The following is a 57,671-nucleotide window of genomic DNA, read 5'->3' on the forward strand; positions in this document are numbered from 1 at the left end:
CCGTTCAAATAACGTAGAACGATTTGTATTTTTTCATCAGCTGTAAATTTAGCCATAGAAAAACTGCACCTCCAATTGTTAGACTGTGTCTAACAATTGGGGTGCAGTTCATTTTTCGGCTCTTTTTTCTATGGTAAGAATACTATCCAACCAATCCATACTATAAAAATGACTCCAGCAATTAAAGCTGGTAATAAATAAAAATGAGAAAGTATAACTATTCCATATAAAAGTATTACTGGAAGTAATAAATAGCGATCTGCCTTCCATCTTAATAATAGTAATTTGCCTTCATCACAATATAAATGAAGAAACATTTTGTTCGTAAACTCATTCCAATAGCCGCGCGCATAACGGGAAATTGCAAATAAAGCAAATGCAAGAATAATAGCGGCAATCCATTTCGGACTCATAATAATACTGACAGTGCTTATACATACAATTTGAATATAAAATATTCGTGCACTACTTGTACGGAAAAATTCTTTTAAAAAGGATTCAACAATACGATAATCCGTTTTCTTTCCTAAAAACTTTTTAGAACGCGGAAACATCCACGGCTTTTTATTCGAACTACTCGGTTTAGCTGCATGACCACCAACTTGCATAATCCCACTCGTCCAGCGCATACTTTCTTCTTTTTCTCTCTCAACTTCTTTAAAAAAGCAATTTTTATAATTTAATTTTTCTTTTATCAATATGATAATTAGAAACACTACTAGACCGATACTTAGTATAGAATACAATGGATTTTTATAAATAAGAAACAAACTCAATCCAAAAAAGGATAGACTTATAGAAAATATTACATTTTTTACAATCCATAGTAGCCATCGTTTCCCCACACGTACATGAATACATCTCGTTAATAACGCCAACAAAAATCGAAATACAGTAAAGAATAGCCAAAATAATACGACTTGTATCTTCGTCACTCCAATACTTTTCATCAACACTGGTAACATCGCAACAACAACTACTACATTCGTTATTGCTATTCGAATAAACGTATATGTCATGCCATACTGGATTAACTTTTTCATGTGAACAGGATACGAAATTAAAAATAAACTATCCGCTTGCTCAAAAAATGAGCGAACTCCTCTTGCATATGTAATCACATAAAATGCGAGTAGGCCTAATCCGAAATAAACCGTCTCTCCTATCGCTAGTTCTTCCATCCATAGTGAACGATAATAAATTCCCATAAATATAAGTGCCGGAATAATAATATATAGCGCAACCGTCCAATCAGTTATAGAACGTATGGACTTCCATTTGCGCCCCAGTTCATGCCGTAATCTTTTATAAAATTGTTTTTTAATCATGCTGTTCACGCCTTACGATTACATCAAAACAATCTAATAATGAACTTCCTGGCATTTCTGCTAACGTTTGAATTGCCTCTAAATGGCCATCTGCGACTAATGTACCTTGAGAGATGAGTAAAAATCTTTCGCAAATTCTTTCAGCTGTATCTAATACGTGCGTACAAAGTAAAATTCCTGCCCCGCGTTCTTTTTCTTTATATAAATAACTTAAAAACTCTTTCGTAGCTACTGGATCTAGTCCGATAAAAGGTTCGTCAATGATATAAAAATCTGGTTCTGTTAAAAACGCTAATATAAGCATCGATTTTTGTTTCATACCTTTAGAAAACTTTGATAAATACTCATGTTTATGCTTATCCATTCGAAACATATGTAATAACTCTTCAGCTTTCCGTTCCCAGCTTCCGGCTTCGTTCTCGCGAGCTGCCATTAATAATTCAATATGTTCCCAAAGCGTCAAATAATCATAATATGTCGGGTGTTCTGGCACATATGCATACGGATTTTTCTTCTCGCCAAATGATATTTCACCATCCACATTTACAAGTAACCCGAGCATCGTTTTAATCGTCGTACTTTTCCCGGCACCATTTGCACCAATAAGAGCAACTAATTCACCTTTTTCAATAGAAAAAGCGATATCATGAATTGTTTTTTCACCTATTTCATATCCAGCAGAACGGATATTTACTTCTAACATACATTCCCCTTCTTTCCATTTCCAATACAAACAAGGAAAAGAATAATATATAACTATTTATATATCATTATAAAATATTTACTTTCCTAGCAGGAAAAAATATTTTTTAACAGAATAATAAATGTTTGATTACATTTTATTGGAGTGGATAATATGTCTTTTCAAATTCGTGAAGCGACGATAGACGATATAGATGCGCTTTGCTCTTTGACGAAAGAATTAAAAGGTTCTTCTATTTCCTATGAAGATATGAACAACCGATTGCAATTCGTACAAATGAGTCCTTTTGATTTTTTATATGTTTATGAGGAAGAAGAAACTATATTTGGATTACTTGGGTTTCGTATACGTGAAAATTTAGAAGATGTAACTCGTTATGGGGAAATTTCAATTATTAGCGTTGATTCTACAATACGACGAAAAGGCATTGGGCACATATTAATGGATTATGCAGAGCAATTAGCAAAGATACATAATTGTATCGGCACATGGCTAGTTAGTGGAACAAAAAGAGTAGAGGCTCATCCTTTTTACAAAAAATTAGGATATGAAGTAAATGGTTACCGATTTGTAAAATATTTTTAAACTACTTTTTAACGGAAAGGACTATAACTATGACAAACTTTCAAGCAATTTTCATTGACCGTGACGGTACAATTGGTGGCGATACTACAATACATTACCCAGGATCATTTACATTATTTCCTTTTACAAAAACATCCTTACAAAAACTAAAAGCTAATCATATAAAAATTTTCTCTTTTACAAACCAGCCAGGTATCGCTGACGGGATAGCAACTGTAGCCGATTTTGTACAAGAATTAGAAGGCTTCGGTTTTGATGATATTTATGTATGTCCTCATAAACACGGTGACGGTTGCGAATGTCGGAAACCAAATACAGGCATGCTTCTACAAGCAGCAGAAAAACATGGGCTTGATTTAACACAATGTGCTGTAATTGGTGATCGCTGGACTGATATCGTTGCGGGAGCAAAAGTGAATGCGTCAACGATTTTAGTACGAACAGGCGCTGGATACGACGCTTTACATACGTACCGAGACAAGTGGGCACATATTGAACCAAACTACATTGCAGAAAACTTTGAAGATGCGACAAATTGGGTTTTAAATCAACTATAATGCAAATGAAAAGAGACGCCTTCAAAATGAATGCGCCTCTTTTCATCTAATATTTTTTAAAACGTCAATTCATAATGGAAATAACGATTATCTCTCAAATAACCATTTTCAGCGTATAATCGCTGCGCTGATAAATTATCAATCTCTGTTTGTAATTTTACACCTTTTGCACCATTTTCTAAGGCGAATCCTTTCGCAGCTTCTAATAATTTTTTTCCTGTTCCTGCCCCGCGCTTAGTAGCTTGTACAAATAAATCATTTAAAATCCATAATTCTTTCATCGAAATAGAAGAAAATGATGGATATAATTGTGTGAATCCAATATATTCCCCGTCTTCAACTGCCACGAAAATAACTGATTCTTTTTTCTCGATTCGATTTCGTAAAAATACTTTTGCTCCTTCTAAATCGGAATCTTGTCTATAAAACATACGATAGTTATTAAAAACTGATGCTAGTCCATCTAAATCTGCAATTGTTGCCTCATATATTCTCATTTTATTCCATTCCCCTTCCAATACTGTCTCATTATATCCGTTGCCCATTTAGGCTGTACAATTTCTTCTCTCGGCATAAACTCTTTCATTATTGGCTTTATATCCAATATAGGGGTGCCATCAATAGCATCTAACCCCTCAACAATAATTGATTTACCTTCTCTTTTGATTACCTTTACAATGGTTGCTCCTATACGATTCGGACGATTTTTTCCACGCTGTGCAAAAATACCTACTTTAGGATAATCATGATTATTTCTAGGATATCTAGCAAAACATTGAATTTGTTCATCAGTTACTTTATGAAAATAAAAAACAACTTCAATATGAGAAAAATCTTCAATCCCTTGTATACTTTCTTCTGTATACAATTCAGTTAAAGTAATATAGGATTTTACTTCTCCCCACTCATCATCCTTTATTTCCTTTCTTTCATTATGTACAAATGCGATTGGTTGAACTGAAAACATACGCATTCCCCCTTACATGTAACCACTTACATTATAAAATATTTTCTGAATGTTTTCCACATATACAAATTAGGTTACATAATATAATTATAATCTATTTCCTACGGCGAAATTAACTGCTTCAACTGCATGTATATAAGTCGTATCGAATATTGGAATGGATACGTCTTCCTGCTTTATTAATAATCCTATTTCTGTACATCCTAAAATGATACCCTGTGCTCCTTTTTGCACTAAATCTTCTATAACTGTTTTATAATACTCTCTGGATTGAGATACGATTTTTCCTAAACATAATTCTGTATATATGACTTCGTTTATTTTTTCTCTATTTTTTTCTAATGGAACTATGACTTTTATATCATTCTCTTTAATACGTGATTTATAGAAATCTTGCTCCATTGTATATTTTGTTCCAAGTAAACCAACAGTTTGAATACCTTTTCTTTTCATTTCTTTCGCAGTTGCATCTGCGATATGTAAAACTGGAATATGAATATTCTCCTTTATTTTCTCAATTACTTTATGCATTGTATTTGTGCAAATAATAATAAAGTCTGCGCCTCCCATTTGTAATGAATATGCTGCATTCCCTAGAATTTCTCCTGCACTATCCCAATCACCGCTAGACTGGAATCCTTCAATCTCTTCAAAGTTTACACTATTAATTAAACATTTAGCTGAATGTAACCCACCTAATCTACTTTTTATTTCTTCATTTATGATTCGATAATATTCAGCAGTTGATTCCCAACTCATACCACCAATAAGACCTATCGTTTTCATTAAACCCACACCCACCTTATACTATTTACTCAAGATTATTGCGACATTTTATTGTGTATATTATACATAATAAAACAAGACCTTACGTTTGAAATATAAAGTCTTGTTTTAACTATTTCCAAGGAAATTTTATAAGAATATTCTGAAATTAATCCCCTAATGTTTTTATTGAATCTTCATATTTATAATGAAAACATTCTCGATACAACTGTTTAATTTCATCATATGATGGCACACGTGGGTTATTTGCTGGACTTCCACTTTCAATTGCATCTGACGCCATTTTAGAAATAGCTTTTTCAAACTCAACCTCACCAATTCCATATTCTTTTAAATTTGGAATACGAAGATCAAAACAAAGTTTTTTTATTTCCCCCAGCGTGTAGTCGGCTACTTCTTCATCACAATAGGAATACAAATCTTTATTTAAACAGCGGCCGATTTCCGCTAATCTTTTTACCGCACTACCTTTTGTATATTCTAAAACTGTAGGTAATAGTATTGCATTTGATATACCGTGTGGTACATGAAATAATGCCCCAACTGGCCTCGACATTCCATGAACTAACGTAACAGATGCGTTTGAAAATGCAATTCCAGCTTGTAAGGAAGCAATCATCATCGCTTCTCTTGCCTCCATATTCTCCCCATCTTCATAAGCAATACGTAAATATTTCATAATACTTTCAATTGCTGAAAGAGCGAGTACATCTGTAAGTGATTGTGAAACTTTAGAAATATATGCTTCGACTGCATGACATAATGCATCGATCCCTGTTGCTGCTGTAATATGAGGTGGTACAGAACGTGTTAAAATCGGATCAATAATCGCTACTTGCGGGGTAAAACTCGGATGCTTCATCATCATTTTTACATCTGTTCGTTTATTCGTAATTACTGCTACACTTGTTACTTCTGACCCAGTACCCGAAGTTGTTGGAATTGCAATAAGTGGTAGCGGATCATTGTCTATTTCCCTATCCTTTTGGACATAATCTTCCACTTCTCCGCCATTTGTATATAACACCGCAACTGCTTTTGCTGCATCAATACAGCTTCCACCACCAAGACCGATAATAAAATCACACTTTTCTTCTTTACAAATAGTTAGCGCCTCTAACACGTGTATATTTGTAGGCTCAGCATTTACTTTATTATATGTAATAACAGTAATCCCTTTCGTATTTAGTTGTTGTATACACCTCTCAACATATCCTAAATTCTCCATAATTGTATCCGTAACTATAAACGCTCTTTTCCCGAATTTCTTGGATTGTTCCCCCAGTTTTTCAAGCGAATTTCTTCCATATAATACAGACTTCGGCATACGAAACTCAGCAACTTCTTGCAACTACTCCACCCCTTCTTTCCCTAATTCATGTTTTCGTCTATAAAATATCTATTTAATAAATCCCTGTTAAAGTATAGAACGCGATAACTAAAAATACAGCAAACGTTTTCAAAACTGTAATTGCAAATATATCTTTATATGACTGTTTATGAGTTAATCCTGTTACTGTAAGAATAGTAATAATAGCCCCGTTATGTGGTAGTGTATCCATTCCGCCTGATGCCATTGATACGATACGATGCATTACTTCTAACGGAATATCAAATTGATGAGCCGCTGCAATAAACTTATCTCCCATTGCACTTAAAACGATTCCCATTCCTCCTGATGCAGAGCCTGTAATACCGGCTAAAATATTCGTCGTGACTGCTCCATTCACGAGAGGGTTTGTGAATGTGGCAGAAATGCCATCTCTCATGATTGCAAAACCTGGAAGTGCGGCGATGACACCACCGAAACCAAACTCAGCTCCTGTATTCATTGTCGCAAGTAACGCTCCGCCAATACTTGTATTCAATCCAGCTTGAAATCCTGTTACGACTCGTTTCCAATATAATAATAACGTTGTTACAATACCTATTATAAGTGCCAATTCTACCGACCAAATTCCAACTACTGCACTTAATTCTACTTTTCCAAATGCTTTCATACCAATTGTAGAAAAATCAAAACCATTCGGATACCACTTCGGTATCATAATAGTAAAAACTTTATTCATTACACCTACTAAAACAAGTGGTATAAAAGCAATTACTTGCTGTGCTCTTGTAATTTCAAGGCTTTTCAGTAACGGCATATCTTTTTGTTCTACTTGTAAAGAAGCTGCCATTTCCGTATTCCCATCGTTAAAACCAAAATATCCTTCTCCAGCTGCTTTCGCCTTCTTACGTCTACTCTCTAAATATAGTAAACCTAACGTAAGTACAAAAATTGCCCCTACAATACCAAGTACCGGCGCAGCATAAATGTCCGTTTTAAAAAACGTTGTAGGTATTACGTTTTGAATTTGTGGTGATCCAGGTAGCGCATCCATCGTAAACGTGACTGCTCCAAGAACAATCGTTCCAGGGATTAAACGTTTTGGAATATTCGCTTGTCGAAACAGCTTTGCTGCGAATGGATATACAGCAAACACTACTACATACACACTAACACCGCTATATGTTAAAATAGCCCCCATTAATACAATTGCTAATATCGTACGTTTTTCACCAACTAACTCTATAATTGTCTTTGCAATTGAGTCCGCAATTCCTGACATTTCTACTACTTTCCCAAATATTGCTCCAAGTAAAAATACAGGAAAATATAGTTTAATAAAACCTACCATTTTCTCCATAAAAATATTCGAAAAGAAAGGTAATACAAAACTAGGCTCTGTCAAAAACACTGCAAATAAAGCAAAAATCGGTGCAAATAAAATAACAGAAAAGCCTCTATAAGCTACAAACATAAGTAAACTAAGTGCTAATAATATAATAACTAGCTCCAATTATACCCCTCCTTTAACAGAAGATTCAAACTTTTATTGATAAACTTCTACTACTAATCTTTTGATTCTGACATCCCTCCTCTTATTCATACAAATTTTTCATGCTAAAAATGTCTAATTATAAGTATTCGATTACATATGAAAAATCCCTTTAAACAAAAAACGATTTCATCATCATACGTTATAAAGGGATTATTAGTCTCTATATTTACTTCTTTATCAAACTATTTTCTAAACAAAAATGATGTAGTTCTTTTACATCATTTACGATATGAGTCGCACCAACTTCAGTCAATTCCATTTCACTACCATAGCCATATAAAACGCCGATCGATGCAATTTCATTATGATTCGCGCCGATTATATCGTGCTTTCTATCTCCAATCATAACAATTTCTTCTTTATTAAGTTCTTCATTTGTTTGTAAAATATGAGCAATGATTTCTTCTTTTTTTATTCTTGTACCATCTAAATTACTTCCAATGATACCTTCGAAATAATTTGTTAGTTGAAAATGCTCTACAACTTGTTCAGCAAATATAGTAGGCTTTGAAGTTGCTATAAATAAACGATTTCCAGTATCTTTTAATTGTTTTAAAAGATTTGGAATACCCTCGTAAACATTATTCTCCAACAATCCACGTTGCTTTAAATATTCTCTGAAATAAAAAACAGCTCGTTCAACTTCTCCTTCATTCATATTATATCTCTCTACAAATGATTGCTGGATGGGTGGACCAATAAATGAATCTAACTCGCTTATATGTAATTCTTCAATGCCAACCTTTTTTAATGCATACAATACTGAATTGACAATCCCTTCTTTCGGATCCGTCAATGTTCCATCTAAATCAAATAAATATGTTGTGTACACGTTTCAATCCCCCACTCATTTTACTTTATAAGTAACCTATAACAGATCTCCCTTCTTTCCCTTCTATTATAATACTATCATTATCTTTTTTTCTGAAAAATTACTTTTCCTATGTCACATACTTTCAGTTACAAAAAAAGATACATATGGTAAAGTGAAAAAGTTACAATTATTTTAATAGAAACTGGTGAAACAAATGTCAATTACGTTAATTTTTATAATGGCTTTCACAATTATTATCCATGCGGTTGAAACTAGCTCTTATAGTATTCGATTAGCCGGTGTACGTTTAAAAAAGATTGCCGTTGCCTTATCCGTCGTAGGAATGGTACTGCTTATTTCTAGAACATCTAACTTACTACAAGCCTTTTTAATCGGTGGTATTGTCGATGAAGCAAAACTAGATTCTTCTATTGATTTAGAGCATATTATACGTCTCGTTCTATTATCTGCTTCTATCGGTACATTACTTGCGATTATACTGTATCCAACTTTGACAAAACTATTTGGATACGTCATTCAAAATTTTGAAACAGATGGTTCATTCATTCGAATGATGAAGACGAATAACATTCAAAAGTTAAAGTACACAAAAAAATATGTACGCTTTCCAAAGTTAGAAATGATTCATAGACTACGCATTGGTGGTATTCCAAAACGTATTATGCTTATTAATATGTTTGCTACTGCCATTTATACAGCAGGTGTTCTTTCTGCCCTTTACGCTTCATTTCTAAATCCAGATTATGCAACAAACGCAAGTACAGCTTCTGGTCTTGTAAATGGTTTTGCTACAATTTTATTAACCGTACTACTCGATCCACGCATCGCTCTTTTAACAGAACGTGCTTTACAATCAGAGAATGGTGCTGAGTCTATGAGTAAAATGTACGGTTGGCTAATGATTTCTAGACTTTTCGGTACATTATTAGCACAACTACTATTTGTACCAGGTGCTTACTGGATTTTATGGATTATTGAACTAATACATTAATTTACTAGAAAGGTGAATATATCAATGAATATCCAAACAGAGCAACATATCATTCGCTTAATAGAAAACGACGAATGGATGATGGACGTATTACAATTAGCAAAATCACTAGAATTACCTGATTGGTGGATTTGTGCCGGGTTTGTTCGTTCTAAAATTTGGGATACTTTACATAACTATGAAGCTAAAACGACTATGCCTGATGTTGATGTGATTTATTATGATAGTCTACATAAAGATGAGATATACGAACAATCCTTAGAAACGAAATTAATGAATATGGATGCTACTATCCCTTGGTCTGTAAAGAATCAAGCTCGTATGCACGTAGTAAATAATATGCCACCGTATTCTTCTTCTGTTGATGCTATTTCTAAATTCCCTGAAACAGCAACGTCTTTAGGGGTTACATTAGACGAAAAAAACAATGTTATATTAACAGCTCCGTGCGGCATTGAAGATGTTCTTTCCTTACAAGTGAGACCAACAGCTCATTTTCTGGAATCGAAAGAGCGTATACATATGTACAAAAACAGAGTTATTAAAAAGAACTGGCAAAGTAAGTGGCCTAGCATTACAATCACATATCCAGAAATTTAGAAAGGATGCTTCTTATTTAGAGAAGCACCCTTTTCTTCATTTCAAAAAATGTATGACTGTTTCTGCAAACCTATTTGCTTCCTCATAATGAGGTGAATGACCACTTTCTTCAAATACGATATACTTGCCGTTTCGGGCATCTTTATTAAATATTTCAATTTGTTTTTCACACGTTACAACATCATATTTTCCTACTATTAATAACATTGGATTCTGTACATCTTTTATTTTAGATAATAATGACGTATGACATGCTCCCTCTAATTTTAATCTATCAAAGTGAATTTTGGAGCGATTTGAAAATTCTTCCCACTCTTCATCACTATATAAACTCTCATCTGTCTCATCTTCCTTATTATTGTAAATCTCCATTCTTTTTTCTTCTAATTCATCACTTAATCTTATATAAGCTTCTAACAACTCTTCTGAACAAGCATTGCTAGATGAATAAAATAAACACGCTTTTGCTACTTCTTCTTTTCCATATTTTTTTAATAAGTCCGCTGTCTTTTGTAATAAAGCTCTACTTGTTAATGCAAAATCGAAAGTTGGCCCTTCAAATATTATTTTCTCTATTGAACTTGGATATATCGACGCATATAACAATGCTACATATCCACCGAAAGAATGTCCAATTACAGACCACTTCTCAATTTGTAATACTTTTTTTAATTCCTCACAGTCTTCAATTAAATCTTTTAATCCAAAATCTTCGTCCTCAGTAATTTCTTCTGAGCGACAAACACCTCTTTGATCTATCATAATTACATATAAAGAATCTTTTAAACGTTCCGCTTGATGAAATGAAAAATCGTAACAACTTTCTCCTGGTCCACCATGCAAGTATAGAACTGGTTTATTTTTAGGGTTTCCATGCGTTTCAACGTATAGCTTTTTTCCTCTAATATGCATGTATTTCCCTGCTTCTATCAAATTCGCCTTTATGATCATCACCTTCTTTTTTTACTGAATATTATAACATAAACTGTTAAATAATCCCTATTACATTTAAAAAGACGATAATGATTGCGAGTGGTGCTACAAATCGAAGTAAAAACGCCCAACAAGTAAATACTTTCTTTCCATAATTTCCACCTACAAAAAACTCTGCTTCTAATACCTTTTTTTCCATTTTAAATGAAACGAAAATACTAATGAATAGTGCACCAAGTGGCATTAATATATTACTAGATAAGAAGTCTACTGCATCAAAAATATTTTTTCCGAAAATCGTAATATCACTCCATACTCCAAATGATAACGCTGATGGTATACCTACTAAGAAAATGCAGAAACCGATCATCCATGATAACTTTGTTCTTCTTTCTTGTTCGCCATTTGCTACTGCTGAAACAACTGTCTCTAATAGTGAAAATGCCGATGTTAATGTCGCAAATGTAAATAGTGCAAGGAATACTGTTAAGAAAAACCCACCAAATGGAATTTGACTAAATACTGATGGTAATACGATAAATAGTAATCCAGGCCCTTCTGTTGGCTCCATTCCTAATGAAAACACGGCCGGAAAAATTGCGAGTCCTGCAAATAATGAAACAAATAAATTCAATCCAACAATTGTTATTGCTGATTTTGGTAAACTTTCTTTTTTATTTAAATAGGAACTATACGTGACCATAATCGATATCCCGATACTAATCGCAAAGAAAGATTGCCCCATTGCGAACAAAATACTTTCTGAAGTAATCTTTGAGAAGTCTGGTTGTAAGAAAAACTTCACACCTTCCATTGCATTATCAAGTGTTAATGAACGAATAATAAGAGCGACAAATAAAACGAACAACGCTGGCAACATATATTTACTTGCTTTTTCAATTCCGTTTTGTACACCTTTTGATACGACCCAAATCGTAATGAACATAAAAGCGAAATGTCCCATAATTGCCCAAACAGGATTTCCAATTGTTTCAGTAAATAATGAACCGTAATTTTGTCCTGGAGTAATAAGTTGTCCCGTTACTCCTCTGAATAAATAAATTAACACCCATCCACCTACAACACTATAAAACGAAAGTAGTATAAAACACGTTCCGACGCCAAGGCGTCCAATCCAGTGCCACCCTGTATTTGGTGCAATACTTTTAAATGCGCCAACTGCTTGTTTCTGCGTACTACGTCCAATCATAAATTCAGCTATAAGTAGTGGTAATCCAATTAATACAGTAAATAATATAAAGATTAAAAAGAATGCTCCTCCCCCGCTTTTCCCAGCGATATAAGGAAACTTCCATATTGCGCCAAGTCCAATTGCCGATCCTGCTGCTGCCATTATAAAACCTAATTTCGAAGTCCATTGCTCCGTCTGTTTCATCTCATTTTCCTCCTAATAAAATCATTTTATATAAATAATTAAATTTTATAGACCAATCCGAATAAACCCTCCATTTCTATTTCCATAAAATAAAAAAATGGCTCAACGTCTCTATATAAAGAGACGCTAAGCCATTTACTTAACGCGGTACCACCCTTATTGATTCCATTATGAATCCACCTTAGTAGTAATCGTTTGATTACAAACCTAATATCGAAGGTTAACCGTTAAGATTTACTAAGAATGTGATTCCGTTCCACCTTACTGCTCCTAGGCGAGTTCAGGATGTCATTTGACTATGTCACACCAACCCATAGCTCTCTGTACAAATATACGACCTTACTACTCCTATTCAACACATTTAAATATTTAGAATATATTTTCTTTTGAAATTAATATGAAGTATATCGGTTATATTTGTAACTGTCAAGGGATATATTAAATTTTAATGAGAAAATGCGGAATTCCTTCCCCTATTATTAAGGGATAAGCCTTGTACAGTCCCTTGGAAAAGCACTCGCCTCTCGTACGTTTGTTAATTCTAACAATTTGCAAACAACTCTCTCTAAGCCAATTCCAAAACCACCGTGCGGAGGACAACCGTATCGGAATGTATTTAAATAAGATTGAAATTTATCTGGATGTAATCCTTTTTCTTTAAAAGAAGCAAGTAACATTTCATAATTATGAATTCGCTGTGCCCCTGATGTTATTTCTAATCCTTTATATAGTAAGTCGAACGAATCAGTAATAGATGGATTCTCGTTATTCGGCATCGTATACATCGGTCTCGCTTCTTTCGGATAATGTGTAATGAAAACAAATTCACTCTTATATGTTTCCTTCACATATTTCCCTAGTAACTTCTCACCTTCTGTATCTAAATCCCCAATTGGCGATTCTTTCCGATACTTACTTTTCAAAATTTCTTGCGCTTCTAACAATGTGATTTTCGGTATTTCTGTAATGACAGGTACTTCTATTTGTAATAGTTGTAGTTCTTTCTCACAGTTTTTTGCTACTTGTTGAAACATATATCGTAATACATCCGTTTCTAATTGCATCACTTCATGAAAATCATTTATAAAGCCAATCTCTACGTCTAACGATATATATTCATTTAAATGACGGGAAGAATTGTGATGTTCCGCTCTATATACAGGTGCAATTTCAAAAACACGTTCTAATCCTCCCGCTACCATCATTTGCTTGTAAAACTGTGGTGATTGAGCTAAATACGCTTCTTTTTGGAAGTATGGAAGCTTAAAAACATTTGCTCCTCCTTCTGCCCCTTGCGAAACAATTTTTGGAGTAAATATACGTGTGAAATCGTTCTCTATAAGGAATTCACTAAAGCTCTGGACGAGCGTAGATTTCACTTTAAATATAGCAGCGGTTCGCTCATGTCTTAATGATAATACCCGTTCATTCAGTAGTTGATCTAAGCCAACTTGTAACTTCTTTTTATTTATTTCAAATGGAAGTGGTTCTGCGCCATTTAATATTTTCACTTCGTGAGCAAGCACTTCAATCCCTAATTCTGTTTTCGAAGTCTCTACTATTTGGCCTACGACTTGAACAACACTCTCCACATCTACTTTAAATCCAGCTAGCTCGTTTTCTAATACGCATTGCATAACCCCTGATCGATCCCTTATTAATAAAAAACTAACATTACCTAGATGACGAATCTTTTTTACCCATCCTTGAAGTAATACAACCTTTCCGCTTTGCTTCATACATTCTTTTGTGAGTGAACGCTTCATTATTGACTCCATTATTTTTCCCTCCGGTAATTTTATATTTATTTACGTTATTGTTGTCATCTTCATCATCCACGGTCACTCACCTCCCTTAAAAGAATACAAAAATCCGCCCCTATAAATAGGGACGGATTTTTCCGCGGTACCACCCAAATTGTCATAATGACCATCTTAGTCCTGATAACGGTAGGTACCGTTTGCTTTTACTAATTATCACGTTCAAAGCAACACTCACAGGTGTCTTTCCATCATGCGGTATCGCAATCTTCTCAGCAACCGATTGCTCTCTGTAGACCTTTGCATCATGTACTTTTCCTGATCATCACTTTTTATATTTACAGAGTATTCTATCTCTTCTCACTATAAAATGCAAGCACTTTTAAATATATTTTAATTTTTCACATCCACTTTTGTACAATTTCCTCTAAAGCCATTCCGCGTGAACCTTTCAATAAAACAACATCTTTTTTCGTTACTACTTTTAATACTTCCTCTGCTATCTCGGCTTTATTATCAAATGATTGTACTTTTCCTGCATGATAGTTCTTTCTTGCTTCTTCCGCTACAATTTTGGCTAACTCTCCATACGTAAATACATATTGAATGCTCTCCTCATTTAACATTTTACCAATTTCTCTATGATATGTTTCACCTTTCTTCCCTAACTCCAACATATCCCCAATCACTATCATTTTTTTCTTATAGGCATTTAACTTCTGTAACGTTTCAATTGCAGCCTTCATGGAGGAAGGACTGGCATTCCATGCATCGTTAATAATTGTAAAACCTGTTTTAGCGGTTAAAAACTGAAAGCGCATTTGTGTAATATTTATTTGCTGCAATGCTTCTTGTATTTTTTCTGTAGAGACTTTGTAAAATTGCCCTACAGCGATTCCAACGATCGCATTTAAAATATTATGTTTTCCATGTAAGGGAACATCGTACTGTATTTTTGTATGATTTAATTTAAAATGAACACCATATCCATCTAATTGTACGTTCGTTGGAAACAAATCATTTGTATACTTTCGACCAAATGACTTACTTTCTATACCTAGCGTATTAATATGTTGAGAAAGTAATGGCTCGTCACCATTATATAGGAACAGTCCATCGTCATGTAATCCGTCTATAATTTCAAATTTAGCCTTCGCAATCTCTTCTCTTGATCCAAGCGTCTTTAGATGTGACTGTCCAATCATTGTAATGATCGCTACATCTGGCTGTGCGATTCGTGATAAATTTCGAATTTGTCCTTTTTCACTCATTCCCATTTCAAGTATCAAAAACTCAGTATCTCGTTCCATTTCTAAAATTGTTAACGGTAAACCGATTTGACTATTAAAATTACCTTTTGTTTTATGCACTCTATAAGTTGAACTTAAAATGCTTCCTATTATATCTTTTACCGTAGTCTTGCCATTACTACCTGTAATTCCTATTACTTTTATATTTATCTCTCTTCGATAAAATTGTGCCAATTGTTGCAAAGCAAACAAAGTGTCATCCACAAATATAATTGGAATCCCTTTTGGCGGAGTACCGTAAGACTTTTTCCACAAGGAAGCGACAGCTCCATTATCCATTGCTTCTTTCACATACTCATGCCCATCTTTCATCCTAATGATTGGAACAAATAAATTTCCTTCTTTCATGTTTTTGGAATCTATGCAGACACCATGTATCTCTATAAGATGAAACGATTCTTGTAATCCTTCTCCATTTACTACTTCTTCAAGTTTTTTCAAATTCATTTGAATCAAAGCATCACCTTTTTCCATTAAATTACATATTTACTGTTTTATTTACACATATTAATAAAAATTTTATAGCGAGGTGTGTATATGCAAAAAGCGATTAGTTTCTTTCTCCTATTGTTTTGCCTAATTGTAGTAAACGAAACGTACGCCTATTCACCAAAATCTTTACCAATCTCTCAAAACTCTGATCAATGGCAAGTGAATATTGATAAACCGAAAAAAACAAACAAGAATATGCTTCAAGCTAAAAAAGATGAATTTCAAACATATCAATTTTCATTGAAAAATGTTGGAAACAGTGAAGTATATAATGTACAAGTCGAAGTATTCCGCAACGAGCCAAAAACAAAAACGAAATATGAACTCTTTTCTCTAAAGGAAAGTCGTTTAGCAAGTGGAAAAACTGGATTTGAACATGCTAATTTTCCAGTTGCTACAAAAGCAGATGAAGTTGATGTTATTATTACATGGCAAGAACACCCTTTCCGATCGATGCGAAATGGTCAAAAAGTTGAATCTAGAAAATTTAAAGAGCATTTTGTTTTTAAAGATGATAAAAAATAAATGGAATGCGAATAAATTCACATTATCATCTATATAGCTTACTTTACTAGTACCAGTTCTAAAGCAAATTAAAAAGTCGTGGCTTATACATGCCACGACTTTTTATATTAATTCGTACTAATTCCTCTCGCTGCCCAAATACGATCGATATCAGCGGCATGTTGTCCGCCATATAAAAGAGCATCTGCTTGCTTAATTGCTTTCGCTCCATCACTGAATTTAGAGTTTGGTGTTAACGACCAGTGCGATTGTAAAATAATTTTCGTTGCTACATCACGACCAAATGCTTGCGCCATCTCATATTGTCCTTGAGCCCAAATTTCTCCATCATCATGTACTTCATTCGTAATATCTTTCGGATACACTTTATTATTATCTAATCGGCGTAAGCACGTTGGATCTGAACTAGAATAAGCAGTCGCATCCCATTCTCCAACACATGCTTTTCCGTAGCCTGTTGTTGATACTGCATCTTCATACGTAGCACCTAAGAAATCACCAAATCCTTCTCCCATCGCTCCACCTTCTGCAGAACTACCGAAGCCAGGAACTTGGTTATCTTGAATTGAATGTCCATATTCATGTGCGATAATACCAGCATCTTCTGCATCATCTACTCCACCAGTACCAAATGTTAAAGCTTTCGTTGTCGGAGAATAAAACGAGTTGTCCGCCGTCGTTCCATTTACATTCACTTTAATAGAGCGATTATTAATATTTTTAAAACCTAGACTTTGAATATAACGTTGTAAAGTATCGATATGATAATACGACATCACATCTTCAAAGCTATCATTTGCACGTGTATAGTTAAATTGTAAGTTTGTAGATTTCGTTTTTGCTTTTGAAGAAATCGTTACATACTCTCCAATTAAAAATCCTGTCCCATCTAAACCTTTTAACGTAACAGTCTTTAATTGGTTCGTTAATGCTGTTGAATCTGCATCATTGTTATCTTTTAAACCTACTTTACTACCGCTAGATACAACTGGATTGGGTAAAAATACTTTTCCTGATCCTTCTGCTTTACGGTTTATATCAACCTTTTTAATTAACTTTCCATTTTCTGCATCAACAAATGTTTCCCATGCACCAAATGGATTATTAGAATGGACTACAACTTTATATACTGGACGAGCAATTCCTTCTTCAACAATATATCCAAATTCTTTCTCTGTAGGAGCCCATAAGTTTTGTTCACTTACTTCTCCAACATACGCCATTGATTTTTGTATTGCATCTTTTTCACTAATTTTTGTTGTAACTTCCTTCACACCTTTAACAGATTGATAATCAGAAACAGCAAGTACTCCTTTTCCCTCATCGTTAAGAGTAACTGTAATTTGTTTTGAAAATACAGGCGCACCATTCACAACTTGTTGGAACCTAACATATGAAGCTACTGACGTTTCTGTTGTAGAAATATATTGCAAGTCTGAAAGGTCTGCTTTTAATCCATACTGCGCAGCATTTTCTTTTAAATATTCTGTTGCTTTTTTCTGAGGCGAATAAGCTTCTAGCTTTACTTGCTGTTGTTTTTCCAATGCCGAAACTGTAGAAATTGTCCCCATTACTAACGGCACAGTCATTGCCATTGCCACCATTTTTTTATTAAACATAGAACCACTCCCCCTAATAAAGTAGCTCAACCTTATCCCATTACCACTAGGCAATCATTCCCCACAAAATGGGGGGATAAAAATTGAATCTACGAGTAATTCTCTATGAACAATTCTATTACCTTTCCATTAAGGAGGCGTGAAAATTTCTCAATATTTATGTGTAAAGCGCAAACAATACTTTAGAAAGAAATTTTCTTGAGGTCCTATCGAATCGATTATGAAAAAATTAGCCGGATAAATATCTATCATACAAAAAAGGAAGTTGGAATGATTCCAACTTCCTTTTCTTTACTTAGTCGCGCTTAATTTAATACGAACTTTCGTCTCACCTAAAGATAGTTCATCATCTTCATTCGTTAAGTGACCAAATGTAAATTGTTTAACGAGTAAGTTTTCTTCCAACAACTCTTTATGACTCGTTAACGTTTGCTGTAGTTCTTCCTCTGTATCAAGAATTACATCTACCCGTAAATTAACAGGTAAATTCAACTGCTTACGATATTCTTGAACGGCGCGAATGAATTCACGTGCTACCCCTTCTTGTAGCAATTCTTCCGTTACATTCGTATCTAACATTACTGTATATTGTCCGTTAGTTGTATTAGAGAATCCAGATTTCGCAACTTTCTCTACTAATACATCTTCAGTCGTTACAACTATTTCTTCTCCTGATGCTACTTCGTAAACTGCTCTTTCTGTAGAAACAAAGTTTTGTACCTCGTCTTGTGATAATTGTTTTAGCCAGCCATTTACTGCATTCACATTTTTACCGAACTTCGGCCCAGCCGTTTTAAAGTTCAGCTTTAATTGATAGGACGTGTATTTCATTTCATCGAGTTCAACATGGAACGCTTTTACATTTAACTCATCCATAACGATATCACGATAAGATTCCCAATCCATATCATTTTCATTATGCTCAAGTAATACAAGTTCCGCTAACGGCTGTTTTACTTTTAAAGAATGTTGATTACGATTACTTCTTCCAAGTTCAACAACTTGTAAAACTGCATCCATTTCCGCTTCTAATTTCGGCTGAAGTAGTGATTCATTTACAACTGGATAATCCTCTAAATGAACGCTACTTCCAGTTAAATTCAAATGAATATCTTCAGCGACAAACGGTGTAAACGGTGCGATTAATTTACTAATTGTCACAAGCACTTCGTGAAGTGTCTCATACGCAGCTGCTTTTTCAGCATTCATACCAGATTCCCAGAAACGATTACGTGATCGTCTTACGTACCAATTACTTACTTCATCTACAAGCGTCGCGATTTCACGAGCTGCATTCGTAAATTGATAATCATCAAGTGCAGTTCTCACTTTTTTCGTTGTACTATGCAATCTTGATAATACCCATTCATCCAATTTCGTCCGCTTTACGTCATACGTTTCGTTCGGATTATACTCATCTAAATTTGCATATAAAACGTAGAAGCTATACACATTGACTAATGTATCTACAAATTTAGATTTTGCTTCTAATACTGTTCTTTCAGAAAAACGCTTCGCATTCCACGGAGCACTGTCAACGAGAAGTGCCCATCTTAAAGCATCTGCACCAAACTTCTCTACTAAATCAACTGGATCTAGTGCATTCCCTTTACTTTTAGACATTTTCTGTCCTTCTTCGTCTAGAACATGCCCTAGTGATAACACTCGTTTATACGGTACTTTTCCTGTATATAGTGCTGATACAGCTAATAAACTATAAAACCAGCCGCGTGTTTGATCAATTCCTTCTGCAATTACATCTGCTGGAAATTGTTCTTCAAATAACTCTTTATTTTCAAACGGATAATGATATTGCGCAAATGGCATCGAGCCACTATCAAACCAAACATCAATTACTTCTGGTGTACGATTCATCGCACTTCCGCATTTTTCGCAGCAAACTTGCACTTCATCTACATACGGCTTGTGCAATTCTAAATCTTCAGGTGTTTCTTTCGTACTATGCTTTCTTAAATCAGCAATGCTTTTCGGTGCGAATTGATGATCGCAACTTTCACATTCCCATACGTTTAATGGTGTTCCCCAATATCTATTTCGGCTAATATTCCAGTCCACCATGTTTTCTAAAAACTTACCAAATCTTCCATGTTTCATATGATCTGGATACCAAGTAACAGTATCGTTGTTTTGTAAAAATGTATCTTTAATTGCAGTCGTTCGGATTAACCAACTTTCACCTGCATAATAAAGAAGTGGTGAATCACAGCGCCAACAATGTGGGTAACTATGCTCATACTTTTCTTTATGATAAAGTAAACCCTCCTTCGCTAAATAACGAACGATATCTACGTCACAATCTTTTACAAATTTACCTTTCAAAAATGGTACTGCTTCTGTATATTCACCTTTCTCATCTACAACATGTAAGAATGACAACCCTTCACTTTGAACGACTCTATAATCGTCCTCTCCATATGCTGGAGCAATATGAACGAGTCCTGTACCACTATCTGCCGTTACAAAATCTGCTCCGATAACGCGGTACCCATTTGTAACTTCTTTCATCGGAAACGGTGCTGTATAAGAAGTATTTAATAATTCTTCTCCTTTATGAACAGATAATACTTCATAGTTTTCTTTTAATACATCTCGTACACGTTCTTTCGCAACAATGTATACATGACCTTCTTGTTTCGCTTTCACGTATTCCATATTTGGATGTACAGCGAGTGCAACATTTGCTGGAAGTGTCCAAGGTGTTGTCGTCCAACCTAGGAAGTATTCATTGTCACTATCTTTCACTTTAAACTTAACTGTTGCACTTAAATCTTTTACTGTTTTATACCCTTGCGCAACCTCATGTGAACTTAGTGAAGTTTGACAACTTGGGCAATATGGTGAAACTCTATGCCCTTTATACAATAATCCTTTTTCATGAATCGTCCCTAAAATATGCCATACACTTTCGATATATGGATTCTCTAACGTAACGTATGGATCATCCATATCTACCCAATAACCGATACTTTCAGTGAATTCACGCCACTGTTTCTCATATGTGAATACACTCTCTTTACACTTCTTAATAAATGGTTCAATTCCATACTCTTCGATTTCATGTTTACCAGAAATACCGAGTTGCTTCTCAACACCTAATTCTACAGGTAAGCCGTGCGTATCCCATCCCGCTTTTCTTAATACTTTATAACCAGCCATCGTTTTATATCTTGCTACTACATCTTTAATTGTTCGTCCAAGTGCATGACCTACATGCGGTAGTCCGTTCGCCGTTGGTGGTCCTTCATAAAACACAAAAGATTGTGCGCCTTCTCGATTCTGAATTGATTGTTCGAAAATGCTCTGCTCGTTCCACTGTTTACGAATACGTGTTTCTCTCCCTACAGCTGACTCTTTTACATCTACTTTCTTCATCTACAATCACTCCTTTTGAATGTTTTAAAGCACACAAAAAACCCGTCCCTATAAAATAGGGACGGGTTTACCCGCGATACCACCCTAATTCTATTAGCTCTTCACTAATAGCACTTAGCAACGTACTATCATACGTGTTCTTTGTAACGGTAGACATCCGTCCGAGCTTACTCATTTTCAGCCTCGGCTCCTCGGAGATGATTTTCAAATAACGTCTGCACACCGGCTTTCAGCAACATACCGGCTCTCTGGGGAACAGTACACTATTTTACTCTTTCTCGTCTTCAGATTTGTATACTTTGTTAAAAGCTATTTTATGCCATTTGGTAACCAATTGTCAACTAATTCAAAATATATATTTAATTATGCCCTTTTTTCACTATTCTTATACAATTACTTTTCAAATTCTCGCAGTGCTGCTAAATTTTCATCATCCTCGATAAGTTCAGCGAAAAATCCCGACTCATCCTCACGAAGTACAATTTCAAGCTCTTCCTTCGCCTCTTCATTCCTGTTTAACTGTGCTAAATAACAAGCACGATCATATCTTGCTAACAAATCACTCGCATCCATTATTACTACTTCATTTGTTAGTTTTTCTGCCTTTATCGTTTGGCCAGCACCATGATATGAAGATGCTAAAGAAAGAAGAATTGCTGTTTCATTCGGATGATGGATAGAGGCATTTTCTAATACATGAATTGCCTCTTCAAACCTCTCTTGACTTTGATATATTTCTCCTAAAGCAAGAAATGCTCTACTTACAAATGGTGTTTGCTCCGTTAATTGTAAGGTAATCTTTTCTGCTTTTCTTTCTTCTCCTGCTTTAAAGAATACTTGTGCCTGAAGAAGAAGAGTATCGTAATCATCTGGTAACTCTCGAACCATTTGCTTCGTTAATTCCATAGCATCTCTTAACATACCTTCTTCCTCGCACTCAACGAAAAGATTTACAAGTTGCTTCGCTACTTCATAATCCCATTTATTTTCTAGTGACGTGTGCAGAATCTCTATTGCTTCTCTATTCATCTCTACATTCTCATAAAATAGCGCAAATCGCTGCGCTGCCATACTATTTTTCGGATTTAACTGTAACGAAATTTCATATAAATCAATGATTGTAGTAATAATCGAAATTTCTTTCGCACGGTTTTTCATACGATAAAGAGCTCTCGTAAATATGGATTTCTTCGGCTGTTCATTTTGTTGACGTTCAATCCATCTTTCTGTAACTGCAGATGCAGCATACATAAACGCCATACTTCTTTCTGCCTTTTTTACTTTTAATATGTGAAGAAAATCTCGTATGTTAGACCATTTCTTATGTTGTTCTATCGCTTTTACATATACATCAAATATACGTTCATTATTTACATCTTTTTGTATAACCTTCATTGCAATTTCAATTGCTTTTGCATTTTTATTTTTCAATAATACTTTTGCATAATGATATAAAACTTCTGTATGCTCACTATCTAATCGTAGTGCCTCTTCAATCTGTGCTTGTTCTTTATCTATTTCATCCATCGCTCCATACACATATGCAATCGCATCTAATCGCCATATTTCAGGTACTTCGTCCACTAATTGTTCTAGTTCAGCCAGCAACTCTTTCTGAAGATTCATTTCTACTGAAAGCTGCGCCAAATATTCCATATTAATATGCAGCGGCTCTTCTTTCATCGCCTGAACCATATGACTTTGTTCTTTAGAACGATTTTCTTCTTTTTCATATATTTCCGCAAGCTGTAAATGTACACCGACGAAATTCCCATCAAGCTCTAAACATGTTTCATATGCCTGTTTTGCTTCCGTCAATTGTCCTAATGCCATAAGTGTTTCACCAATTCGGTAATACGGTAATGCCGTTTCCTTTTGTTCTATCGCCCTTTTATATCTTTTCATCGCTTGGCCATACTGTCCGATAGATTCATATAAAATACCTGTATAACAACCATATTCACTTACTTCATTTCTTTCTTTTCGTAACGTTCTTAAGAATGCTATACCTCGCTGCACAAATACCGTTCCTTTAATTCGATTCACATATTCATCTAACGCGCTTGCTACATTATATTCGCTCTGCTTTATACCACTCTCTAACTTAGACAATGCTACTTTAAACCCTTCTTCACTTCCACCAAGTTCAACTTCAGCATCCCATAAAACCATTCCCGCATTCATAAGAAAATCTTGGCTCTTTTCAATTTGTTTTTCAATACCGAGAATATATTCTTTTGCTTCCTTATATTGTTCTCTTGCCATATAAACTTGCGTAAGTCCGAAGTGAGAATAAACATCATCATGATTTTCTTCTAAAGCACGAGTATACAACGATTCTGCTTCTTCCAGGCTATCATTTTGAAAATGATAGTCACCCAGTTTTACATATAGAGGTGCCTTATCATCACAATTCTCAATACCTTTTAATAAAATTTCTTTCGTACTTTCCTCATCCTTCAAATCAGATTCGTATATTTCCGAAAGTTTCGTATAAATGTAAGGTGCATTACTATCCAAATGAATCGCTACTTTAAGCCCTTTTATCGCTAAATGTAATTTCCCTAATTGATGCGCACATCTCGCTCGCTCATACCATACATGTGCCTCATTTTTATACTCTCTTAACAGGTCGTTAAAGATTTCATACGCTTCTTCATATCTTTCTAAATCTATTAATATTAACCCGTGATTCGTTAAAGTAAATCTTTCTGGACTACGTTCTAAAGCAACTTGAGAAAACTGCAATGCCTTATCAGATTGATCGATATACATATATGATAACGCAAGGAAACTCCAAGCAATCGGCTGATCTGCGTCTAATTGTAATGAGGAACGAAAACTTGAAATCGCTTCTATATAACTCTCCTGCTCAAAAGCATATCTTCCGTTTATGAAATGATATAAAGCACGATTATTTTTCTTCTCAACACTCGCAAGCATTTGCTCGGCTTTTTCTAATTCTTCAAGGCGGATAAAGCACTGCGCACCATGTAATTTAACAAAGTCCGAGTTTGGAAACTTCTCCATTAAATTTTCTATACAATATAAAATAAATTCTTTATCTACTTCAACATCTAAATGCTTAACCGTATATAACCACGTATTCGGATTATCACTTGTCTCTTTTAAAAACTGTACTAACTTATGAATCCCCTCTTTATCTTGTTCATCTAAATGATCCGTTAAAGAAAAAATTGATTTGAAATAAGTATTTTCTTCTTCATTTAAAAATGATAGCTTTTCCTTCTTTTCTTTCGGAACAAACGTAATCGCTAAACAACCTGTATAACGATATTTTTCTTGTAACTTACTATATTCCACAATAACTGGCTCTATAAAGTTCGGATCTTGAACATAAAAGGCCTGCAATGTATCATCATATCCAGCTAGTACTTGTACATGTGAAGCATGCTCAATATCTATACTTAATAAAACAGGAATTCCTTCATCAATCAGTCTCTTATAATTCTCTTCATTACCTTTAAAATAACGATATTCATAACCTAATTCTTCTAAATAAGAAACAGTATCTGAAAACTTCGATCCTGTCATATCAAAAATAAACTCTGCTATTTCATCTTGTGTACGTTTTTCTCCCCATAACTGCAACATCATTTCTAAACTTGTCGGCACACAATAATTATCCTTTTGTACAATGGGAACGATCGGCAGGTGAACCTTTTTTCCATCTGGATTTTTTTCTAAATTATGATATAAAGACCCTTTTAAACTTTTTTCTTCTTTTAATAACTGTTGTAAATCTACAAGTTTATTCATTTTGTACAGTGCTTCTGCTCGTAAATGTACGAAATAAGCTTTATACGCATGATAAGGAAGCTGTTTATTTATGTTATCTATTACTGATAACATATCTTCGTACTTCCCTAAATCTAATACATATTTTATCTTTTCAAAATGAAAATATGGTACTTGTGGGAACTTTACAATTGCATCATCAATTAGCTGCAATGCACGTTTTTGTTCTCCTTTATTCGCATATAACTGTGATAATAAATAGGTAGATAACTCTTCACAATCTTTATGCTGCATACCAGCTATAAATTGTTCTTCTGCTTTCTCCCATTCACCTGTATGCATATAGACGTATCCCCATTTATCAAACACGGCACGTTCACTGTACTCCTCTGCTTTTTGCATATAGATTAGCGCTTCTTCATTTCGTTTCATTTCTAAAAGACATCTTACTAACGTAAAATATGTTTTCGCTAAAAAATCGGCATCTATTTCTTCTTTATTGCTCTCTTCTAAAACGTCTTTTAGCAACTGTTCTGCTTCAAGAATTTTCCGCTCATCAATTAACTCATCACAATATAAAGAGAGCGTTCTCATATTTGGGAATTTTTTATAAGCGTAGCGAATGAGGAATGAACTGTATTGGTGCATAAGCCCTTCATCAGTAAGGCGAATTAATATATCAAACTCCTTATGTGAAGGAATATTAGCAAGCCAATTCTTTACATAAGATAAAGTATTCTTTTCTTTTATATATGAAATTTCATTATTTATTTCCTGTAATCCCTCTATAAATCTCTTGTCTTTCAAACAAGCATCTAACTGCTTAAAATCTAGCATGTATTCACCTCGAATATTTATTTATACTGCTACTTGCTTAGATTTTACACATCATATTGTAGGTATTCAACTAAAATCTCCTATAATGGATAGTATTATTTAATATTATTCGAATTTATAACAAAATATAGTAAAAATGATTGTTTTTCTCTGTATTTTGTTTGATTATATGGAATAACGTAACATGTGGATCTTATTTTTATATAGCTGAAATCAGCACATGAAATTATATCGGCGATAATTCAAATATATCAGCGATTCTTTCATTTTATCGGCGATTTTCAAAATATATCGACCGATTCTTAAAATATATCAGCGATTATATGTCGAATATCGACTTATCGACATTCAGCGACATGTTTCATCGTATTACTACCTATTAACATACTATTTCACCAAATGTAATTTTCATATTCGGAGCGTACACTAATGAAGAATGTATATGAAATGCTTTAAAAAATCGTAGTTCAGCTTCATATTGAGCTAGCGCATCATCATATGTTAATCCTCTGTCTATTAAACGTCCTATAAATTGCTGTTTATCACCTGGATTCCCCGCAATCCCCTCTTCCTTTAATGAATGATACAACTTCGCTTTACCATGATGGTGCATATTAGAATCTAAAAAGTTCACTTTATCACTTACTCTACACTCAATATTTTTCACACCTAATTCACTTAAATATATCGGTATTTTCATGCCTATATTGCCATCTTTACCGTTTCTCTTCGTATCACTTTCAAATAATTTCTGCAAAACACCTAGCTGAATAATTTCCGATTGCTCCTCCCCATCTAACACGTATGAAGACATATTTGAAATCCAATGTGGTTCAAAACAGATTATTTTTCCGCCCTTTTTGACTGAATGTATCATTTTTTGTAACATCGTTTTTGGTGAACTCATATGTAACAAGAACGCATGACAAATTGCTATATCGTATTTATCGTTCAATTCAATCTCTGTAGCATCTCTTTCAAGAAATTCTGACTCATACGGAAGTAAACGAAACAACTCTCTCGCTTCCGCTATTAATGTTTCCCCGCTATCAATGCCTGTATACTTTGATCCTTTTGGAAGTAATGGCATTAATATTAAGCCTAAATAACCATATCCACAACCGTAATCAACGATATGTACTGGCTTAGTGATTCTCCAAACTGTATTTACTAAAAAGCTTACATAATCGTCATTGTAATATAAATCTCTTGTATTTTTTAAATAAGTTAGTTTACTGTTCCAATCATACGTTTCCAACGTCTAACGCCTCCTTTTATATACAAAACTAAAGTTCTCTATATAATAGTCGTATTCCTACACTTTTCTTAAAATTTCAAAGCAAAAAGCTAGTGTGTTATTAAAAATACACTAGCTTTTTATTTGGAAAAAAAATTTAACAAGTACAATCACAATCAAAACAATCCGTACAATCTAAATCGCCACAATCTGCTTTTCTCTTTCTTTTGTTTCTCTTAAGATAATAATACAGTAGCCCAAACAATAGTATACAAATAGTAAAAGCTATTATTGCTTCTGTATACTTATTTTGAATCATAAAACCAATTCCACTTCCACCTGAAATAAAAATTAGAATTAAGTAAATCCAGAACATCTATGTAAATACCTCCGTTACTATATACCTTAAGATAATATCCAAATAACACTTGATGAAATAAATAACCCCATACCATTACCGCTTAATACACCAGTAGTTACTCTTAGTAAATTTGTGCTACTTCTCCATTTCCACTTTTGGGTAAATCCATCAATAAGTAACGGAATTTGAGCAGAAAATGATAGTATAATTGCAAAAAGAAATGAAAGTGTTATATAAAAATAAATTGGAAACATTAATATACCGATAAGCATGCCTGTACAACGCGCACATAAAGGTATGTATTTTTGTAGTTTAAGAAAACTTCTATCTGATCTTCTATGACAAGGAATTTGTAAAATCATATTTCGAATCAATATAAATCCTCCTCTCTAAAAAGATTTTAATTGATTTTGAAAATTAATTATATATCAAAATAAAAAACAAACCAGGTTTATATACTAAACCCAGTTTGTCAGTTTATTACTATGCTACATCTCCTCAGGTGCCTCCACCCCAAGTAAACGTAATCCCTCTTTTAATACAACCGTCACAGCATACACTAATGCCAGTCTACTGTCTTTCTCTTCACTCTCTTCTAATATACGCACATTCCCGTAATATTTATTAAACGATTGCGCTACATCTAATACGTATTTCGAAATAACCGATGGTTCATTTTTGTTGAAGGCTATTTCAATTACTTGTGGGAATTTATTAAGTAATTTTACAACGCTCCAGCTATGATCATCTTTTAATGCAAACGTACACGTTTCAAATTCTACGCTTTCTTTTCTTAAAATAGAGCAAGCACGTGCATGTGTGTATTGTACATATGGGCCTGTTTCCCCTTCAAATTTCAGCATATTTTCTAATGAGAATTCAATATTATGCATACGCTCATTTTTTAAATCGTGGAAGATAACTGCACCTACACCGACTTGCTTTGCTACTTCTTCTTTTTGTTTTAAGTTTGGATTTTTCTCTTCAATATTTTGTTTTGCAAGTTCGATTGCTTCCTCAAGTACTTCTTCGAGTAAAATAACTCTCCCTTTACGTGTGGACATTTTCTTACCATCTTTTAAAATGAACCCAAACGGTACATGTTCCATGCCGTCAACCCAAGTGTAGCCCAACTTTTTTAATACAGTGAAAAATTGATTGAAGTGTAAACTTTGTTCCGGGCCAACTACATATAACGCTTTATCAAAACTAAATGTGTTTTGACGATATAGTGCTGCTGTTAAGTCACGCGTTGCATAAATCGTCGCACCATCTGATTTTCTAATTAAGCAAGGCGGCATTCCCTCTTCTTCTAAATTAACGACTAATGCGCCTTCTGACTCTTCAAGTAAATCATGTTCCTCTAAAATCCCAATAAAGTCTTCCATTAAATTATTATAAAAAGCTTCTCCTTGAAAATTAGTAAATTCCACACCGAGAAGTTCATAAATACGAGAAAATTCTTTTAAGGATTCGTGGCGGAACCAATTCCAAAGCTCAACTGCTTCTTCATCACCTTCTTCTAATTTCTTAAACCAAGCGCGTCCATCTTCTTCTAATTCTTCGTCGTCTTTTACCTCTTCATGAAATTGAACATATAACTTAAATAATTCACGTATTGGATCCTCTTTCACTACTGCTTCATTTCCCCATTTTTTATAAGCAGTAATTAACTTTCCAAACTGTGTTCCCCAGTCCCCAATATAATTAATTCCTACAACTTCATACCCACATTTTTCAGCGATATGTTTCAATGAATTTCCAATCATTGTAGAACGTAAATGCCCCATTGAAAATGGCTTTGCGATATTAGGAGAGGAATAATCGATAACGACCGTTTTTTCATATCCAAAATGATTGTGACCGTACTCTTCTTTCTCCGCTAAAATCGTCTTTAATACTGTATCACTTACCGTTTTACGATTAAAAAATACATTTACATAAGGACCAACGGCTTCTACTTTCGTAAAAAATGGATCGCTTAATTTCTCCGCAACTTCCTTTGCAATAATAGCCGGTGCTTTTTTATATTGCTTCGCAAGTGTAAAGCATGGGAACGCTGCATCTCCGAATTCATCTTGTTTCGGTGTTTCAATTAAATCTAAAATTTGCTGTTGCGTTAATTCATTCGTAAAAATATTAGATAAACTTTCTGCAAACTGCTTTTTATAATCCATGCTACAACCTCCTTCATTTTTAAAATACAAAAAACTCGTCTCTAAAAAAGAGACGAGTTTGAACCCGTGGTACCACCCTTGTTGTTCATTACGAACCACTTTCCCGTTTATAACGAGGACAGGGGCCTCGGCTTACTCTACTATTCGTTCAAGAAGCATCTCCGAAGTGCGCTTCATCTTTTTCTTCCGCACTAGGCTCACACCATCCCTAGCTCGCTTTCCTTCTAAAAAAGACTACTCTCTTCATCACAGACAGTATATTTAATTAATTATTGCTTATTATACATCTTTTCAAACAATTAGCAAGGGTCAATTACACCAAAGTGAAACTTAGCACTTTTTCTTTTGTATACGTGAAAATTGTGTTTTTCAAATCTAGAACTACGGAAATGATCTTTTAATACGACACGCTTTCTCGCCACACGCCTCGCTTCTGCAATTGTTTCGTCAGTAATATCATGATACAAAGCGAAGTGTTTTAATCCTTTAATTCCATCTGATTCTATAACAGTTTCTTCAAACATTGGATCAAGGTACACAACGTCATAGCTATTATCTTCACATTGTTTTAAAAATGCGTAATGCTCCGTTTGCTTTACATCAATTCGTTGCATTGCTTCATCAATTTCAGAAACGGATGAAGACCATGTTTTCAAACCATTTTCCATAATATAAGCCATATACTCATTGCCTTCAAGTCCTGTTACTTTTCCGCTTTCACCAACAATATAACTAGCTACAATACTATCTGATGCCATCCCGAGCGTACAATCTAACACTGTCATTCCTCTCTCTAATTGCGTGGCTTGTACAAACGGATCGTGTTCTCCGCGCATTAACCTTTTCACACGAAACATCGCTGAGTTCGGATGAAAGAAAAACGATTCTTCCGTACCTTTTGGATAAATAGCTAATCGGTTCTTCCCTACGACAAGTACATCTTGTTCATACTGTTCATGCAGCTTATGTACTGGTATGTCATTACGTTTAACGAAAGAAGCATTTAATTCTGTTGCTACCCTGTTTGCATAATCTATCATTTCTTTATTCGTTCTTCCTGCTGTTGTTACTATCATTTTTTCACCTCTATATAAAGAAAAGAGGGAGATTTACTCTCCCCCTTCTTTAGCAATTCTTTTCGAAAGCTTGTTCTAAGTTCGTAATAATTTCGTCCATAGTTGCACCTTCAATTTCATGACGGTGAATGAAGTGAACAACTTCTTTTCCTTTTAACAATGCCATAGATGGTGAAGACGGAGGAATTTCTCCGAAGTATTCACGCATTTTTGCAGTAGCATCTTTATCTTGACCTGCGAATACAGTTACAAGATGGTCAGGTTGTTTTTCAGCACGAACAACCGCTTGACCTGCTGATGGACGTGCTAAACCAGCTGCACAACCACAAACAGAGTTTACAACTACTAAAGTTGTACCTGTTACGTTTTCCATAAATTCTGTTACAGCTTCTTCTGTAGTTAACTCTTCAAACCCAGAACGCACTAACTCTTGGCGCATTGGGATTACCATTTGGCGCATGTATTCTTCATAAGCATTTGACATCTTGTAATCTCTCCTTCAACTTTCATTCCAAATTCATCATATCACGCTCTATTAATAGGTGCAAAAGAAAGATAACGATGATTTCATTTTTTTGTAGGGATTTCACAAATCCCTTCGCGGCAATGTCCAACTGGGACAAGTTTTCTATTGTTAGCGATATAATCGTATACTTTACTTCCAAAACCAAGTACGATAGATAGCTTTATAAAAGGTACGGCAAACCAATAAGATGGAACGGCCTTTGCTAATACATATATGCTACGAATGCCGTCATACCACTTATTATTTTTTAAAATATACAATCTTTGTTCCATCTTACTTTGTAGTTCTTGAGAAAGTTCATACTTCTCAACTACATCTTCATCTCGAAATGAAAAAAATTTCACCTTACCCTTTTTATCTAATTTTTTCGTACGTTCTGCAACCGCCGTACACATCGGACACCAACTATCATAGAAAACAATCATACATTATTCCCCTTTACGAGACTCCGTCATTTGTTTCCATACAGAACCTTTTGCTTCTTCTCCGCCTTCAATACGCTCTAACGCTAGACGTGCTTGCATTGCTACTTCAAACTCTGGATCATCTTGCGCTGCTTTTAATGCTGGAATCGCACTTTCGTCTCCTAGTTCAAATAAGAACATCGCTGCACGCCATCGTACTAATTTACTTGGATCTTTCAGAGATTTAATCATAACGAACATCGCTGCTGGGTCACCTACGTCTGATAAGCAATCACCTGCTGTACGACGAACACTTACAGAGCGATCTAATAAGGCTTTATATAATAACGGTAATACTTCATCACCTTTTACCATACCTAAATATGCTGTTGCTAAACGGCGAATCGAAACTTTTTCATCATCTAACGCCATCTTCAACACTGGAATATCTTCTTCAGTAGGATCCATTTGTTCTAAAGCTGCAAAACGTTTTTTCCAGTCAGCATCTTTCATCATCTCTTCTGTTACTTTATATGGCTCACGCTTTTGAATCGTTACTTCAACAGCACCTGCCTGATTTAATAATTCTTTAACCGTTTCATTTACACGTTCTTCCGGATAAGCAGCAACAATCTCTTCTACTACTTCTTTCCCGATTTCTTCAAAATTACCGTAACGTGTACTTTGTTCCACCCATTTACGTTCTTTTACAACGTTTGGTGCAGACATTTGCACTTTCATAATTGATTCTTTAAAACGGTCAGGTAAACCAACACGTTCTTCCGTCGTTCCATCTGTTAACTTTACTTGCATTGGAATTGTAAAGAACATTTGAACAAACACTTTCACTTCCCCAAAATGAGCAAGTTGTTGTTCTTCACTTTCTTCCACTACTTCTTCGCCAAAAACAGCACGAACTTGTTGTAATAACACTTTCCAGTCATACTTTGCATTTCGCTCCACCGCTAAAAAGTCGGCTACATGATATACACCTTTAATGCCTTCAATTTTCAAAATTTCTTGCACTTGCATTGGTGCTTGTTCTTTATTTTCATTTGTATAATTATTACGTGCTCCTGATGGTAATACTTCATTCAAAATAACTTTCATTGTATTTGGACTTGGCGTCGGTTCAATTGCTTTAATCTTCACGTAAATAACTCTCCTTTATTGCATGTTCTTAGCTGTATTGTAACATGTTATCACGCTATACTCCTACTCGGATGCTTAATTTTACTATTTACCTTTCTACATTGCTGGAAAGTTTCATTCATTCTATTTTCACCTAATCATTCCATAACTATAGTTAAAAGTATAATTGACAATTACATAAAAAGGGATTAACCTTAACTCATAAAATGACCTTGGTCATTTTATGAACAAAGTCATTCAAAGGTGGAGTGATAACAAATGAACAATGTCATAATTATTGGTGGCGGCATTGCTGGTCTATGTGCAGCAATTTCCTTACAAAAAATAGGATTAGATGTAAAAGTATATGACAAAAATACTGAACCTACTGTTGCTGGTGCAGGTATTATCATTGCCCCAAACGCAATGCAAGCACTTGAACTATACGGCATTTCTAAGAAAATCAAAAAATTCGGCAACGAAAGTGACGGTTTTAACCTTGTATCCGAAAAAGGTACTACTTTCAACAAGTTAATTATTCCAACTTGCTATCCAAAAATGTACTCCATTCATAGAAAAGATTTACACCAATTACTACTTTCTGAACTAAAAGAAGATACTGTCAAGTGGGGAAAAGAATGCGTAAAAATAGAACAGAATGAAGCAAACGCCTTAAAGATAGTATTTCAAGATGGTAGTGAAGCATTTGGCAATATACTGATTGCTGCCGATGGTATTCATTCTGTCGTTCGAAAACAAGTAACACAAAGGGATAATTATCGTTATGCAGGATATACGTGTTGGCGTGGCATAACTCCTACTAATAATCTTTCTTTAACAAATGACTTTATTGAAACTTGGGGAACGAACGGTAGATTTGGTATCGTCCCTCTTCCCAACAACGAAGTATACTGGTATGCGCTCATAAACGCGAAAGCTAGAGATCCAAAATACAAAGCTTACACAACAACAGATTTATATAATCATTTCAAAACTTACCATAATCCAATCCCATCTATTTTAAAGAACGCATCGGACATTGATATGATTCATCGTGATATTATAGACATCACTCCAATGAAACAGTTTTTTGACAAACGCATCGTATTCATTGGGGATGCTGCCCATGCACTTACTCCGAATTTAGGCCAAGGTGCTTGCCAAGCAATTGAAGATGCGATTATTCTGGCTGAATGCATTAAAAATAATGCTCATTATCGTCAAGCATTTTTAGAATACGAACAAAAACGACGAGATAGAATTGAAAAAATCTCAAATACTGCATGGAAAGTTGGAAAAATGGCACAAATAGAAAGTAAACCTTTAACTATAGTAAGAAACGAAGTAATGAAACGTATGCCAAAATGGGTTTCTGAAAAGCAAACACATGAACTATATAGTTTTCATTTATAACATGTAACTATAATGAAAACTATAAACAGAATTATGACGTAAGATTCTATTTGAGATTATCTCTTAAACAGATATAATTGTTTTTGTTAGGAGTAGATAAAATGCTTAGAGAAACGAGAAAAAAAGAGTTAAAGGAACTTATATTCCTAAAAGCAGTACAGCTCTTTCAAGAACGCGGGTACGAAAATGTAACGGTTCAAGATATTACTACCGCATGTGGGATAGCGAAGGGCACTTTCTTCAACTACTTTCCGAAAAAGGAAAACATATTATTATTTTTAGGTGATTCTCAAATTGAGCTATGGAATGAAAGTTTAAAAACTTACGAAAATGTGGAACATCCAAAAGAAAGAATCAAACTTGTTTTAGGCGATTTACTGGATCGATTTACTGGACATGGTGATTTAATGAAGCATGCCGTCTTTGAGATTATAAAGTCAAACTACTTAGTAGAAAATGAATTAAAAAGTATACAACAGCTACAAGAAGGTTTGTCTTCAATTATTACAGAAGCGAAAGAGGCAGGAAAATTAAACAGTCAATGGGATATAAATATTATCACTTCTACTGTTATGAGCACTTATTTTTATACACTAATGTCGCATTCGCTACTACATGGAAATGAAATCAATGCGAAAAATATTCTCAATCAACAATTAGATGTTGTTTGGGAAGGTATTAATCAAAAGTGATAGAGGGCTATGTTACTAGACCCTCTTATTACGATGCCCCCTCCCGCCTTCTCTCCAAAAAGGTTATACTCTCAATCACAACTTCAGTTCTATATATTCTCTTGCCTTGTTCATCATCGTAATTACTCGTCTGAATACGCCCTGTAATCCCAACAAGTGAGCCCTTCTTACAATATTCAGTTACATTCTCAGCCGATTTTCGCCATACGACACAATTAATAAAATCTACTTGTTGTTCACCTAAACTATTTCGAAATCCTCTATTCACCGCAACACATGCTCGTGCATATGCGACGCCTTGCTTTGTGTAGTATAATTCTGGTTCCTTTGTCAATCTACCGATTAATACAACTCGATTCATCATAAGTTATACCACCTCACATATTTTTCTTCATTGTAAAGAAAAATGTGTGAAGGGTAAAAAGCTTAAAATAATATACTTTATAATAAAAAATATATTTTTATATCTTATAAAAACAAAAAAGAAACCTTACATACTTTAAACATGTAAGGTTTCAAAAAATTATACTTCACTGCATGAAATGTAATATCCTCCGCGGGCCATCTTGATTTCCACACGATATAATACTTCTTCTAAGTAAAAAGTTATCGGTTTCACTTTACTCTCAAATTTAAGTTGTTCATTACATTCAGCTGCATAACTTTCAATAGCTGAAGTAATAACTTCTCCCGATGGATACGTTAAAGCATCATCTAGTTCTATGAAAAAACTTTTAGAAAATAATTTTTTCATAATCCCTTTCTTCTCTTTCATCATATTCCATCCCCTTCAATTTAAGGTTACCAACATCCATATTATACCACATCATCAATTTATCTTTGAAAATAAAAAATCCTGCATTTTTCATGCAGGATTTTTTATTAGTCATTTTTCGTAAAGTAAGAAACGAAACGAAGAATTTCTAAGTATAACCAAACTAATGTAAGCATTAGTCCCATTGCAGTGTACCACTCCATATATTTCGGAGCTTGACTACGCACACCATTTTCGATTAAATCGAAATCTAGTAATAAGTTTAATGCAGCAACTACGATAACAACTGCACTAATAATAATACCGATCGTACCGCCTTGGTGAATGTACGGAACCGTTACACCAAACATGTTTAGTAGAAATACGACTAAGTACATAACCATAATTCCAAGTGTTGCTGCCATCACGCCTGTACGGAATTTATCCGTTACTTTTACTACACGTGTTGCATATAACACTAACATTGCAAATAGAATTGAGATTGTTAGTAAAACAGCATTTAAAACGATAGAATCGCCAAATTTCATTGTATAAACCGCTGAAATACTACCTAACACAACCCCTTCTACTGCTGCATAGATTGGTGCACCAAAAGGTGAAATACGTGGGAAGAACATAGACGCAAATGCGATGATTGCCGCAACGATTAAAGCGCCAATTAATACTGGCATCTTCATCGTACCCTCTATCATCTGTATGTATGAATAGACAGACGTTGCAAGTAGCAAGATAAGCATAATAAACGTTTTGCCTACTGTTCCGCCAATAGTCATCGCAGAAGCACTTGCTCCCTCTTTACGGAATGCCTCTTTTTTCAGCATTGGATTAGATGTTCTCATTTTTTCCCTCCTAAAATAGGTTCTACCAATAGTGTAAAGTTTTTCTCTTTACTTTTCAATATATGCAGCTTGTTTTTATTTTAATCCTTCAACAATGTCGGATAGTTCGCTCCATCTTTCCATCGTTTTTTCTAACTCTTCTTCTGTTTTTTGCTGCGCTTCTGATAATTCTTGCGCTTTCGTAAAATCAGAACCAACATTCGCAAGCTCTTCTCCAATTGATTCTAGCTTTTCTTCAAGTTCCGCAATTGTATCTTCAATTGTTTCCCATTCGCGCTGCTCGTTATATGAGAGTTTACGCTTACGTTGTTGTTTCGGTGCTTCTTCTACTACTTTTTTCTCTTTCTGCACTTCCGCTTTCTCAATAAGTTCTCTCGTTTTTTCCATTTCTAAATAATCCGTATAACTACCTAAAAATTCACGCACTTCTCCTTCTCCCGTAAAGATGAATAATTCATCTACTACTTTATCTAAGAAGTAACGATCATGCGATACAGTTAAAACGACACCGGGGAAATCTTCTAAATAATCTTCTAATACAGTTAATGTTTGTGTATCTAGATCATTCGTAGGCTCATCCAGTAATAGTACGTTCGGTTCTCCCATTAATATACGTAATAAATATAAACGTCTTCTTTCACCGCCAGATAATTTGCCAAGCGGTGTACCATGTGAATGCGGCGGGAATAAGAAACGTTCTAACATTTGAGACGCACCAATTACTTTTCCGTCTGTCGTATGAATGACTTCTGCGATTTCTTTAATGTATTCAATCATACGTTGATTTAAATTCATCTCTTCATTTTCTTGCGTATAGTAAGCGATTTTTACTGTTTGCCCAACTTCAATTTCACCACTATCAGGAGATATTTTACCTGCAAGCATATTTAATAGCGAAGATTTCCCGCTTCCATTCGCTCCAATAATTCCGATACGATCGCCTGGTTTCACGATATGATTGAAGTTGTTTAATACTGTTTTATCGCCAAATTTTTTCGTTACATCTTTTAACTCAAGTACTTTTTTCCCAAGGCGACTACCGCTAAGCGCAATATCAACTGACTGTTTTGCAGCTGGCCCTTCTTGACCTTTTAACTCTTCAAATCGTTGAATACGTGCCTTTTGCTTAGTCGAACGAGCTTTTGCACCACGGCGAATCCATGCTAATTCGCGGCGATATAAGTTTTGACGTTTTGATTCCTGCGCAAGTTCTTGTTCTTCACGAAGTGCTTTCGCTTCTAAAAACGTACTGTAATTCCCTTCATAACTATACAGTTTTCCATTATCTAATTCGAAAATACGATTCGTCACACGATCTAAGAAATAACGATCATGGGTTACAAGTAATACTGCACCTGTGTACCTTGCTAAATATTCCTCTAACCACTCAACTGTTTCATGGTCAAGATGGTTCGTAGGCTCATCTAAAATTAATAGGTCCGGTGTTTCAATAAAACACTGCGCCATCGCAATACGTTTTTTCTGCCCACCTGATAAATTCCCAACAGTTGCTGTGAAATCCGTAATTCCTAGTTTCGTTAATAACGATTTTGCATTCGCATTTGCTTCCCACGCACTCATTGCGTCCATACGTTGTTGCACTGCAAATAACTGCTCTTGCACTTTCTCATTACTTGGATCTTTTTCGATATGTAATAGCGCCTTTTCATAATCACGAAGAAGACGAATTAAAGGTGTATCACCATGGAAGACTTGTTCTAATACTGTTAATTGTTCATCAAACTCTGGTTGCTGTGATAAATAACTAATTGTATACCCACGTGAATGAGTCATATCACCTGTGTCAGGAATTTCTGCCCCTGCAATAATTTTTAACAACGTTGATTTACCAGTACCATTTACACCAATAATTCCGGCACGTTGTCCTTCTGCAATACTAAATGATAATCCATCAAATAACGGTTTCTCTCCATATGATTTTGATAAGTTTTCCACAGTTAACATTTTCATATTTGTGCATTCCACTCTTTCATAAATTGTTCAATAAACTGTTCCATATAACGATGACGAACTTCAGCCTCTTGTTTTGCTGCATTCGTATTCATTAAGTCTTTTAGTTTTAAAAGTTTTTCATAAAAATGATTTAAAGATGGGTCATTATTTTTTCTATATTCATCTTTCGTCATCACTTCACGAGGAGGAATAGTTGGATCATACATTAGTCTCCCTTTCGCCCCGCCATACGCAAATGTGCGAGCTATTCCAATTGCACCAAGAGCGTCTAAGCGATCTGCATCTTGAACAATCTTCCCTTCAATTGACTCCACTTTACCGCCATGACCACCTTTATAAGACATATTGGCGATAATATGAAGAACATGCTTACTTTCCTCTTCTTCAACATGTAACTCTTCTAACCAATCAGAAACTTTTTTCATTCCTGCTTCTTCACTTTCATTTAACTTCTCATCTGCCACATCGTGAAGTAATGCTGCCATTTCAATTATAAAACGATTTCCTCCTTCTTGCTCGGATAAAGAAATCGCCAGTTTATGTACACGCTCAATATGATACCAATCATGCCCACTGGCATCTTTTTCTAAAATATGTTTTACAAAAGTAATTGTTTTTTCTATCTTTTCTTGTTTTGTCATTTTATCTTCACCCAGTTACTTATTGTAACACGCCCGCATTTTTTCATCACATATTTTCTTGTCCGCCCATACACTAGGTGGTAGGCATCATCATGAAGGAGGAATAAATATGTTCTATAATAATCAACCGCCTTACCCAAGGCAACCATTTTACCCTCAGCAACAAGAACAAAGATATACAGAACAATATGAAGAACAAGAGCAACAATATGAAGAACAAGAGCAACAATATGAACAAAATCCATATGCAGCGCCACAAACCCAAGAACAACAATTTCAACAAAATCCATATGCAGCGCCACAAACTCAAGAACAACAATTTCAACAAAATCCATATGACACACGTCCAAGTTACGAATATCCTCAAAATCCATATGCAGTACCACAAACTCAAGAGCAACAATTTCAACAAAATCCATATGCAGTACCACAAACTCAAGAGCAACAATTTCAACAAAATCCATATGTAGCACCGCAAACTCAAGAACAACAATTTCAACAAAATCCATATGTAGCAGCACAAACTCAAGAACAACAGTTTCAACAAAACCCATACCCAACTCAGCCACAACAAACTCAAGTACAACAAACTCAAGTACAACAACAAATGTATCAACCAAACTACGACGCACGTGTCTCACCACCTAAACCACCAACATTAGATATTACACAACCACAAATTTTACCACCTGGACCAACATTAGATATTACACAGCCACAAATTTTACCACCTGGACCAATTACAGAACCAACGCAACAACAAATTCAACAAGTTGTCGGTACACAGTTTTTACCTTTAAAAAAACCTGTACTAGATTTCGTAAAACCTTGGGTAGATTACGGTTTAAATGAAGCAAAACATACATCACACAAACACGCTTTAACAGAAGTTGCTGCGATTATGTTTTTAGTTGGGAAAGGATTTAATCCGACAATTGCGCATTATATTGTAGAATCTTGGGAGAAGAATGAGCAGTTTTAGTTTCATTCATTTTATGCTATATAAAAAGATAAAAGTGCCACAAATGTCTGCTGTACAAACATTTGTGGCACTTTTTATTTTTCACGTTATATCTTTTCTAAAATAGTATTAAATTAATCTTTTCTTCCGCTCTTCTATCCGAATTACTTTTCCACTTTGATATACAAATGATTGTTCACCAAACCCACTTTTGGGTGGTTCTATTAGCTGAACCTGACCATTTTCAACAATATATATTCCGTTTATTTCTAAATCAATTTCAGCTGTCATTTCAACAAGATTTTCTTTTCTAATTCCCATCAAGATTACTCCCATATGTTATTATTACTTTGTCGAAGTAAGTGGTTTTATTCATCCACTACGCGAGTAAAGGTGTGAAAATTTTTGAGTAATATGAATAAAAGCCGAATTGAAATTCTAAAAATGAAAGCAAAAAGAACTGGTAGTAGAAAAGAACTCGTAGACGAACTTTCTAATATTGTTACAGTTTCTATGGACTCATTTATGGATCCAAAATCTAATGATTTATTTTGTAAAGACTTATTTAACACGCTAACACAAACTTCAAACATAAAAAACTTTGGTAGCACTAATTATGAAGAAAACAGAAGACTATCAATAGTACTGTTAAAAGAAACAGCTAAAACCATTAAATTTCCAGTTGATCAAGGGAGACTTTTTTCTCTAAGGGTGGTAAATTTGAAGCAGTTAAACTGAACATTGCTGAAGTATTTGAGAATTTAGAAGAGTTATCAACCATATCAAAATTTCTAACTGGATATGCAGATTTTGTATTAGCTGGGGATGATTTAGAATTCGGGATCATTATTGAGCGCACTGAATACCACTACGAATTCAGTATGTGGGGTGTATCCATAATATGAAATACGAAAATACAAAAGACCACTTCAAAATGAGAGTGGTCTTTTTATTACTTTATCTATCAACCTTTTCAAATGATTCATATCAACACTTTCTTTTAAGACCTTTTCTTCCTAGGCCCTATAATCAATTTAATCGCCGTTCTTTCTTGATCATTAATAGTAACCTCTTGAAATGCTGGAACAAAGGCTAAGTCAATACCACCTGGAGCAACAAATCCTCTTGCGATTGCAATTGCTTTAATCGCTTGGTTTAATGAACCCGCTCCAATCGCTTGAATTTCTACATTTCCACTTGTTCTTAGTACACCTGCTATTGCACCTGCGACTGAATTGGGGCTTGATTTTGAAGATACTTTTAATATATTTTCCATGTAAGTTGCTCCCTCTATTATTTAATTACTCTTTTGTTACCGTATAAAATATTTCAACGTATCTTTAACTACTATTCACACCAAAAGCAAATAATACTACATATGTACATTCATTCGATACTTTTTCTCTTCTTCCTGCCGTGCTACGTAAATAAAGGTCAACGACTCCAAACCTTATATATACAAATATTTAAAAGACATAAATTCACTTAAACAATCACATCATTGTAACTGAAGATACTCGTTTTACTTTTGCAGGTGCAATTACAATATAAAAAGCATTCCTGCTACATTTCAAGAATTCTCTACCAAATACTTAACCTTTGTGCCTTCAAAAATTCCCATTATACCTTTCTGTTAATCTAATAAACATGAAAAAAGTACCGAGCTCTTCTACTACAAAAATTCGGTACTTTTTTCTCATTCTTTCTTATTTCTCCACATAAACCGACTTAACGATTGTACGATTATATGGTTGTCCTTCTTTATTCATCCCTTTTATATCCATCGTAACGTTATATACTCCTGGTTGCTTTATGTCCTTCAAAGCACCAGTAAATGTATTGTTATTCACATTTTGTAATTCATTATATTCAGAGACTAGTTTCCCTTCTTTATTCACGACTCTTACTGTTATGGAAAGATTTCCTTTCATTTCAGGTGCCACAGGTGATTTTTTCAGTTTATACTCAGATTTATTTGCTTTTACTTTTGTAGGCATTTGAAGTACAAATGGCGCGCCGCTCTTGTAATCGCTTACAACTAAATATGCATCTTTCGACTGCTTCGCCATCATTTTAACTTTCCATTCTCCTACATCCATTTTATCAAATTTAAATGTTTTAATTGTCGCGCCACCAAAGAAAGATTCATCTTCACCAGTAGTTATAACACTATCTTTATTTGTATACACTTTTCCTTTTGGTGATATCATTTTTACTTCTACATCCGACGAAGCAGTTAATATTGAAACAATTCCTTCTGCCTTTTTATCAACCGCAACAGTTTGCTCTATCCACTGATTTTGTGGCAATTCTCCGCCTAAAATGTTTTGGTTTGAAGTTGTATTTAATGGTTCTATGTTTTCATTTGAACTAGTGCTGGATGCTACTAAAGCTGGAACCGGTACATTTGCTGTACGTAAATATGGTTCAATTCGTGAGAAAACAGCAGATCCTTTTCGTATATTATCATGATCAAATCTAGAATCTGTAAATAAATGCGTTCCATACGGCAGCTTAGCACTCCACTCATTTACTAGTCCATCATTTGAACCGTATGATGACAAATATAATCCACCCATTGATAACGCCGAAAATACAGGGCCCCAGCTAGTCCCAGTAACTGTATAATAACGGTTTAATTTAGCTGCTGGATTATTATCAATCGTTGAACGAAATTTTGCCATTTCGCCCATTTGTAATGAATACGTACCATCATCTTTTTGACCTAATATAGAAGCAAGCCATCCTGCCCACCAACTATATGATAAATCCGCTAAGTTTGATCCATGATGTGGCGTCGCAAGTGTAATAACATTTCCGACAAATCGATTTGCCCCATATTCTACTAATGCAGCTTGTGTATCGATACCACCTTTACTATGTGCTACAATATTAACTTTTTTACCGAAATGATTATATATTTCTTCTAATTTTTGTGCTAACAATTTTCCGTTATCCCACTGACTAGCTGACCCTTTCCCAGCAGCATCATATAATTGTATAAATACTGTTTGATAGCCTGCTTTCAAAGCATAGTCATACATATCATTCATATCGTGATATACTGTCTTTCCATACCAACTATCAGCATTCCCATTCCTTCCTTGCACAAAGAGAATTGGAGGCTTACTTTCATCATAATTAGCAGGTTTTTGACCTAAAAACCATTCTCCGGGTGTAAAGACTTCTTGATCTGGAAAGCCTGTTTTAAGCTCTTTTACAACTTCTGCTCGCACATTTGTGCTAATCATTGGAACCATGATAAAAAATACAATTAGTAAGGCAACACATCTTCTCATCAATCGCATGTTACTCCCCCCACATTTTTTGAAAGAAGGTGCTCGTTGTAATATTTTTTATCTTCTCTCTTAATACTAGATAATCTTTGTACTTAAACAAGACCCTGTCCCTATTCTTAAGAGATTACTAGTCCCCCTTCTTCCTTAACACACGTTATTCTCTTTGTTTCTATCTCTTCCTTTTGAGTGAATGCTACAAAAAAGTTTCTCAACAATTGTTAACTTTACTGAATCTAATATCCCCCAATTATTATTGTTTATATAAAGCATACAAATCTTGAAAAAACTTTAGTAAAAAAACACTTTATTACCAGCTAGTTATAAAAAAAGTTAATGAATATATGTGCTTTTATTTAATTAAATACAAACTAAACAAAATAGAAGCTAATATTGTAAGACTTTCCTATCATTAAATATTAAACTGAATTTTATGAATAGATACTAATATTTCCAGAAACATATATTATGATAATTTTCGCAGACTTGAATTAAACTTTTAGAAGTACTAACCTATTGGTGAGCAGAAGAAAATTCTGTAAAAAGAAAGGAGAATGCTTTATGATGACCGATTTACAAAAGGAGTTTTTTAAGCGATTAAAAATTCCTGCAAAAGAAATAACATTTGATGATTTAGATGCAATTCTCTTAAAAATGGGATTGATTCTCCCCTATGAAAATCTCGATATTATGGCTGGTACTATTAAAAACATCTCAAAAAATAACTTAATAGAAAAGTTACTTATTCAAAAACGAGGCGGTCTTTGTTATGAATTAAACTCCTTATTGTATTACTTTTTAATGGATTGTGGATTTCAAGTATATAAAGTAGCTGGTACTGTTTATGACCTTTATGATAATAAATGGAAACCCGATGATGGTCATGTCATTATCATATTACATCATAATAATAAAGATTATGTTATAGACGCCGGTTTTGCCTCTCATCTACCTTTACATCCAGTCCCTTTTAACGGAGAAGTCATCTCTTCTCAAACGGGTGAATATCGAATTCGCAAACGAATTACCCGAAAAGGTACACACATTTTAGAAATGAGAAAAGGAGCTAACGGGGAATCTACAAATTTCTTGCAATCTGAACCTTCAGATGAATGGAAAATAGGCTATGCCTTCACTTTAGATCCAATAGATGAGAAAAAGGTGAATAACATTCAGAAAGTCATTGTAGAACATAAAGAATCTCCTTTTAATAAAGGGGCTATCACTTGTAAATTAACTGATTATGGTCACGTATCATTAACAAATAAAAATTATACAGAAACCTTTAAAGGCACCAAAAATAAACGTCCAATAGAATTAAAAGATTATGCTCGCATTCTTCGTGAATCTTTTGGCATAACGCAAGTGAAATATGTAGGAAAAACACTAGAAAGAGGATAGTTGATTAGAAGTATTTCATAATAAAGCAGATTCCATATTTAGAATCTGCTTTATTTTATATTTTGTTATAAAGAAATTTGTTTTGCTCTTATCCTTTAATTTTCAATGATATACTCATCATCATATTTATCGTATTGGAGCCCTGACCCTATTTTTGATTCCGTAACTTGATCTCTTAAAAACGGTGCAGCTTCCATCTTGCTAGTTGCAATTTCAATTCCATATTTCTTCGTTAAATGGGCTAATTCTATTAAAAACCACTCTCTTCGCAATGTAACTGGAATATCAAATGTCCTTCTTTTCATATATAATAGCACCTCTTTAATTTTCATAACTTAAAAATATCACTGCATGCACGTATGAAAACTACTTTTCATCACTAACAGCCAATGAAACATTATAGTATATGCATGTCCATTTTAAACGTGCTATTAAAAAAAGAATACTTCAGTTTACATAAAATAATTATGTATTAGTAGAAAGAGGCTTGTCCTCCTCTTTCTACTCTAGAGATTTAAATTAAGAACATCTTGGTACACCTAAAGCTAAGAATAAACCTGCTACTCCCGCAGTAATCGGTACTTTTAACGTAATAACATCGTCTACTTTCGTTACTAAAAAGAAAGCATTACCTTCTTGTAATATACAAGTCACCAACAATTGGAATTCCATTCAAATCCCCTCCTTTCAATCTATATATTATACTTTATGGATTTTATTTAAAAATGTAATAGGAAATATATCCATTTTCTTCTATATACAAATAAATGTTCATCAGTCTATTAAAAATATTAATGTCCGCTGTTAAATACCACTCCTATTATTCTCAAAACTGACACATAATAAGTGATTTCAATCACCACGTTGTTTTTCATTTATCGCTATTCTTAATTTAGATATTACATTTAAACTTTATGGAGGCATTCATATGGAACATACATTTACTGAAACTTCTATTGTCGGTGAGATTGTTACACAGTTTCCGAAAGCTAGTGATCTTTTTAAATCCTATAGAATAGATTTTTGTTGTGGCGGTAATAAGCCACTTATTGATGCAATTCATGAAAGAAATTTATCAGCTACTGAAGTACTTACAGAGTTAAATACGCTTTATCATAATACGAAACGATTAAATGAATCTGAAATTGATTGGAAAAATGCTTCTTATCGTGAATTGATTGATTATGTAATTCATAAGCATCATCGTTATTTAAATGAAGAGTTACCACAGTTAAGTCCTTATGTGACGAAAGTATTACGTGTTCATGGAGCAAATCAGCCGCATTTAGCTAAAATTCATAAGCTATTTCATGAACTTAAAATGGAATTAGAACAGCATTTAATTAAAGAAGAAACAGAAGATTTCCCATTAATTTTAGAATTTGAAAAAAATCCAACTGATGAAAACTATGCAAAGTTACGTAAAGTAGTAGATGAACTAGAAAATGAACATAACCACGCTGGCAACATTATTAAAGAGCTTCGTAAAGTTACACATGACTTTACTCCTCCAGAAGGAGCTTGCGGCACTTATCGACTTGTTTACAATCGCCTTGAAGCGTTAGAGTCTGATTTATTTGAGCACATTCATTTAGAAAATAATATTTTATTTCCACGTGCCATTACGAGAGCGTAAATAAAGTGCAGGACATGAGTATACATACTGATGTCCTGCTTTTTCATTTTGCGAAACCTATCCACATCACCCTCACATAAATCCGAATTTTAACAATTTGTGAATCATTATAAAAATGTGATAAATATCACATCTCCCCCTTTCTTGATTTTCTATAATAAAAATATAATCCTTTGTTCAACATTTCACATAAAAAGGGGAAACGAAAATGAAAAAACGTTTAGTTATGATCGGAAATGGTATGGCTGGCATACGTTGTATGGAAGAAATATTAAAACATGATTGTGATTCATATGAGATTACTATTTTTGGAGATGAACCACACCCAAACTATAATCGCATTATGCTCTCTCATGTTTTACAAGGTAAAACAAATATACAAGATATCATTATGAATGAATACAGTTGGTATGAAGAAAACGAAATAACTTTGTATACAAATGAAAGAGTTCAAAGTATTGACCGAGAAGAAAAAGTTATTATTACAGAAAAGAATCGTACTCTTACATATGACAAGCTTATTATTGCAACAGGTTCTAGTGCTTTTATTTTACCGGTTGAAGGTTCCACTCTTCCTGGTGTAACAGGTTTTCGAACTATTGAAGATACACAGTTTATGATGGATACTGCTAAAGAAAAGAAAAAGGCCGTTGTCATTGGTGGTGGATTACTTGGTTTAGAAGCAGCAAGAGGTCTTATTGACTTAGGAATGGACGTACATGTTGTTCATTTAATGCCTAGCTTAATGGAGCAACAACTAGATACGAAAGCAGCTTCTCTACTGCGTGAAGATTTAGAAGCACAAGGCATGAAGTTTCTAATGGAAAAGAAAACTGTAAAAATTCTTGGTACAAACCATGTTGAGGGCATTCAATTTGAAGATGGTGAAGTTGTAGATTGTGATTTAATCGTAATGGCTGTCGGAATCCGACCAAATACGCAAATAGCAAGAGATGCTGGTTTAATTGTCAATCGCGGCATTGTAGTCAATGACTATATGCTAACAAATGATGAGTCCATTTATGCAGTTGGCGAATGTGCAGAACATGACGGTATCGCATATGGACTTGTTGCCCCTCTTTATGAACAAGGTACAATATTAGCAAAACATATAACAAATTTACAAACTGATGGATATTCGGGCAGTATCGTCGGTACGCAATTAAAAGTTGCTGGTTGTGATTTATTCTCTGCAGGCCAAATTTATGAAGATGATCAAACGAAAGCAATATCCATCTTTAATGAATGCAAACGTTCCTATAAAAAAGTATTAATTCGTGACAATAAAGTCGTCGGTATCGTTTTATATGGTGACACAGCTGATGGTACACGCCTCTTTAGCATGTTAAAGAAAGAAGAAGATATACAAGAATATACACCAGCGTCCATTCTTCACAAAGCTGGTGAAGAATGTGAATTTGATGTTGCTACAATAAGTGCGGATGACACGATTTGTGGATGTAATGGTGTTACGAAAGGAACAATCGTACATGCCATTTTAGAACAAGAGTTAACGACTTTTGAAGAAGTTAAAGGCTGTACGAAAGCCGCAGGGTCATGTGGTAAATGTCGTCCACTTGTAGAACAAGTTTTATCTCATACACTCGGAGATGCTTTTGATGCCTCAGCCCAGTCTGCTGGTATGTGCGGATGTACACCTTTATCACGTGATGAAGTCGTAGCGGCAATTCATGAAAAAGGCTTAAAATCACCAAAAGAAGTACGAAATGTTCTTGGTTTTGTACATGAAGATGGCTGTTCGAAATGTCGTCCTGCTTTGAACTACTATTTACGTATGGCGATTCCAGAAGAATATGAAGATGATAAAGCCTCCCGTTTCGTTAATGAAAGAATGAATGGTAACATCCAACACGATGGTACATTCTCTGTTATTCCACGTATGTACGGAGGCGTTACAACAGCAGATGATTTAATGAAAATTGCTGAAGTTGCGAAAAAGTATAATGTTCCACTTGTGAAAATTACCGGTGCAAGTCGAATTGGCTTATACGGTGTTAAGAAACAAGATTTGCCTAACGTATGGGCTGACTTAAATATGACTTCTGGATATGCGTATTCAAAATCTCTTCGTAATGTAAAATCATGTGTTGGCTCTCGTTTCTGCCGTTTCGGTACGAAAGATTCATTAGGACTTGGTATGCTCCTTGAACAATCATTAGAAATGGTAGATACACCTCATAAAATGAAGATGGGTGTAACGGGCTGTCCGCGTAACTGTGCGGAAGTACTTACGAAAGATTTTGGCGTTGTTTGTGTCGAAAATGGATACCAACTTTATATTGGTGGAAATGGTGGTACAGAAGTACGTGAAGCTGATTTTGTAATGATTGTCCCTACTGAAGATGATGTTCTTCGCATCGCTACAGCTTACATGCAATATTATCGTGAAACTGGTATTTACGGAGAGCGTACTGCCTACTGGACAGAACGATTAGGCTTCGATCACATAAAAGAAATACTGCAAGATGTAAATATCGTCACTAAGTTAAATGAACGTTTCCAAACAGCTCGTGGCACATATAAAGAAGCTTGGGGACAAGCACTAGAAACAAAATCATTAAAAGCGATGTATGAAGTAGAAACTGTGAAATAAGGAGCTGTGATCTATATGATACAAACGAAAGAAAAAATAAAAGTTATGCGTGCAGAAGATCTTCCTATTCAAATCGGTAAAGAGGTACAAATGAAAGGTATGTCTATCGCCCTATTCCGCCTTTCAAATGGTGATATTCGAGCTGTAGAAAATCGTTGTCCTCATAAAAACGGACCGTTAGCAGAAGGAATTGTATCTGGTGAATTCGTCTTTTGTCCACTGCATGATTGGAAGATTTCATTACTAACAGGTGAAGTTCAAAAACCTGATGACGGTTGTATTCAAACGTACGAAGTAGAAGTCATTGATGGTGACATTTATATATATATGTAAATTACAAAAGGAAGCCTCCCCCTGGCTTCCTTTTAAATAAAACTAGATGAGGTGCAATTATATGAACGGATATGTATATTTAGTTGGTGCAGGACCTGGTGATGAAGGGCTTATTACAAAGAAAGCGATAGAGTGTTTAAAACGTGCAGATATTGTTTTATATGACCGCTTACTAAACCCTTTCTTTCTTAGCTATACAAAACAAACATGTGAACTTATGTATTGCGGAAAAATGCCAAAGAATCATATTATGCGACAAGAAATGATTAACGCACACCTTCTTCAATTTGCAAAAGAGGGAAAAATTGTTGTCCGATTAAAAGGCGGAGATCCATCTATTTTTGGCCGTGTTGGTGAAGAAGCAGAAACTTTAGCAGCAGCAAATATTCCATATGAAATTGTACCAGGCATTACATCTAGCATCGCCGCTAGTAGCTATGCAGGTATCCCCCTTACCCACCGTAACTACAGTAATAGCGTTACTTTACTAACCGGACATGCAAAAGGTCCTTTAACCGATCATGGAAAATATAATTCATCTCACAATAGCGATACGATTGCCTACTACATGGGTATAAAAAACTTACCTACAATTTGCGAAAACTTACGACAAGCAGGAAAGAAAGAAGATACGCCAGTAGCAGTCATTGAATGGGGTACAACTGGTAAACAGCGCGTTGTCACAGGGACACTATCTACCATTGTTTCTATCGTCAAAAATGAAAATATTTCTAACCCTTCTATGACAATTGTTGGTGATGTCGTTTCCTTACGTAATCAAATCGCTTGGAAAGAACGTAAACCATTACATGGTAAAAAAGTTTTATTTACATCCGCAACAAATAAAACAAGTGTAATGAAGCAAAGGTTACAAGAAGCTGGTGCAGAAATATATCAAATTCCAACTTTCAAAAAGGAAGAATATACATTAACACTTGAACAAATCAATGAAATTTTTAACGTTGATCGCCTTGTTTTTTGTTCAGCTGAAAGTGTAGAAATTTTGATGCAATCATGTAGTAAATACCAGAAAGATATTCGTTCCTTACAGGCAGAGCTGCAACACATGAACGTTGCCACTCAAGAAAAACTTATGCAATATGGCCTACTAAGTAAAGAAGCAAAGTTCTCTTCCGATACAACTGTTTATTTAGGCAGAAATATTAACCGGATTGCATTTATTCAAGAGAAAATTGGTGCCGGCTCCTATATGATGACTCATAAGTATACAATTGATCATCGTTTCGATGAAGTCCATTCTCGTATGCTTTCAGAATTCTTATGGGATAGCATTGTATTTGAAGGACGCGCTTCTATTGATACGTTTCTAGCAGAAGTAAAACGTCTTGGCTTTATCGATATTGTTACTCTCCCATTCTCGTATACCGACGTTCCAACTTTACACTATGCAAATAAAGTCGGGTTTCATAACGTAGATCATCAATTACAAGAAACTCTTATGAAGAAAGATATGGTAAGACAATGAAAGGAATTGTATATGTTGGACACGGGAGCCGGTTACAAGAAGGGAACGAACAATTCATTCACTTTATTCAATCTGTTATGAAAGAACGTAACGAAAGAATTCAAAAAATAGCTTTTCTAGAACTAACGACACCTACCATTTCGGATGCAGTTACAGAAACGATACTAGAGGGGGCAACTGAAATAATGATTGTACCTGTTTTATTATTTGCAGCAGCTCACTATAAATGTGATATTCCTTTTGAGATAGAACAAATGCAAAAGCAATATCCACATATAACATTTTCAGTTGTACCACCTTTTAGTACGCATCCGCATATGGTTGAACTTGTAGTGAAAAGAATACGTGAAGCTATGCCAATGCAAAATAGTAGTATTTTACTCGTAGGAAGAGGTAGTAGTGACCCCCAGCCCATACATGAGTTACAGCAAATTGGAGTAGCTGTCGAACAAAAACTCAGTATACCAGTATCGTGCTCCTTTTTAACGAAAGGAACGCCCTCTTTTACTGCTGAGCTAAAGACAATAACATCAACTGCATCCCATGTATATGTCATGCCCTACCTTCTCTTTACCGGATTATTGCTTCAAAAAATTAAGTTGTATACAAAAAAATACGATCACGTGACGACTTGTAATTGCCTACAGTTTGATACATATATGAAATTAACATTGTTAGAACGAATGGAGGAATGCATATATGTATAACATGTACCCCCTTATGTTTAATCTGCAAAATAAAGTGGTCGTTATCATTGGTGGAGGTAAAATTGCATATCGAAAAGCGTCTGGATTAAAAAATACAGGCGCTTTCGTCACCGTTATCAGCCCAGAAATTTGCGAGGAGATGAAGGAACTTCCTTTTATTACTTGGAAGCAAAAAACTTTTAGTAATGATGATATTAAAGATGCTCACCTTATTTATGCAGCTACAAATCAACATGCTGTAAATATGATGGTCAAGCAGGCCGCCCACGATTTTCAGTGGGTTAACGTTGTAAGTGATGGTACAGAATCATCTTTTCACACACCTGGCGTCATTCGACATGATGAATATGTTGTCACTATTTCAACTTCAGGTAAAGATCCATCGTTTACGAAGCGTTTGAAGCAAGAACTAACATCTATATTGCCTAAACTTATAAAAAAGATTTCTCGTACACATAAATTGTAGTCTATTTCTTAGTTAAAATCGTAATTACCTTTGGACAAACGTTTGTTAGGGGCCGTTTGTTCTTTTTGTTGTAGTTCCGTTCTTTTATTCCATAAGCAATCTACGAAGAAAATGAATGGTGTTTGCAACTTGTAAGCAAGTAAATTTCATGATAAGTGCAACATTACGAGCAACTCTTTCTATTCAGTTTTTATATTGGATATTCATTCAACCAATTTAGCGCTTGTTCATAATCGTCAAAAAACTCTACGGATTCTTTTGTATTGGATTGTTGCAAATACTTCAGTATCTCTCCTTCTTCAAGAAGAAATGCAATTGCCTTGCTATGATTCAAAATAGTTTCATTGAAGAACTTCTCTTTCCATACTTTTTGAACAGAAAAATGATTTGGCGTGTATCCTTTTCTATCCACCAACAATTTGTATTTCCGCCCCTCAGAAATAAATTGCTGACAAACCTGCTCAAAGCCATTAAACCATTCATACACATCCTCTGTTTTAATCTGGCCAATTAGATGGGTAACAATCAAATCTCCTGAAACTATTGTGCTGATATTCTGTTTACTCAACTTTTAATCATCTCCCTTAGTGGCAATTATGCATAAAATTCTTACTTGACACTCCCGCCCCATCGCTATCATCCTAAGCTCATGTAATCTTAATTATAAGCGAGATTACGTCTTTTTTCGCAAGTCTATATGTAAATACTTTAAAGATTTGTATACGAAATAAACCTTAATGAGTTTCCTTTTTTGAATTAAGCCGCTTAATTATCAGACACGATACAATTGTAAACGACACCTAATATATGAAAGACTGCTTTTTCTCATCTCGATCCCCTTCCATCACTCGCCACCTCAAATCTATTCGTTTTTGCATGTAAATTCAAAACAAAATATATGACAAATAAATAACGACAGTTACTGTAACAATACTAAAAAGTGTTGAAAATAAAACGATTTGCGCATGTAGTTCAGGCTCTATTTGATACTCCATAGCAATGGTTGCTGTATTTCTTGAAGTAGGAAAAGAACTTGCAATAAATAATGATTGTGCAACAATACCATCAATCTTTAGTAGGTAGATCATGGTAAGTGCTACTAATGGTCCCATCAGTAACCTTCCAATTAAAGCCCATGTTATGACTCGATGGAAAAATTTAAGCTTAATGTTGGATAATTGCGCCCCTAGCAATATGAGTGCTATTGCAACAAAACCATTCGCAAGCTGATTAAGAGGTAGCAAGATAGAATTAGGTAATTGAATTGTAAAAGATTGAAAGAGAATCCCTAATACGAGCGCATGAAATACAGGCAGTCTTAGAAATGATTGAATAATACCTCCGATTGTTTTTGTTGCTGATAGTAAGTTATATATTCCATATGAATAGGTTAAAAGATTCTGGAAAATAACAATGAAAATCTGAATGGAAACCCCCACTGGATTGTGACTAAAAATCAATTGACTTACTGGTAATCCATAATTACCGGAATTCATTAACGAAATGCTATTTTTTAGAGCTGCACTTTCTCCTTTTTCTAACTTTAATATTTTTGAAATAAAATGACTTACTATGATCAGACTTAGACTGTAAAGCATTAAATAGTATATTATCTGGAGCAACAAATCTATTTCTATACGAATATCATATATATTCACAAATACAGCCGCAGGCATCAAGCAATACGTAATAAGTGTAGATAGTTGCTTTAAGTCAAATTGAAACTTTCTTTGTAAGATTGCACCAATTAGCATCAATATTAATATCGGTAATATTACGTCTAATATAATAAAAACAAACATTTACAACCTCATTCTACATATATTTTAGTTGGATTAAACACTTTACTACATATGGACCACATTTAATTCATCGGAAAACACCATTAGTTCCCAATAATCAGAAAAAAACACTCATTTCATTTCCCTCCCCTCTCTTTTCTTTAACATAACAAATATGAGCCATAAAGAAAATTATGGATTATTTATAGAAATTTATAATTTTATCTTATCGAACTGAACTGTATTCTTTAGTTTAAGTATACTTTTTCACAATACCCATTAGCCTTATCAAAAAGCTGGTTCTAATAAAATATGAAGTTTTTCTTGTTATAGATACCGTCATATGTTTTTTAAAATTCCGAGGAATTTCAATTTTTTATATTTCTTGATATAGATTGATAGATATTTTTTAGAAAGGAGTGACTATTAATCGATTCATTAGCGATCAATAGTCATATCGTTTAATTCAAAAGTTATTGTTTTCATTCTCGATATATTCCGAATGTTTTATGAGGATGTTTCGTTTATTCATTTCAGTCTTATAACAATCGTACTGTTTCTTTTACTTTGTAAACTTCAATAGACAAAAAACTGAGTTCTCGATTGTAGAATTAGATTTAAGGTCATACATTTATCCCTTAATTTCTTTATCTGTAGGCAAAACAATTGCAGCTATTATATAAATTAACACTGTAAATCCGCTAGTAAAAAAGGCTGATAATGCAGTTACTATGCGAAGGATACTAACATCAATTCCATACTTGTCACTTAAGCCACCTAACACACCTGATACTTGTTTATCTTGAGTGGACTTATATAACCTTTTCATCTAAACACCCCAATCCAATTAAATATTTGCTTTCTAAAAATTAGTTTAATCTTTGTGCTTGAACTAACCTGCCCTTTAATTGAATAACATCTGATATTTATATTTTAACATAAAATCCCATTACTCTTCTGTTTTTCATTTTAAAACCACATTATTTTAGAAAACAAACGTTCGTTAAGATATCAATAGAAAACATGTTGAAGCCTATTACTAAAAGAACCATCCCAAAATACTTTGGGACGGTTCTTTTTCCTTATTAATGATTCTTTAACATCACTAAGAGTTTCTCCTGACTATACATCCAGACTGTAATAATTAAACAAGCAAGTGCGACTTCTGATAACGCCATAAATCCTATTGCATAATGACCTGTTAGTTGGAATAGTAATGTTAAAATTAGAGGCGGGAAGAATCCTCCTAGTCCGCCTAAAGCTGAAACGAGTCCGTTTACAATACCAGCTTGTTCAGAGAAGTACATTGGAACGAGTTTGAAGATTGTACCATTACCGATACCTGCGCAAAATGCGACAAGTAGGCAACCAAATGTATATACGTTCATGCTAGGCATAAATGATAAAATAATACCTGAAAGTGTTAAACCGATAAATACGAAGATTAATATTTTAAATGGATTAAACTTATCACCGAGCCAACCACCAATCGGACGCATAATTGTTGCGAGTACGATGAATCCGGCTGTACGTATACCTGCATCTACTTTCTCTAATCCGAAATGAGATACTAAAAAGTTTGGTAAATATACTGTAAATGCAACAAATGATCCGAAAGTTAAAAAGTAAAAGATACATAAAAACCAAAGTTTCTCATTTTTATATACACCTTTTATTTGTTCCATTAGTGGTGTATTCACTTTTTTCTCTTTACGATCACCTAATAAAAAGTTCATAAGTGCAAACGCTGCAAGTAAAATTAAATAACATTGTACTGTCGTTCTCCAGCCAACTGAAGTTGCGATAACAGGCGCTAAAAATGAAGTAATTGCTGTTCCAGCGTTACCGACACCGTAAATACCATTTACAAAACCGTGACTCTCTTTTGGAAAGTATTTTGGTAAAGAAGTTACTCCTACAGAGAATACAGCACCACCGATTCCTACAAATAATCCACCAATAATTAAATCCATCATAGAATTGGCAACACTAATATAAAAAACAGGAAATAATAATAGAATAAAACTAATAAAGAATAATTTTCTTGCTCCGAAACGATTGGTCCAATAACCAATTGGAATGCGAAGAACAGAACCTAAAATAACGGGTACTGCTGTTACCATAGAAATTTGTCCCGCAGTTAATGGGATATCCACTTTAATATAGGGCATTAATGATGATAAAATAACCCACACCATAAAACCGATAATTAGATTAGAAGTTTGTAAACTTAATTGAAAATTAGGACTTTTCATCCTGTTCCCTCCTATGTATACGTAGTTATATTCATTCCCTCCAGCCTAATCACGTTCTTACATGATTAGGCTGAAAAGAATCAACCACCACTTACTGGCGGAATCATTGCTACGACATCGCCAGTTTGAATGATGTCATCCTCATTTGCATACTCTTCATTTATAGCGACCATAATCTCACTTGAAATCGCTACGTTGTATTTCTTAATAAGCACTTCCTTTAGTTCAGCAACCGTAATATTTTCATAATCTATGTGTAATGTTGGCTTACTAACTTCTTCTTGCAAATGTGCAAATAATAGTACTTCAATCATATTCTCATCTCCTTTCCAGGCTCGCCATTACCATATGCTGTTTTCTCTAACTGATCGCCTATCCACGACTCACCATCTTCCCAAAACTCTTTTTTCCAAATCGGAACAATTTGTTTTATACGCCCCATAATATATTCATTTGCTTCATAAGCCGCTTTCCGATGTGGTGTAGCAACAGCAACGACAACAGCCAAATCAGAAATTTGTAATGTACCAATGCGATGTGTAATTGCCACATATGTCCCAGGCCATTTATCTCCTACTTCAGTACCAATTCTCTCAAGCTGTTTCTCCGCCATTGTTTTATAAGCTACATACTCTAAATAAAGCGTACGGCGGCCTTTCGTAAATTCTCTAACAGTGCCAATAAAAGTAGTAACCGCACCGCACTCACGCCGAATTACTTTGTTTGTAACTTCTTCAATTGAAATAGGTGTATCAATTACTTCATAATACGTATTTGTCATTTTGCACCTCTTATCTTTATATAAGTTAGCAACCTATTTTTCTATTATTTGTATGATCGAAGCGATTCTTTCCATGGCCATTCACTTCCGCTGGTTGATTCTAATAACAGTATCGAAACAGTAATTCCAGCTTTAAATCCTCTCGTTCCACCTGGCAAAACGATAAATGCATTCGCTTCTGCAAGTGAAGAAATTGCACTAGATTTATCTAAACCAACTGGTGTAACTTGTAATTGACCATCTACAATCTCTACTCTCCCTCTTACAAAACGAGTAAACGGATTTGCTTTCGGAAAGTCTTTTTGTAAAATTGCCTCTGCACGAAATACGTGCGAATCTTTTCTATGTAAGTATGTTCCAATGACTGGTCTAACATATAATTCACAACCGACATAACAAGCTGAAGGATTACCAGATAAACCAAATAGTAGTTTTCCTTCTACCTCA

55 protein-coding genes, 1 pseudogene and 4 other annotated features (1 of these 60 running past the window's edge) are annotated in these 57,671 nt (G+C 34.5%); of the genes and pseudogenes, 16 read left to right on the top strand and 40 right to left on the bottom strand.

The genetic code is table 11. The features are described from left to right. Nucleotides 1-128: 128 nt before the first annotated feature. A complete protein-coding gene (locus ACTFNE_RS12270; protein ID WP_270705224.1) occupies nucleotides 129-1,328 on the bottom strand; it encodes an ABC transporter permease in 1,200 nt (399 codons plus the stop codon). Then, nucleotides 1,321-2,031 carry an ABC transporter ATP-binding protein gene (locus ACTFNE_RS12275; protein WP_046197529.1) on the bottom strand — a complete coding sequence of 237 codons (711 nt, stop codon included), beginning with the start codon at nucleotides 2,029-2,031 and terminating at the stop codon, nucleotides 1,321-1,323. Before ACTFNE_RS12275 ends, ACTFNE_RS12270 begins: the two co-directional genes overlap by 8 nt. 153 nt (nucleotides 2,032-2,184) lie before the next feature. Between ACTFNE_RS12275 and ACTFNE_RS12280 the strand changes: the two genes are divergently transcribed. Both ACTFNE_RS12280 and ACTFNE_RS12285 read left to right on the top strand, forming a co-directional pair. Next, nucleotides 2,185-2,616: a GNAT family N-acetyltransferase gene (locus ACTFNE_RS12280; RefSeq protein ID WP_000009779.1), complete on the top strand. Its 432-nt coding sequence runs from the start codon at nucleotides 2,185-2,187 to the stop codon at nucleotides 2,614-2,616. A 29-nt stretch (nucleotides 2,617-2,645) separates the two neighbouring features. Beyond that, nucleotides 2,646-3,173 carry an HAD-IIIA family hydrolase gene (locus ACTFNE_RS12285; RefSeq protein WP_046197530.1) on the top strand — a complete coding sequence of 176 codons (528 nt, stop codon included), beginning with the start codon at nucleotides 2,646-2,648 and terminating at the stop codon, nucleotides 3,171-3,173. 56 nt (nucleotides 3,174-3,229) lie between these two features. On the opposite strand, the gene ACTFNE_RS12290 is transcribed toward ACTFNE_RS12285, so the two are convergent. The 6 genes from ACTFNE_RS12290 to ACTFNE_RS12315 form a co-directional block, all read right to left on the bottom strand. Beyond that, nucleotides 3,230-3,670, bottom strand: a complete 441-nt coding sequence (locus ACTFNE_RS12290) for a GNAT family N-acetyltransferase (protein WP_046197531.1) — start codon at nucleotides 3,668-3,670, stop codon at nucleotides 3,230-3,232. Beyond that, nucleotides 3,667-4,140, bottom strand: coding sequence for an SAM-dependent methyltransferase (locus tag ACTFNE_RS12295; RefSeq protein WP_046197532.1), 474 nt, complete (start codon nucleotides 4,138-4,140; stop codon nucleotides 3,667-3,669). Before ACTFNE_RS12295 ends, ACTFNE_RS12290 begins: the two co-directional genes overlap by 4 nt. 87 nt (nucleotides 4,141-4,227) lie before the next feature. Continuing rightward, nucleotides 4,228-4,926 carry an aspartate/glutamate racemase family protein gene (locus ACTFNE_RS12300; protein ID WP_046197533.1) on the bottom strand — a complete coding sequence of 233 codons (699 nt, stop codon included), beginning with the start codon at nucleotides 4,924-4,926 and terminating at the stop codon, nucleotides 4,228-4,230. A 148-nt stretch (nucleotides 4,927-5,074) separates the two neighbouring features. Then, entirely contained in the window at nucleotides 5,075-6,277 is a 1,203-nt protein-coding gene (eutG, locus tag ACTFNE_RS12305; RefSeq protein WP_270705225.1) for an alcohol dehydrogenase EutG, read from the bottom strand. A gap of 52 nt (nucleotides 6,278-6,329) precedes the next feature. After that, nucleotides 6,330-7,769, bottom strand: a complete 1,440-nt coding sequence (locus ACTFNE_RS12310; protein WP_046197535.1) for a GntP family permease — start codon at nucleotides 7,767-7,769, stop codon at nucleotides 6,330-6,332. 208 nt (nucleotides 7,770-7,977) lie between these two features. Further along, a complete protein-coding gene (locus ACTFNE_RS12315) occupies nucleotides 7,978-8,643 on the bottom strand; it encodes an HAD family hydrolase (protein WP_000288833.1) in 666 nt (221 codons plus the stop codon). Nucleotides 8,644-8,839: 196 nt separating this feature from the next. Between ACTFNE_RS12315 and ACTFNE_RS12320 the strand changes: the two genes are divergently transcribed. Together ACTFNE_RS12320 and ACTFNE_RS12325 are read left to right on the top strand one after the other, a co-directional pair. Continuing rightward, a complete protein-coding gene (locus tag ACTFNE_RS12320) occupies nucleotides 8,840-9,637 on the top strand; it encodes a lipid II flippase Amj family protein (protein WP_000028910.1) in 798 nt (265 codons plus the stop codon). 24 nt (nucleotides 9,638-9,661) lie between these two features. Next, nucleotides 9,662-10,237 carry a nucleotidyltransferase family protein gene (locus ACTFNE_RS12325; protein ID WP_001025798.1) on the top strand — a complete coding sequence of 192 codons (576 nt, stop codon included), beginning with the start codon at nucleotides 9,662-9,664 and terminating at the stop codon, nucleotides 10,235-10,237. A gap of 36 nt (nucleotides 10,238-10,273) precedes the next feature. On the opposite strand, the gene ACTFNE_RS12330 is transcribed toward ACTFNE_RS12325, so the two are convergent. The 4 genes from ACTFNE_RS12330 to ACTFNE_RS12345 all read right to left on the bottom strand — a co-directional run bounded on the left by ACTFNE_RS12330 (nucleotide 10,274) and on the right by ACTFNE_RS12345 (nucleotide 16,110). Then, a complete protein-coding gene (locus tag ACTFNE_RS12330; RefSeq protein WP_000584223.1) occupies nucleotides 10,274-11,188 on the bottom strand; it encodes an alpha/beta fold hydrolase in 915 nt (304 codons plus the stop codon). A 37-nt stretch (nucleotides 11,189-11,225) separates the two neighbouring features. Further along, on the bottom strand, nucleotides 11,226-12,566 hold the full coding sequence (locus ACTFNE_RS12335; protein WP_046197536.1) for a sodium-dependent transporter: 1,341 nt from the start codon (nucleotides 12,564-12,566) through the stop codon (nucleotides 11,226-11,228). A gap of 116 nt (nucleotides 12,567-12,682) precedes the next feature. Further along, nucleotides 12,683-12,931, bottom strand: a binding site (T-box leader). A 114-nt stretch (nucleotides 12,932-13,045) separates the two neighbouring features. Then, nucleotides 13,046-14,344, bottom strand: a complete 1,299-nt coding sequence (gene aspS, locus ACTFNE_RS12340; RefSeq protein WP_046197537.1) for an aspartate--tRNA(Asn) ligase — start codon at nucleotides 14,342-14,344, stop codon at nucleotides 13,046-13,048. A gap of 105 nt (nucleotides 14,345-14,449) precedes the next feature. Continuing rightward, nucleotides 14,450-14,661 (bottom strand) — a binding site (T-box leader). A 66-nt stretch (nucleotides 14,662-14,727) separates the two neighbouring features. Next, nucleotides 14,728-16,110, bottom strand: coding sequence for a UDP-N-acetylmuramoyl-tripeptide--D-alanyl-D-alanine ligase (locus ACTFNE_RS12345; protein WP_046197538.1), 1,383 nt, complete (start codon nucleotides 16,108-16,110; stop codon nucleotides 14,728-14,730). Between the two features lie 63 nt (nucleotides 16,111-16,173). On the opposite strand from ACTFNE_RS12345, the gene ACTFNE_RS12350 reads away from it, so the two are divergent. Next, nucleotides 16,174-16,653 (top strand): hypothetical protein, encoded by a 480-nt coding sequence (locus ACTFNE_RS12350; RefSeq protein WP_046197539.1) that lies wholly within the window; start codon nucleotides 16,174-16,176, stop codon nucleotides 16,651-16,653. Between the two features lie 107 nt (nucleotides 16,654-16,760). Here the strand turns inward: ACTFNE_RS12350 and ACTFNE_RS12355 are convergent, their stop codons facing one another. The 11 genes from ACTFNE_RS12355 to ACTFNE_RS12405 all read right to left on the bottom strand — a co-directional run bounded on the left by ACTFNE_RS12355 (nucleotide 16,761) and on the right by ACTFNE_RS12405 (nucleotide 33,194). Continuing rightward, a complete protein-coding gene (locus ACTFNE_RS12355; protein ID WP_046197540.1) occupies nucleotides 16,761-18,272 on the bottom strand; it encodes a M36 family metallopeptidase in 1,512 nt (503 codons plus the stop codon). Nucleotides 18,273-18,563: 291 nt separating this feature from the next. Beyond that, nucleotides 18,564-21,665: an isoleucine--tRNA ligase gene (ileS, locus tag ACTFNE_RS12360; RefSeq protein ID WP_270705226.1), complete on the bottom strand. Its 3,102-nt coding sequence runs from the start codon at nucleotides 21,663-21,665 to the stop codon at nucleotides 18,564-18,566. Between the two features lie 54 nt (nucleotides 21,666-21,719). Further along, nucleotides 21,720-21,959: a binding site (T-box leader), on the bottom strand. A 99-nt stretch (nucleotides 21,960-22,058) separates the two neighbouring features. Then, complete coding sequence (locus ACTFNE_RS12365) at nucleotides 22,059-26,261, bottom strand: bacteriocin-processing peptidase family protein (protein ID WP_046197542.1); 4,203 nt, start codon at nucleotides 26,259-26,261, stop codon at nucleotides 22,059-22,061. 379 nt (nucleotides 26,262-26,640) lie between these two features. Further along, nucleotides 26,641-27,519: a class I SAM-dependent methyltransferase gene (locus ACTFNE_RS12370; protein WP_046197543.1), complete on the bottom strand. Its 879-nt coding sequence runs from the start codon at nucleotides 27,517-27,519 to the stop codon at nucleotides 26,641-26,643. Between the two features lie 136 nt (nucleotides 27,520-27,655). Further along, a complete protein-coding gene (locus ACTFNE_RS12375) occupies nucleotides 27,656-27,874 on the bottom strand; it encodes a hypothetical protein (protein ID WP_000498599.1) in 219 nt (72 codons plus the stop codon). A gap of 29 nt (nucleotides 27,875-27,903) precedes the next feature. Then, nucleotides 27,904-28,233, bottom strand: coding sequence for a DUF2085 domain-containing protein (locus ACTFNE_RS12380; protein WP_000620803.1), 330 nt, complete (start codon nucleotides 28,231-28,233; stop codon nucleotides 27,904-27,906). 114 nt (nucleotides 28,234-28,347) lie between these two features. After that, nucleotides 28,348-30,036, bottom strand: coding sequence for an arginine--tRNA ligase (argS, locus tag ACTFNE_RS12385; protein ID WP_046197544.1), 1,689 nt, complete (start codon nucleotides 30,034-30,036; stop codon nucleotides 28,348-28,350). Nucleotides 30,037-30,081: 45 nt separating this feature from the next. Next, nucleotides 30,082-30,295 (bottom strand) — a binding site (T-box leader). Nucleotides 30,296-30,335: 40 nt separating this feature from the next. Continuing rightward, nucleotides 30,336-31,112, bottom strand: coding sequence for a class I SAM-dependent methyltransferase (locus ACTFNE_RS12390; RefSeq protein WP_046197545.1), 777 nt, complete (start codon nucleotides 31,110-31,112; stop codon nucleotides 30,336-30,338). A 49-nt stretch (nucleotides 31,113-31,161) separates the two neighbouring features. Then, nucleotides 31,162-31,596, bottom strand: coding sequence for a BrxA/BrxB family bacilliredoxin (locus ACTFNE_RS12395; protein ID WP_000063713.1), 435 nt, complete (start codon nucleotides 31,594-31,596; stop codon nucleotides 31,162-31,164). A gap of 83 nt (nucleotides 31,597-31,679) precedes the next feature. Continuing rightward, entirely contained in the window at nucleotides 31,680-32,063 is a 384-nt protein-coding gene (locus tag ACTFNE_RS12400; protein ID WP_046197546.1) for a thiol-disulfide oxidoreductase DCC family protein, read from the bottom strand. Between the two features lie 3 nt (nucleotides 32,064-32,066). Continuing rightward, nucleotides 32,067-33,194, bottom strand: a complete 1,128-nt coding sequence (locus ACTFNE_RS12405) for a conserved virulence factor C family protein (protein WP_000692572.1) — start codon at nucleotides 33,192-33,194, stop codon at nucleotides 32,067-32,069. 258 nt (nucleotides 33,195-33,452) lie between these two features. On the opposite strand from ACTFNE_RS12405, the gene ACTFNE_RS12410 reads away from it, so the two are divergent. Further along, nucleotides 33,453-34,586 (top strand): FAD-dependent oxidoreductase, encoded by a 1,134-nt coding sequence (locus ACTFNE_RS12410; protein WP_046197547.1) that lies wholly within the window; start codon nucleotides 33,453-33,455, stop codon nucleotides 34,584-34,586. Nucleotides 34,587-34,687: 101 nt separating this feature from the next. Continuing rightward, the gene (locus ACTFNE_RS12415; RefSeq protein WP_000943174.1) at nucleotides 34,688-35,278 is read left to right on the top strand and encodes a TetR/AcrR family transcriptional regulator; all 591 of its coding nucleotides are present in this window, start codon (nucleotides 34,688-34,690) and stop codon (nucleotides 35,276-35,278) included. Nucleotides 35,279-35,306: 28 nt separating this feature from the next. On the opposite strand, the gene ACTFNE_RS12420 is transcribed toward ACTFNE_RS12415, so the two are convergent. The 5 genes from ACTFNE_RS12420 to ACTFNE_RS12440 all read right to left on the bottom strand — a co-directional run bounded on the left by ACTFNE_RS12420 (nucleotide 35,307) and on the right by ACTFNE_RS12440 (nucleotide 39,507). Next, the gene (locus ACTFNE_RS12420) at nucleotides 35,307-35,642 is read right to left on the bottom strand and encodes a single-stranded DNA-binding protein (RefSeq protein ID WP_000982010.1); all 336 of its coding nucleotides are present in this window, start codon (nucleotides 35,640-35,642) and stop codon (nucleotides 35,307-35,309) included. Nucleotides 35,643-35,801: 159 nt separating this feature from the next. Further along, on the bottom strand, nucleotides 35,802-36,056 hold the full coding sequence (locus ACTFNE_RS12425) for a DUF4318 domain-containing protein (protein ID WP_000975125.1): 255 nt from the start codon (nucleotides 36,054-36,056) through the stop codon (nucleotides 35,802-35,804). 104 nt (nucleotides 36,057-36,160) lie between these two features. Then, nucleotides 36,161-36,892: a Bax inhibitor-1/YccA family protein gene (locus ACTFNE_RS12430; RefSeq protein ID WP_001260642.1), complete on the bottom strand. Its 732-nt coding sequence runs from the start codon at nucleotides 36,890-36,892 to the stop codon at nucleotides 36,161-36,163. A 75-nt stretch (nucleotides 36,893-36,967) separates the two neighbouring features. Further along, entirely contained in the window at nucleotides 36,968-38,863 is a 1,896-nt protein-coding gene (locus ACTFNE_RS12435) for an ABC-F family ATP-binding cassette domain-containing protein (RefSeq protein ID WP_000783207.1), read from the bottom strand. Continuing rightward, on the bottom strand, nucleotides 38,860-39,507 hold the full coding sequence (locus ACTFNE_RS12440; protein WP_000165940.1) for an HD domain-containing protein: 648 nt from the start codon (nucleotides 39,505-39,507) through the stop codon (nucleotides 38,860-38,862). Before ACTFNE_RS12440 ends, ACTFNE_RS12435 begins: the two co-directional genes overlap by 4 nt. 109 nt (nucleotides 39,508-39,616) lie before the next feature. Here ACTFNE_RS12440 and ACTFNE_RS12445 point away from each other — a divergent pair, with 109 nt between their 5' ends. Continuing rightward, nucleotides 39,617-40,489, top strand: coding sequence for a hypothetical protein (locus ACTFNE_RS12445; RefSeq protein ID WP_270705227.1), 873 nt, complete (start codon nucleotides 39,617-39,619; stop codon nucleotides 40,487-40,489). Between the two features lie 108 nt (nucleotides 40,490-40,597). Here the strand turns inward: ACTFNE_RS12445 and ACTFNE_RS12450 are convergent, their stop codons facing one another. Further along, the gene (locus ACTFNE_RS12450; RefSeq protein WP_046197549.1) at nucleotides 40,598-40,789 is read right to left on the bottom strand and encodes a DUF3954 domain-containing protein; all 192 of its coding nucleotides are present in this window, start codon (nucleotides 40,787-40,789) and stop codon (nucleotides 40,598-40,600) included. Nucleotides 40,790-40,873: 84 nt separating this feature from the next. On the opposite strand from ACTFNE_RS12450, the pseudogene ACTFNE_RS12455 reads away from it, so the two are divergent. Then, a pseudogene (locus tag ACTFNE_RS12455) lies at nucleotides 40,874-41,373 on the top strand (YxiF family protein). 95 nt (nucleotides 41,374-41,468) lie between these two features. Here the strand turns inward: ACTFNE_RS12455 and spoVS are convergent. Both spoVS and ACTFNE_RS12465 read right to left on the bottom strand, forming a co-directional pair. Next, entirely contained in the window at nucleotides 41,469-41,744 is a 276-nt protein-coding gene (spoVS, locus tag ACTFNE_RS12460; protein WP_000427804.1) for a stage V sporulation protein SpoVS, read from the bottom strand. A 430-nt stretch (nucleotides 41,745-42,174) separates the two neighbouring features. After that, entirely contained in the window at nucleotides 42,175-43,776 is a 1,602-nt protein-coding gene (locus ACTFNE_RS12465) for a lipase family alpha/beta hydrolase (protein WP_046197550.1), read from the bottom strand. 549 nt (nucleotides 43,777-44,325) lie between these two features. Between ACTFNE_RS12465 and ACTFNE_RS12470 the strand changes: the two genes are divergently transcribed. After that, nucleotides 44,326-45,165, top strand: coding sequence for an arylamine N-acetyltransferase family protein (locus tag ACTFNE_RS12470; RefSeq protein ID WP_270705229.1), 840 nt, complete (start codon nucleotides 44,326-44,328; stop codon nucleotides 45,163-45,165). A 95-nt stretch (nucleotides 45,166-45,260) separates the two neighbouring features. Here the strand turns inward: ACTFNE_RS12470 and ACTFNE_RS12475 are convergent, their stop codons facing one another. Both ACTFNE_RS12475 and exsG read right to left on the bottom strand, forming a co-directional pair. Continuing rightward, nucleotides 45,261-45,470 carry a hypothetical protein gene (locus ACTFNE_RS12475; protein ID WP_000830253.1) on the bottom strand — a complete coding sequence of 70 codons (210 nt, stop codon included), beginning with the start codon at nucleotides 45,468-45,470 and terminating at the stop codon, nucleotides 45,261-45,263. Between the two features lie 214 nt (nucleotides 45,471-45,684). Beyond that, on the bottom strand, nucleotides 45,685-45,837 hold the full coding sequence (gene exsG / locus ACTFNE_RS12480; protein WP_000395678.1) for an exosporium protein ExsG: 153 nt from the start codon (nucleotides 45,835-45,837) through the stop codon (nucleotides 45,685-45,687). Nucleotides 45,838-46,093: 256 nt separating this feature from the next. On the opposite strand from exsG, the gene ric reads away from it, so the two are divergent. The 6 genes from ric (at nucleotide 46,094) to ACTFNE_RS12510 (ending at nucleotide 52,407) form a co-directional block, all read left to right on the top strand. After that, nucleotides 46,094-46,801 (top strand): iron-sulfur cluster repair di-iron protein, encoded by a 708-nt coding sequence (ric, locus tag ACTFNE_RS12485; protein WP_270705230.1) that lies wholly within the window; start codon nucleotides 46,094-46,096, stop codon nucleotides 46,799-46,801. A 208-nt stretch (nucleotides 46,802-47,009) separates the two neighbouring features. Next, nucleotides 47,010-49,415: an NADPH-nitrite reductase large subunit gene (nirB, locus tag ACTFNE_RS12490; protein WP_270705231.1), complete on the top strand. Its 2,406-nt coding sequence runs from the start codon at nucleotides 47,010-47,012 to the stop codon at nucleotides 49,413-49,415. Nucleotides 49,416-49,430: 15 nt separating this feature from the next. After that, complete coding sequence (gene nirD / locus ACTFNE_RS12495) at nucleotides 49,431-49,748, top strand: nitrite reductase small subunit NirD (RefSeq protein WP_000616692.1); 318 nt, start codon at nucleotides 49,431-49,433, stop codon at nucleotides 49,746-49,748. A 61-nt stretch (nucleotides 49,749-49,809) separates the two neighbouring features. After that, entirely contained in the window at nucleotides 49,810-51,234 is a 1,425-nt protein-coding gene (locus ACTFNE_RS12500) for a uroporphyrin-III C-methyltransferase (RefSeq protein WP_001014951.1), read from the top strand. Further along, nucleotides 51,231-51,941, top strand: coding sequence for a sirohydrochlorin chelatase (locus ACTFNE_RS12505; protein ID WP_046197555.1), 711 nt, complete (start codon nucleotides 51,231-51,233; stop codon nucleotides 51,939-51,941). Before ACTFNE_RS12500 ends, ACTFNE_RS12505 begins: the two co-directional genes overlap by 4 nt. Next, the gene (locus tag ACTFNE_RS12510; RefSeq protein ID WP_000282597.1) at nucleotides 51,934-52,407 is read left to right on the top strand and encodes a precorrin-2 dehydrogenase; all 474 of its coding nucleotides are present in this window, start codon (nucleotides 51,934-51,936) and stop codon (nucleotides 52,405-52,407) included. Before ACTFNE_RS12505 ends, ACTFNE_RS12510 begins: the two co-directional genes overlap by 8 nt. Before the next feature lie 190 nt (nucleotides 52,408-52,597). On the opposite strand, the gene ACTFNE_RS12515 is transcribed toward ACTFNE_RS12510, so the two are convergent. The 7 genes from ACTFNE_RS12515 to ACTFNE_RS12545 all read right to left on the bottom strand — a co-directional run. Beyond that, nucleotides 52,598-52,975: an STAS/SEC14 domain-containing protein gene (locus ACTFNE_RS12515; protein WP_014893794.1), complete on the bottom strand. Its 378-nt coding sequence runs from the start codon at nucleotides 52,973-52,975 to the stop codon at nucleotides 52,598-52,600. 316 nt (nucleotides 52,976-53,291) lie between these two features. Continuing rightward, nucleotides 53,292-54,209 (bottom strand): AEC family transporter, encoded by a 918-nt coding sequence (locus tag ACTFNE_RS12520; RefSeq protein ID WP_000497478.1) that lies wholly within the window; start codon nucleotides 54,207-54,209, stop codon nucleotides 53,292-53,294. A 610-nt stretch (nucleotides 54,210-54,819) separates the two neighbouring features. Then, a complete protein-coding gene (locus ACTFNE_RS12525) occupies nucleotides 54,820-55,017 on the bottom strand; it encodes a PspC domain-containing protein (protein ID WP_046197556.1) in 198 nt (65 codons plus the stop codon). A 256-nt stretch (nucleotides 55,018-55,273) separates the two neighbouring features. After that, on the bottom strand, nucleotides 55,274-56,443 hold the full coding sequence (narK, locus tag ACTFNE_RS12530; protein ID WP_000841846.1) for a nitrate transporter NarK: 1,170 nt from the start codon (nucleotides 56,441-56,443) through the stop codon (nucleotides 55,274-55,276). A gap of 80 nt (nucleotides 56,444-56,523) precedes the next feature. Then, complete coding sequence (moaD, locus tag ACTFNE_RS12535; protein ID WP_046197557.1) at nucleotides 56,524-56,757, bottom strand: molybdopterin converting factor subunit 1; 234 nt, start codon at nucleotides 56,755-56,757, stop codon at nucleotides 56,524-56,526. Then, entirely contained in the window at nucleotides 56,754-57,224 is a 471-nt protein-coding gene (locus ACTFNE_RS12540) for a molybdenum cofactor biosynthesis protein MoaE (RefSeq protein ID WP_046197558.1), read from the bottom strand. Before ACTFNE_RS12540 ends, moaD begins: the two co-directional genes overlap by 4 nt. 44 nt (nucleotides 57,225-57,268) lie before the next feature. Further along, a protein-coding gene (locus tag ACTFNE_RS12545) for a molybdopterin molybdotransferase MoeA (protein WP_046197559.1) crosses the window boundary here: on the bottom strand, nucleotides 57,269-57,671 show its 3' portion. It continues 887 nt past the right edge of the window; only the last 403 of its 1,290 coding nucleotides appear in the window; the start codon falls outside the window, past its right edge — the gene reads right to left on this strand; its stop codon occupies nucleotides 57,269-57,271.

This window comes from Bacillus cereus group sp. MYBKT111-2 (genome assembly GCF_051915205.1).
GTDB classification, from domain to species: domain Bacteria; phylum Bacillota; class Bacilli; order Bacillales; family Bacillaceae_G; genus Bacillus_A; species Bacillus_A paranthracis.

Coding starts and splice junctions, on each gene's coding strand:
- ACTFNE_RS12375 (WP_000498599.1), bottom strand. CDS start 27,874: ATGTTCTGGATTTACTTAATTCTAATTTTTATTTCAGGTGGAAGTGGA.
- aspS (WP_046197537.1), bottom strand. CDS start 14,344: ATGGAGTCAATAATGAAGCGTTCACTCACAAAAGAATGTATGAAGCAA.
- ACTFNE_RS12505 (WP_046197555.1), top strand. CDS start 51,231: ATGAAAGGAATTGTATATGTTGGACACGGGAGCCGGTTACAAGAAGGG.
- ACTFNE_RS12330 (WP_000584223.1), bottom strand. CDS start 11,188: ATGATCATAAAGGCGAATTTGATAGAAGCAGGGAAATACATGCATATT.
- ileS (WP_270705226.1), bottom strand. CDS start 21,665: ATGAAGAAAGTAGATGTAAAAGAGTCAGCTGTAGGGAGAGAAACACGT.
- ACTFNE_RS12510 (WP_000282597.1), top strand. CDS start 51,934: ATGTATAACATGTACCCCCTTATGTTTAATCTGCAAAATAAAGTGGTC.
- ACTFNE_RS12325 (WP_001025798.1), top strand. CDS start 9,662: ATGAATATCCAAACAGAGCAACATATCATTCGCTTAATAGAAAACGAC.
- ACTFNE_RS12285 (WP_046197530.1), top strand. CDS start 2,646: ATGACAAACTTTCAAGCAATTTTCATTGACCGTGACGGTACAATTGGT.
- ACTFNE_RS12410 (WP_046197547.1), top strand. CDS start 33,453: ATGAACAATGTCATAATTATTGGTGGCGGCATTGCTGGTCTATGTGCA.
- ACTFNE_RS12500 (WP_001014951.1), top strand. CDS start 49,810: ATGAACGGATATGTATATTTAGTTGGTGCAGGACCTGGTGATGAAGGG.
- ACTFNE_RS12440 (WP_000165940.1), bottom strand. CDS start 39,507: ATGACAAAACAAGAAAAGATAGAAAAAACAATTACTTTTGTAAAACAT.
- exsG (WP_000395678.1), bottom strand. CDS start 45,837: ATGGAATTCCAATTGTTGGTGACTTGTATATTACAAGAAGGTAATGCT.
- moaD (WP_046197557.1), bottom strand. CDS start 56,757: ATGATTGAAGTACTATTATTTGCACATTTGCAAGAAGAAGTTAGTAAG.
- ACTFNE_RS12335 (WP_046197536.1), bottom strand. CDS start 12,566: ATGAAACAGACGGAGCAATGGACTTCGAAATTAGGTTTTATAATGGCA.
- ACTFNE_RS12420 (WP_000982010.1), bottom strand. CDS start 35,642: ATGATGAATCGAGTTGTATTAATCGGTAGATTGACAAAGGAACCAGAA.
- narK (WP_000841846.1), bottom strand. CDS start 56,443: ATGAAAAGTCCTAATTTTCAATTAAGTTTACAAACTTCTAATCTAATT.
- ACTFNE_RS12390 (WP_046197545.1), bottom strand. CDS start 31,112: ATGATAGTAACAACAGCAGGAAGAACGAATAAAGAAATGATAGATTAT.
- ACTFNE_RS12445 (WP_270705227.1), top strand. CDS start 39,617: ATGTTCTATAATAATCAACCGCCTTACCCAAGGCAACCATTTTACCCT.
- ACTFNE_RS12320 (WP_000028910.1), top strand. CDS start 8,840: ATGTCAATTACGTTAATTTTTATAATGGCTTTCACAATTATTATCCAT.
- nirD (WP_000616692.1), top strand. CDS start 49,431: ATGATACAAACGAAAGAAAAAATAAAAGTTATGCGTGCAGAAGATCTT.
- ACTFNE_RS12465 (WP_046197550.1), bottom strand. CDS start 43,776: ATGCGATTGATGAGAAGATGTGTTGCCTTACTAATTGTATTTTTTATC.
- ACTFNE_RS12520 (WP_000497478.1), bottom strand. CDS start 54,209: ATGTTTGTTTTTATTATATTAGACGTAATATTACCGATATTAATATTG.
- ACTFNE_RS12295 (WP_046197532.1), bottom strand. CDS start 4,140: ATGTTTTCAGTTCAACCAATCGCATTTGTACATAATGAAAGAAAGGAA.
- spoVS (WP_000427804.1), bottom strand. CDS start 41,744: ATGGAAAATATATTAAAAGTATCTTCAAAATCAAGCCCCAATTCAGTC.
- ACTFNE_RS12430 (WP_001260642.1), bottom strand. CDS start 36,892: ATGAGAACATCTAATCCAATGCTGAAAAAAGAGGCATTCCGTAAAGAG.
- ACTFNE_RS12540 (WP_046197558.1), bottom strand. CDS start 57,224: ATGACAAATACGTATTATGAAGTAATTGATACACCTATTTCAATTGAA.
- ACTFNE_RS12345 (WP_046197538.1), bottom strand. CDS start 16,110: ATGGAAAAAGGTGATGCTTTGATTCAAATGAATTTGAAAAAACTTGAA.
- ACTFNE_RS12365 (WP_046197542.1), bottom strand. CDS start 26,261: ATGCTAGATTTTAAGCAGTTAGATGCTTGTTTGAAAGACAAGAGATTT.
- ACTFNE_RS12280 (WP_000009779.1), top strand. CDS start 2,185: ATGTCTTTTCAAATTCGTGAAGCGACGATAGACGATATAGATGCGCTT.
- ACTFNE_RS12435 (WP_000783207.1), bottom strand. CDS start 38,863: ATGAAAATGTTAACTGTGGAAAACTTATCAAAATCATATGGAGAGAAA.
- argS (WP_046197544.1), bottom strand. CDS start 30,036: ATGGATTATAAAAAGCAGTTTGCAGAAAGTTTATCTAATATTTTTACG.
- ACTFNE_RS12475 (WP_000830253.1), bottom strand. CDS start 45,470: ATGAAAAGAAGGACATTTGATATTCCAGTTACATTGCGAAGAGAGTGG.
- ACTFNE_RS12355 (WP_046197540.1), bottom strand. CDS start 18,272: ATGTTTAATAAAAAAATGGTGGCAATGGCAATGACTGTGCCGTTAGTA.
- ACTFNE_RS12470 (WP_270705229.1), top strand. CDS start 44,326: ATGATGACCGATTTACAAAAGGAGTTTTTTAAGCGATTAAAAATTCCT.
- ACTFNE_RS12350 (WP_046197539.1), top strand. CDS start 16,174: ATGCAAAAAGCGATTAGTTTCTTTCTCCTATTGTTTTGCCTAATTGTA.
- ACTFNE_RS12275 (WP_046197529.1), bottom strand. CDS start 2,031: ATGTTAGAAGTAAATATCCGTTCTGCTGGATATGAAATAGGTGAAAAA.
- ACTFNE_RS12290 (WP_046197531.1), bottom strand. CDS start 3,670: ATGAGAATATATGAGGCAACAATTGCAGATTTAGATGGACTAGCATCA.
- nirB (WP_270705231.1), top strand. CDS start 47,010: ATGAAAAAACGTTTAGTTATGATCGGAAATGGTATGGCTGGCATACGT.
- ric (WP_270705230.1), top strand. CDS start 46,094: ATGGAACATACATTTACTGAAACTTCTATTGTCGGTGAGATTGTTACA.
- ACTFNE_RS12400 (WP_046197546.1), bottom strand. CDS start 32,063: ATGATTGTTTTCTATGATAGTTGGTGTCCGATGTGTACGGCGGTTGCA.
- ACTFNE_RS12450 (WP_046197549.1), bottom strand. CDS start 40,789: ATGGGAATTAGAAAAGAAAATCTTGTTGAAATGACAGCTGAAATTGAT.
- ACTFNE_RS12425 (WP_000975125.1), bottom strand. CDS start 36,056: ATGATGAAAGAGAAGAAAGGGATTATGAAAAAATTATTTTCTAAAAGT.
- ACTFNE_RS12395 (WP_000063713.1), bottom strand. CDS start 31,596: ATGTCAAATGCTTATGAAGAATACATGCGCCAAATGGTAATCCCAATG.
- ACTFNE_RS12270 (WP_270705224.1), bottom strand. CDS start 1,328: ATGATTAAAAAACAATTTTATAAAAGATTACGGCATGAACTGGGGCGC.
- ACTFNE_RS12525 (WP_046197556.1), bottom strand. CDS start 55,017: ATGAAAAGGTTATATAAGTCCACTCAAGATAAACAAGTATCAGGTGTG.
- ACTFNE_RS12300 (WP_046197533.1), bottom strand. CDS start 4,926: ATGAAAACGATAGGTCTTATTGGTGGTATGAGTTGGGAATCAACTGCT.
- ACTFNE_RS12415 (WP_000943174.1), top strand. CDS start 34,688: ATGCTTAGAGAAACGAGAAAAAAAGAGTTAAAGGAACTTATATTCCTA.